This is a genomic window from Methanofollis sp. UBA420 (assembly GCF_002498315.1).
GTDB lineage: Archaea > Halobacteriota > Methanomicrobia > Methanomicrobiales > Methanofollaceae > Methanofollis.
Window position 1 is genome coordinate 342836 of the sequence record NZ_DAGX01000002.1, and the last position, 57671, is coordinate 400506.

At 61.0% G+C, this 57671-nt stretch carries 51 protein-coding genes, 1 tRNA gene and 3 pseudogenes; 24 read left to right on the plus strand and 31 right to left on the minus strand.

What is annotated here, in order from left to right; genetic code table 11:
* A pseudogene (locus BP869_RS01775) lies at positions 1–264 on the minus strand (VUT family protein); the annotation flags it as partial.
* A 67-nt stretch (positions 265–331) separates the two neighbouring features.
* Positions 332–814, minus strand: coding sequence for a YkgJ family cysteine cluster protein (locus BP869_RS01780; protein WP_342676332.1), 483 nt, complete (start codon positions 812–814; stop codon positions 332–334).
* Positions 815–882: 68 nt separating this feature from the next.
* On the opposite strand from BP869_RS01780, the pseudogene BP869_RS01785 reads away from it, so the two are divergent.
* Positions 883–1674 (plus strand): annotated as a pseudogene (locus tag BP869_RS01785) (P-loop domain-containing protein); the annotation flags it as partial.
* A 95-nt stretch (positions 1675–1769) separates the two neighbouring features.
* On the opposite strand, the gene BP869_RS01790 reads toward BP869_RS01785, so the two are convergent.
* The 6 genes from BP869_RS01790 to BP869_RS01815 all read right to left on the minus strand — a co-directional run bounded on the left by BP869_RS01790 (position 1770) and on the right by BP869_RS01815 (position 5911).
* Complete coding sequence (locus tag BP869_RS01790; protein WP_342676333.1) at positions 1770–2090, minus strand: DUF1294 domain-containing protein; 321 nt, start codon at positions 2088–2090, stop codon at positions 1770–1772.
* Between the two features lie 43 nt (positions 2091–2133).
* The gene (locus tag BP869_RS01795) at positions 2134–3195 is read right to left on the minus strand and encodes an AI-2E family transporter (protein WP_342676334.1); all 1062 of its coding nucleotides are present in this window, start codon (positions 3193–3195) and stop codon (positions 2134–2136) included.
* A gap of 189 nt (positions 3196–3384) precedes the next feature.
* On the minus strand, positions 3385–3972 hold the full coding sequence (locus BP869_RS01800; protein WP_342676336.1) for a hypothetical protein: 588 nt from the start codon (positions 3970–3972) through the stop codon (positions 3385–3387).
* 78 nt (positions 3973–4050) lie between these two features.
* Complete coding sequence (locus BP869_RS01805) at positions 4051–4380, minus strand: DUF5400 family protein (protein ID WP_342676338.1); 330 nt, start codon at positions 4378–4380, stop codon at positions 4051–4053.
* Positions 4381–4389: 9 nt separating this feature from the next.
* Positions 4390–5226: a DsrE family protein gene (locus BP869_RS01810; RefSeq protein ID WP_342676340.1), complete on the minus strand. Its 837-nt coding sequence runs from the start codon at positions 5224–5226 to the stop codon at positions 4390–4392.
* A 4-nt stretch (positions 5227–5230) separates the two neighbouring features.
* A complete protein-coding gene (locus BP869_RS01815) occupies positions 5231–5911 on the minus strand; it encodes a DUF169 domain-containing protein (protein WP_342676342.1) in 681 nt (226 codons plus the stop codon).
* A 167-nt stretch (positions 5912–6078) separates the two neighbouring features.
* Between BP869_RS01815 and BP869_RS01820 the strand changes: the two genes are divergently transcribed.
* A complete protein-coding gene (locus BP869_RS01820) occupies positions 6079–7713 on the plus strand; it encodes a GAF domain-containing protein (protein ID WP_342676344.1) in 1635 nt (544 codons plus the stop codon).
* Positions 7714–7802: 89 nt separating this feature from the next.
* Here the strand turns inward: BP869_RS01820 and BP869_RS01825 are convergent, their stop codons facing one another.
* Positions 7803–9038 (minus strand): methyltransferase domain-containing protein, encoded by a 1236-nt coding sequence (locus tag BP869_RS01825; protein WP_342676346.1) that lies wholly within the window; start codon positions 9036–9038, stop codon positions 7803–7805.
* Between the two features lie 265 nt (positions 9039–9303).
* A complete protein-coding gene (locus BP869_RS01830) occupies positions 9304–10002 on the minus strand; it encodes a SagB/ThcOx family dehydrogenase (RefSeq protein ID WP_342676348.1) in 699 nt (232 codons plus the stop codon).
* 87 nt (positions 10003–10089) lie between these two features.
* Between BP869_RS01830 and BP869_RS01835 the strand changes: the two genes are divergently transcribed.
* The gene (locus tag BP869_RS01835; protein ID WP_342676350.1) at positions 10090–10950 is read left to right on the plus strand and encodes a cupin domain-containing protein; all 861 of its coding nucleotides are present in this window, start codon (positions 10090–10092) and stop codon (positions 10948–10950) included.
* Between the two features lie 81 nt (positions 10951–11031).
* Here the strand turns inward: BP869_RS01835 and BP869_RS01840 are convergent, their stop codons facing one another.
* On the minus strand, positions 11032–11868 hold the full coding sequence (locus BP869_RS01840; RefSeq protein ID WP_342676352.1) for a hypothetical protein: 837 nt from the start codon (positions 11866–11868) through the stop codon (positions 11032–11034).
* A 169-nt stretch (positions 11869–12037) separates the two neighbouring features.
* On the opposite strand from BP869_RS01840, the gene BP869_RS01845 reads away from it, so the two are divergent.
* Positions 12038–13825, plus strand: a complete 1788-nt coding sequence (locus tag BP869_RS01845) for a dipeptidase (RefSeq protein WP_342676353.1) — start codon at positions 12038–12040, stop codon at positions 13823–13825.
* A gap of 106 nt (positions 13826–13931) precedes the next feature.
* Positions 13932–16013 carry a M3 family metallopeptidase gene (locus tag BP869_RS01850; RefSeq protein WP_342676354.1) on the plus strand — a complete coding sequence of 694 codons (2082 nt, stop codon included), beginning with the start codon at positions 13932–13934 and terminating at the stop codon, positions 16011–16013.
* Between the two features lie 49 nt (positions 16014–16062).
* Here BP869_RS01850 and BP869_RS01855 read toward each other — a convergent pair whose 3' ends face one another.
* Together BP869_RS01855 and BP869_RS01860 are read right to left on the minus strand one after the other, a co-directional pair.
* Entirely contained in the window at positions 16063–16884 is an 822-nt protein-coding gene (locus BP869_RS01855; RefSeq protein ID WP_342676355.1) for a hypothetical protein, read from the minus strand.
* A 427-nt stretch (positions 16885–17311) separates the two neighbouring features.
* Positions 17312–18157 carry an esterase/lipase family protein gene (locus BP869_RS01860; RefSeq protein WP_342676356.1) on the minus strand — a complete coding sequence of 282 codons (846 nt, stop codon included), beginning with the start codon at positions 18155–18157 and terminating at the stop codon, positions 17312–17314.
* A gap of 127 nt (positions 18158–18284) precedes the next feature.
* Here BP869_RS01860 and BP869_RS01865 point away from each other — a divergent pair, with 127 nt between their 5' ends.
* Positions 18285–18857, plus strand: coding sequence for a HEAT repeat domain-containing protein (locus BP869_RS01865; RefSeq protein WP_342676357.1), 573 nt, complete (start codon positions 18285–18287; stop codon positions 18855–18857).
* Here the strand turns inward: BP869_RS01865 and BP869_RS01870 are convergent, their stop codons facing one another.
* Complete coding sequence (locus BP869_RS01870; protein WP_342676358.1) at positions 18858–19208, minus strand: DUF5518 domain-containing protein; 351 nt, start codon at positions 19206–19208, stop codon at positions 18858–18860.
* 157 nt (positions 19209–19365) lie between these two features.
* Here BP869_RS01870 and BP869_RS01875 point away from each other — a divergent pair.
* Both BP869_RS01875 and BP869_RS01880 read left to right on the plus strand, forming a co-directional pair.
* Positions 19366–19449 (plus strand) — tRNA-Leu (locus BP869_RS01875).
* 490 nt (positions 19450–19939) lie between these two features.
* Positions 19940–20512: a hypothetical protein gene (locus BP869_RS01880; protein ID WP_342676360.1), complete on the plus strand. Its 573-nt coding sequence runs from the start codon at positions 19940–19942 to the stop codon at positions 20510–20512.
* A gap of 1022 nt (positions 20513–21534) precedes the next feature.
* Here the strand turns inward: BP869_RS01880 and BP869_RS01885 are convergent.
* The 3 genes from BP869_RS01885 to BP869_RS01895 all read right to left on the minus strand — a co-directional run bounded on the left by BP869_RS01885 (position 21535) and on the right by BP869_RS01895 (position 24718).
* Positions 21535–22887 carry an ATP-binding protein gene (locus tag BP869_RS01885; protein WP_342676362.1) on the minus strand — a complete coding sequence of 451 codons (1353 nt, stop codon included), beginning with the start codon at positions 22885–22887 and terminating at the stop codon, positions 21535–21537.
* Positions 22888–22987: 100 nt separating this feature from the next.
* Complete coding sequence (locus BP869_RS01890; protein WP_342676363.1) at positions 22988–23152, minus strand: hypothetical protein; 165 nt, start codon at positions 23150–23152, stop codon at positions 22988–22990.
* Between the two features lie 15 nt (positions 23153–23167).
* Positions 23168–24718: a DUF4062 domain-containing protein gene (locus tag BP869_RS01895; RefSeq protein WP_342676365.1), complete on the minus strand. Its 1551-nt coding sequence runs from the start codon at positions 24716–24718 to the stop codon at positions 23168–23170.
* A gap of 166 nt (positions 24719–24884) precedes the next feature.
* On the opposite strand from BP869_RS01895, the gene BP869_RS01900 reads away from it, so the two are divergent.
* On the plus strand, positions 24885–25064 hold the full coding sequence (locus BP869_RS01900; protein ID WP_342676367.1) for a hypothetical protein: 180 nt from the start codon (positions 24885–24887) through the stop codon (positions 25062–25064).
* Positions 25065–25250: 186 nt separating this feature from the next.
* Here the strand turns inward: BP869_RS01900 and BP869_RS01905 are convergent, their stop codons facing one another.
* From BP869_RS01905 to BP869_RS01915, 3 genes are all read right to left on the minus strand, one after another.
* A complete protein-coding gene (locus BP869_RS01905; RefSeq protein WP_342676369.1) occupies positions 25251–26312 on the minus strand; it encodes a mechanosensitive ion channel family protein in 1062 nt (353 codons plus the stop codon).
* A gap of 28 nt (positions 26313–26340) precedes the next feature.
* Entirely contained in the window at positions 26341–27618 is a 1278-nt protein-coding gene (locus tag BP869_RS01910; protein ID WP_342676371.1) for an anaerobic sulfatase maturase, read from the minus strand.
* A 156-nt stretch (positions 27619–27774) separates the two neighbouring features.
* Entirely contained in the window at positions 27775–28686 is a 912-nt protein-coding gene (locus BP869_RS01915; protein WP_342676373.1) for a bile acid:sodium symporter family protein, read from the minus strand.
* Positions 28687–29132: 446 nt separating this feature from the next.
* Here BP869_RS01915 and BP869_RS01920 point away from each other — a divergent pair.
* The 4 genes and pseudogenes from BP869_RS01920 to BP869_RS01935 form a co-directional block, all read left to right on the plus strand.
* Positions 29133–29495 (plus strand): annotated as a pseudogene (locus BP869_RS01920) (SLC13 family permease); the annotation flags it as partial.
* Positions 29496–29952: 457 nt separating this feature from the next.
* Complete coding sequence (locus BP869_RS01925; RefSeq protein WP_342676375.1) at positions 29953–30564, plus strand: MTH895/ArsE family thioredoxin-like protein; 612 nt, start codon at positions 29953–29955, stop codon at positions 30562–30564.
* Positions 30561–31640, plus strand: a complete 1080-nt coding sequence (arsB, locus tag BP869_RS01930) for an ACR3 family arsenite efflux transporter (RefSeq protein ID WP_300166997.1) — start codon at positions 30561–30563, stop codon at positions 31638–31640. Before BP869_RS01925 ends, arsB begins: the two co-directional genes overlap by 4 nt.
* Positions 31637–32500, plus strand: a complete 864-nt coding sequence (locus tag BP869_RS01935; RefSeq protein ID WP_342676378.1) for a universal stress protein — start codon at positions 31637–31639, stop codon at positions 32498–32500. The genes arsB and BP869_RS01935 overlap by 4 nt, the downstream gene beginning before the upstream one ends.
* Positions 32501–32529: 29 nt before the next feature.
* Here the strand turns inward: BP869_RS01935 and BP869_RS01940 are convergent, their stop codons facing one another.
* Both BP869_RS01940 and BP869_RS01945 read right to left on the minus strand, forming a co-directional pair.
* The gene (locus BP869_RS01940; protein ID WP_342676380.1) at positions 32530–33204 is read right to left on the minus strand and encodes a carbonic anhydrase; all 675 of its coding nucleotides are present in this window, start codon (positions 33202–33204) and stop codon (positions 32530–32532) included.
* Between the two features lie 411 nt (positions 33205–33615).
* Positions 33616–33954 (minus strand): helix-turn-helix domain-containing protein, encoded by a 339-nt coding sequence (locus BP869_RS01945; RefSeq protein ID WP_342676382.1) that lies wholly within the window; start codon positions 33952–33954, stop codon positions 33616–33618.
* A 100-nt stretch (positions 33955–34054) separates the two neighbouring features.
* Between BP869_RS01945 and BP869_RS01950 the strand changes: the two genes are divergently transcribed.
* On the plus strand, positions 34055–34669 hold the full coding sequence (locus tag BP869_RS01950) for a flavodoxin family protein (protein ID WP_342676384.1): 615 nt from the start codon (positions 34055–34057) through the stop codon (positions 34667–34669).
* 282 nt (positions 34670–34951) lie between these two features.
* Here the strand turns inward: BP869_RS01950 and BP869_RS01955 are convergent, their stop codons facing one another.
* The 3 genes from BP869_RS01955 to BP869_RS01965 all read right to left on the minus strand — a co-directional run bounded on the left by BP869_RS01955 (position 34952) and on the right by BP869_RS01965 (position 37160).
* Positions 34952–36316, minus strand: a complete 1365-nt coding sequence (locus BP869_RS01955) for a PFL family protein (RefSeq protein WP_342676386.1) — start codon at positions 36314–36316, stop codon at positions 34952–34954.
* A gap of 11 nt (positions 36317–36327) precedes the next feature.
* Positions 36328–36600, minus strand: a complete 273-nt coding sequence (locus BP869_RS01960; protein ID WP_342676388.1) for an ACT domain-containing protein — start codon at positions 36598–36600, stop codon at positions 36328–36330.
* A 296-nt stretch (positions 36601–36896) separates the two neighbouring features.
* The gene (locus tag BP869_RS01965) at positions 36897–37160 is read right to left on the minus strand and encodes a hypothetical protein (protein WP_342676389.1); all 264 of its coding nucleotides are present in this window, start codon (positions 37158–37160) and stop codon (positions 36897–36899) included.
* A gap of 251 nt (positions 37161–37411) precedes the next feature.
* Here BP869_RS01965 and BP869_RS01970 point away from each other — a divergent pair, with 251 nt between their 5' ends.
* Entirely contained in the window at positions 37412–37708 is a 297-nt protein-coding gene (locus BP869_RS01970) for a hypothetical protein (protein WP_342676390.1), read from the plus strand.
* Positions 37709–37838: 130 nt separating this feature from the next.
* Here the strand turns inward: BP869_RS01970 and BP869_RS01975 are convergent, their stop codons facing one another.
* From BP869_RS01975 to BP869_RS01985, 3 genes are all read right to left on the minus strand, one after another.
* Complete coding sequence (locus BP869_RS01975; RefSeq protein WP_342676391.1) at positions 37839–38264, minus strand: hypothetical protein; 426 nt, start codon at positions 38262–38264, stop codon at positions 37839–37841.
* A 68-nt stretch (positions 38265–38332) separates the two neighbouring features.
* Positions 38333–39178 (minus strand): pirin family protein, encoded by an 846-nt coding sequence (locus BP869_RS01980; protein WP_342676392.1) that lies wholly within the window; start codon positions 39176–39178, stop codon positions 38333–38335.
* 60 nt (positions 39179–39238) lie between these two features.
* Complete coding sequence (locus tag BP869_RS01985; RefSeq protein ID WP_342676393.1) at positions 39239–39463, minus strand: ferredoxin; 225 nt, start codon at positions 39461–39463, stop codon at positions 39239–39241.
* 332 nt (positions 39464–39795) lie between these two features.
* Between BP869_RS01985 and BP869_RS01990 the strand changes: the two genes are divergently transcribed.
* The gene (locus tag BP869_RS01990; RefSeq protein WP_342676394.1) at positions 39796–40143 is read left to right on the plus strand and encodes an SHOCT domain-containing protein; all 348 of its coding nucleotides are present in this window, start codon (positions 39796–39798) and stop codon (positions 40141–40143) included.
* A gap of 12 nt (positions 40144–40155) precedes the next feature.
* Here the strand turns inward: BP869_RS01990 and BP869_RS01995 are convergent, their stop codons facing one another.
* Positions 40156–40440: a hypothetical protein gene (locus BP869_RS01995; protein ID WP_342676395.1), complete on the minus strand. Its 285-nt coding sequence runs from the start codon at positions 40438–40440 to the stop codon at positions 40156–40158.
* A gap of 668 nt (positions 40441–41108) precedes the next feature.
* Between BP869_RS01995 and BP869_RS02000 the strand changes: the two genes are divergently transcribed.
* The 7 genes from BP869_RS02000 to BP869_RS02030 all read left to right on the plus strand — a co-directional run bounded on the left by BP869_RS02000 (position 41109) and on the right by BP869_RS02030 (position 50083).
* Positions 41109–42239, plus strand: coding sequence for a glycosyltransferase family 4 protein (locus BP869_RS02000; RefSeq protein ID WP_342676397.1), 1131 nt, complete (start codon positions 41109–41111; stop codon positions 42237–42239).
* A 3-nt stretch (positions 42240–42242) separates the two neighbouring features.
* Entirely contained in the window at positions 42243–43427 is a 1185-nt protein-coding gene (locus BP869_RS02005) for a glycosyltransferase family 4 protein (RefSeq protein ID WP_342676399.1), read from the plus strand.
* Positions 43424–44431 (plus strand): glycosyltransferase family 4 protein, encoded by a 1008-nt coding sequence (locus BP869_RS02010; RefSeq protein ID WP_342676401.1) that lies wholly within the window; start codon positions 43424–43426, stop codon positions 44429–44431. The genes BP869_RS02005 and BP869_RS02010 overlap by 4 nt, the downstream gene beginning before the upstream one ends.
* A complete protein-coding gene (locus BP869_RS02015; RefSeq protein WP_342676403.1) occupies positions 44428–45093 on the plus strand; it encodes a dTMP kinase in 666 nt (221 codons plus the stop codon). The genes BP869_RS02010 and BP869_RS02015 overlap by 4 nt, the downstream gene beginning before the upstream one ends.
* Positions 45090–46580 (plus strand): alkaline phosphatase family protein, encoded by a 1491-nt coding sequence (locus BP869_RS02020; RefSeq protein WP_342676404.1) that lies wholly within the window; start codon positions 45090–45092, stop codon positions 46578–46580. Before BP869_RS02015 ends, BP869_RS02020 begins: the two co-directional genes overlap by 4 nt.
* Before the next feature lie 166 nt (positions 46581–46746).
* Positions 46747–47889, plus strand: coding sequence for a glycosyltransferase family 4 protein (locus BP869_RS02025; RefSeq protein WP_342676406.1), 1143 nt, complete (start codon positions 46747–46749; stop codon positions 47887–47889).
* 7 nt (positions 47890–47896) lie between these two features.
* On the plus strand, positions 47897–50083 hold the full coding sequence (locus BP869_RS02030; protein WP_342676407.1) for a DUF2206 domain-containing protein: 2187 nt from the start codon (positions 47897–47899) through the stop codon (positions 50081–50083).
* Between the two features lie 246 nt (positions 50084–50329).
* Here BP869_RS02030 and BP869_RS02035 read toward each other — a convergent pair whose 3' ends face one another.
* Together BP869_RS02035 and BP869_RS02040 are read right to left on the minus strand one after the other, a co-directional pair.
* Positions 50330–53737 carry a hypothetical protein gene (locus BP869_RS02035; RefSeq protein WP_342676408.1) on the minus strand — a complete coding sequence of 1136 codons (3408 nt, stop codon included), beginning with the start codon at positions 53735–53737 and terminating at the stop codon, positions 50330–50332.
* Between the two features lie 417 nt (positions 53738–54154).
* Entirely contained in the window at positions 54155–55534 is a 1380-nt protein-coding gene (locus BP869_RS02040) for a hypothetical protein (RefSeq protein ID WP_342676410.1), read from the minus strand.
* Positions 55535–55851: 317 nt separating this feature from the next.
* Here BP869_RS02040 and BP869_RS02045 point away from each other — a divergent pair, with 317 nt between their 5' ends.
* Positions 55852–57081, plus strand: coding sequence for a glycosyltransferase family 4 protein (locus BP869_RS02045; RefSeq protein ID WP_342677387.1), 1230 nt, complete (start codon positions 55852–55854; stop codon positions 57079–57081).
* The last annotated feature ends 590 nt before the right edge of the window (positions 57082–57671 follow it).

The window sequence follows — 57671 nt, forward strand, 5'->3', positions numbered from 1 at the left end:
GCCGTAGACCTCGTTGATCATGTCGATGGCCTGCGAGAGGAAGGGATAGATGAAGACCGCGGCAGGGGCGAGGAAGACGGCGATGCCGAGGTCGAACTCCACGATCCGGGTGGCGATGATCTGCGAGGCGGCGAGGTAGACGACGTAGAAACCGACGAGTGCAGCGTAGCCGTACTCCCGGTGGTTCCTGATGATGTACGCCGAGGCGTAGGTGACGATGGTGAGGCTGACGACCCAGTAGAGCCAGACGATGGGAATATCCATGATGTCCTATGAGATTGGACGGCATCGGTATTAGCGACTGGGGTGGCAGGACGCTCTCCCTGGCCCTCTATCTCCGGACGATATACCCGGCCTTCGTCAACGTCTCGATCGCCCGCTCGTCCCAGCGCGTATCGTCGTCCTCGCGGATGACAGCGATGTGCGTCTCCCAGAAGGCGGCGAGGGCCGGGTCGTCTGCCGCGAGGTGGCGCCTCTCCATCACCCTCCCCGCCCTCGTCCCTCCCGCGTTCAGGACGAGGAGGCGCCAGCAGCGGTACTCCCGGCAGATATCGGGCCTCGTGTGGTGAATGGTGCAGCACGCCTTCCCGTCGGCGGGATCCTCGCGGAGGAAGGGGCAGGCCAGAGGCCACCTCTCGAAGATGCTCCTGTCGGCGAGGAGGCTGGCCCTGTCGGGGGCGACCCTGACGGCATGCACCTCGCCGGTGTACCTGTTCTCCATCAGGAAACTCCCGTCGGCGCACTCCTCTCTCACGACATGGACGTCGCCCATCTGGCTGCAGCACTCCCCGCACCGGACGCACGCGAATGGCATTGGGTCTCTCCAGAAAACCCTATCACACCTGCCCGCTCATAAACATCCCGATCATGGCCCGCGAGACGATGCAGCCCGCCGGACGCCTCAGGGAGACTCTGAGACGGATCGACGGCCGGGGATACAGGGCATACAGGGACTGCGAGGGGGCCTACGCCTTCGACGGCTTCACCCTCCTCATCGACTACGCCCAGGCCGACCCCTTCGCCGCCCCGAGCAAGGCGCGGGTGCGGATCGTGGCGGACGTCGCGGGCTTCCCGGCCAGGTGTCTCTCGACGAAGACCCGCGAGACGGCGTTCAGGGACTTTCTGGCCAGGGTGTTCGCCGCGGCCACGAACATGATGATCCGGGATAGGCGGATGCAGGAACTCGTCGCCGACGAGCAGGAACCGATCACGCCCTTCATCGACCGGGCGCAGGCCCTGTACCGCGACCTCGGCGTCTCGACCGTCCTCGTCATCGGCGGGTCGGGTGACTACTTCGACATCGCCGACACCGTCGTCTCCATGCAGGCCTACCGCCCGGAGGACGCCACCGCACGGGCGAAGGCGATCGCCGCACGCCACGCCCCGGACCGCATCGCCTCCCGGAAGGACGTCTTCGGCACATTCAGGCGGCCGGTGCCGGACGCGGGGAGCATCGACGCCAGCAAGGGCAGGCGGGAGGCGAAGGTCGCGGCCGACGGCGTCCGCGGCATCAGGTTCGGCGTCCACGAGATCGACCTCTCGGCCGTGGCGCAGGTCGTGGACCCGGCCCAGACCGCGGCCATCGCCCATGCCCTGCTCAGGGCGAAGCGCCTGATGGACGGGAAGAGGACCCTCGACGAGGTGGTCAGGGCCGTCGCCGCGGAGGTCGAAGAGGACGGCCTCGACACCCTCACCCCCCACCCTGTCGGCGGCCTTGCGGCCTTCAGGCCCCTTCGAACTCGCGGCGGCGATGAACAGACTCAGGACATTCAGGGCAGGGCAGCAAGAGTGAGGGCGCCCGGCAGTGTGACCCACCCGGCACCCGCACACGCCACCAGGGCAAATATCGCAAGGTGTAGCGCCGCAAACAGGGGGACGAGCATAAATTTCGTCTTCTGCGTCTTGTGCCTGAAGACCTTCATCGCCGCCAGTGCGCCGAATGGCCCGAGACATGCGGAGGCAAGGAGCATCGTCTCCGATATCCTCCACTGTCCCCGGCGTGCCCGCCTCTTGTCCAGATAAAACACCGCGGCCGCACCGGCATTCAGGAGGAGGTACGCGGCCAGCAGGTCGAGGCCGGGGACGCTCATGGCGACCGGCCCCGGAAAAAAATGTGGGCAGGGACCATCCGGCTCACTCGGCCTCCTTTTTGCACGCTTTGGTGTTGAAGATGCCGGAGACGCCGAGCAGTTCGTTTATCCACCGCAATTCGTCGCTGCACTGGATCAGGATGATCAGGAGGAGGGTGATCGGGACGGCAAAGATCATGCCGGGCAGACCGAGGATCCAGCCCCAGATAATGAGGGAGAGGATGACGACCATCGGTGGCAGTTCGAACCGCCTCGATGCGAGCTTGGCATAGATTGGATTTTCGACGACGGCGTTGAGGAGAACGACAATTCCCACGACCGCCGCGGCTCCCCAGAGGCCGTACTGGAGCCAGGCAAAGAATATTGCCGGGATGGCCGCGAGGATCAGGCCGATATAGGGGATGAAGGCCAGGATGAAGGTGAGGATCCCCCACAGCACCGCAGAATGGACACCCATGAGCCAGAGGGAGAGGCCGAAGAGGGTGCCATGGATTATGTTCGCCTCAGTCCTGACGATCACAAAATCCATCATGAGTTTGCTCATCTTTTCGACACCCACAAACGTCGTCGGTTCGAGCGCTATCCCCCGCTTCAGGCGCTCGGAGATGTGGGGGATCTCCAGAACGGCGAACATGGTTGTGATCAGGATAAAAAACAGGTACATCAGGACGTTTCCGAGTCCGATGGCATAGGGCTTGGCAAAGGTGACGACCTCCCCGAGGTTGAATGAGGTGGGGGCGAGCAGAGAGGAGTCGATGCCAAAGTGCTGAAACAGCATTAGCAGGTCTGAGAGACGCGTCTGCAGGTCAGACTGGTAGGTCGGAAGGTCGTTGAGCAGAGTCTCAAACGAACTGACCGTAATCACCGCCATGACGAAGAGCACGACAAAGGCGATGGCTGAGATAACCCCCATGGCCGCAATGTCGGGCAGGCCGCGCTTTCTCAGCATTTCCATTGCCGGAAGTGCAAGGATCGTCAGGATCAGAGATACAAGCAGAAGGTTGACGATATACGCAGAGTACTGCATCCCGATGACAATCACGAGGAGTGCCGCCATGATGCCGAGAGTCTGCAGCGTGCCGGAGAAGTCTGAAGGGCGGTCCATAGTATAAACCTGTGTCGTAATGGGAGAGGGAAGAATATCATCTTTGGGAATTTATCCGGAGGATATACGGGGCCAGACCATCTTTTTGCGCCGAATTTCGGCCGTCCAGAGCACGCAGTCCCGGCAGTCCTCTGCCCCGCAGGCGATCTTCTCGATCTTCCACTTCAGCGCACGGGACCAGAAGAAGTCCTACAGGACCTCGACCTCGTCGTCCTGCATCTGGCGAACCCTCTCCTCGTAGGCATCGGGGTCCTGCGCATACTCCCTGATGGCCCGCACGTCCTCCGCCGCCCGCCCCGCGAGCGACGCCTCCAGCACGGCGAGGTCGGCGTCGTGGCGCCCGAGGGCCGCCGCCACCGCCGGGGAGAGGTAGTCCTCTTTTCTCACCGTCTCCCCGTCGAAACGGCGTGCGTCGTGTGCCAGCTGCTCGACCACCGCCGGGGCGTCGCCCAGGACCGCGAGGAGGTGGAGGGCGTGCCTCACCGCCGTGCGGTCGTCGCCGGAACGTCCGAGGGCCGCACGTATCCGCAACGCCGCCTCCTCCCTCTCCGCCGGCAGAGTCCCCTGCCGCACGGCCGAGGCGTACATCACCTGGAGGGCCATCGCCGCCGCCCTCCCGCCGAGGTCGAGCACGCCGACGATCACGTCCAGGGCCGCGGGCGCGAGGGGGTCCACCGCCTTGTACAGGAGGAGGTCGTGGAGGGCGGCATGGACCGCGTCGCGGTCCCCCGCCGCCAGGGCGTCCTCCAGGTCTCTGGTCTGAAAATGTGCCGCCACCATCTCTTGGAAAAAATCGTCCCGGGGACGCATGAAGGTTCCTGCGGCAGAGAAAAAAGAGGAGGGGGACGACGGCCCTTACAGGGCCACCGCCGCGACGGCGAAGACCGGGAGCATCGTCACGAGGGCCATGTGCGCCCCGTAGCCCGGCGAGGTCTGGAAGGTGTACTTCAGGGTCTCCCAGAGCTGCGTGAAGGCCGTGACGGCGACGAGCACCTGGAGGACCGCGGCGGCGGAGACGAGGGCCGGCATGCCGGTCGCGATCGCCGCCAGGGTGGCGAGGAGGGCGAGCATGATGGCGCCGAAGTGGATGGCGAGTTTCATGCCCTGCATCCTGAAGGTGATGAAGCCCGTGACGACGCTGCCGACGAGGAGCGCGAGGGCGATCACCTGATAGGTCATGTCCATTTTTTCACCTCAGAAGTTCACGACCGCGTAGCGGGGGTCGCTCAGGATATTGATGTAGGTCGCCGCGCCGGCCAGCTTCACGCCCGGGACGAGGTCGGCCTCGGTGATCCCCCTGAACTTCGCCGAGAGTTCGCAGGCATAGACCGTGACGCCGGCATGCATGACCTCGGCCATCACCTGGTCGAGGGGGGCGAAGTCCGGGTGCCTGACGGCCGCCGCATTCCCCTTCTTCGCGAGGCTCACGCCGTCCATCAGGAGGAAGATGGTCACCTTCTTGCCCATGCTCGCCGCCACCTTCGAGAAGATGAAGGTCGCATAGGCCCGCTCGGCATTGCCGATGCCGTTGCTCTGCGCGACGAGGACGCTGTCACGGTCCACGACTGCCGCGGGCCCGGCCTTCTTCTCGGCCTTCTCCGCGATGAGGACGTGCCTGTCCCCCTCGACGCCCTGCTCCACGATGACGGAACCGGACGATGTGATCGCCGCGGCGACATCGGCGATGGTGTCCGCGCTCGTGCTCTTCACCTTCAGCCTCTCCCCGACAGGGAGGGAGGCAAGGATGTTCCCCACCGTGATGACGGGGCCGGGGCAGAAGTCCCCACTGACATCGATCTCTTCCATGGTCTTTCCCGAGGGTATCATGCGTGCTTCGACGGTCTTCTCGGACCGGGTCGTCTCCAGTGCGTAGCCGTGCTTCCTGGCCACGGCGTCCATCCCGGCCTCTGCGCCCGGGCTGAGGACGAAGCGGACCTCCTCCCCCGGCGAATCAAGGTGCGTGATGACGTTCGCGGCAAGGAATGAGGCGTTCGGGGCCTTGATGCCGGTGGCCCTGATGGTCTTCACCATTTTTTTATCCCCACTTCTCCGCGAAGATCTTCAGCGCCTCGACGATCGGGGCGAGGTCCTTCGGCGGGATGCCCATGATGACCTCGTCCTCCGCGATCCCCGAGTTCTTCCTGGACCCGTTGCAGCCGAGGGTCATGTTGGGGACGCCGCGCTGCATGACGGCGACGACGGCGTCGGCGCAGAGGGACTGGATGCCGGAGTAGTCGCTGGAGAACCTGCCGCCCGCGGCGTGGAGGTACGCCTGGGTGAGGCGGAGGGCCTGCCTGGGGGTGGCGACGACGACGACGACGTCGGGCTCGAAGTCCGCGGCCTCCAGGGGTGCGTAGATAGAGGCATAGTAGGTCTCCTCGTTCTTCGGGATGGCCGAGACCGTTTCCAGGGCTCCCTCGGCGGTCCTGAAGTTGCCGAGTTTGTGGTAGGTGCTGCCCTTGGCCACGGCCTCGGGGAGGGGCTCGATGCCCATGACGCCGGCGCCGCCCTTGCACATGTGCTCGTCGCGGGTGGCGTAGCCCGTCATGCCCTTCAGCCGGGCGTCCTGCACGAACTGGCAGTGCCTGCTCTTCTCTGCGATCTTCTCGCAGCCTGCCGGCACGTCTGCGGGAGTCTTTGCAAGCTTCACGGCGACAGGGCTCCCCTTGAGTCCCAGGAGCGCTGTCAGGTCTTTCACGACTGCTTCGTATGACATGGTTCTTCCTCCGCACCCCGGGGGGCCGGGGCAGGTATTAGACTTCGTGGTCTAACTATACTGTATAGTATAATGTTCATATATACTTTTCTCCGGGGGCAGATCGCCGCCCTCCCCCCAGGGGAGATATGTTTATCTTGGCGGAGGGATTAGACCATATAGTATAGATGACGATGACAGAGCCAGACGACCTCTCAGATACCGAACACCTCATCCTCGCCTACCTCCAGTCCCACGCCCCCGAGGAGTGCATGCTCGACAAGATCTCGGTGGGGATCAGCAAGAGCAGGGCGACGGTCCTGAAGTACCTGGGGATGCTCCATGCCAGGGGGACCATCGGCTACCGCCTCGTCGGCCGGAGCAAACTCTGGATGCTGAAAGGTGCGGCAGCTGTCGAGGAGAGGAGGGAGGCCGCCGTCGCCGAAGCCCCCTCCGGCGACTCCCGAACACTCGCGTCCCTCGCCTTCGAACTCCACGACCTCAGGCTGCGGGAGGCCGAGGTCGTCGAGGCCCTGGACCGCCCGGAGACGGTCGTGCTGACGGTGACGGACGACCTCGTCATCGTCGGCAGGAACCGCCTCTTCGCCTCCCTCTTCCCCGGTGCGGTCAGCCTCAGGGACCTGGTGCGCCCGGCCCAGGCCGTGAGGCTCGAAGGGGCGATGGAGAGGGCGAGGGCCGGCACGCCGGCCTCCCTGGAGCTCGACCTGATGGAGAAGGCAGGGATCTTCCGGCCCTACGAGGTCACCCTCTTCCCGCCCGGCCCTGACGAACCGGCGGGCGGCACGGCCGTCGTAGGCGAAGACCTCTCCAGCAGGCGGCGGACGCGGCGGCACCTGGAGGCCCTCCTCTCCATCATCAGGGCCGCGGGGAGCGCGCCCGACGAGGAGCGCCTCCTTGCGGAGGCGATGACGGGCGTCAGGGAGAAACTCCTCCCCTACCTCCACGGCGCGGTCTTCATGGCCGACATGCGGATGGCGTACGCCACCTTCACGCTCACCGGGAGCGCCCGCGACGGACTCGCCCCCTTCCTCGCCCGCGCCATGACGGCGCTCGGCACGGTCGCCGCGGGGAAGGACGACGAGGTCGTCCGCCTCCTCGCCGCCGCCACCGGCAGCACGTCGGCGGAGAGCGCCGTCGCCGTCCCCATCCTCGAGGAGGAGAGGGCGACAGGTGCGGTCCTCCTCCTCCTCGACGCCCCCGCGACCGCCACCGACGTCGAGAACGTCGAGATGGTCGCCGACGAGATCGCAAGCGCCCTGAAGATGCAGAGGCTGGACAGAGAGAGGTCCGAATATGTCAACACCCTCCTCGCCATGAACAGGATCTCAGCCATCCTGAACGACACGCGGGACGAGGGGTCGATGCTGGCGAAGTCCATCGACGCGGCGATGGAGTCGCTCGGATTCGAGATGGGCTGCGTGTACCTCAGGGACGAGGCCGACGAGATGGTCCCGCGGGTGCAGAGGAACATGCCCGAGAGCCTCAGGCTGATGTGCCTCTCCGGCAGCTTCGACCGCCTCTTCGACCTGGCCTTCAGGGAGAGGAGGGTCGTCTATATCACGCGGGGGACGCCCGACTATGCCGGCCTCCCCCCTGACGTGAAGGCGAGCGGCGTGGCGACGGTCCTCATCATGCCCATCAGGATCGGGGACGAGGTCGTGGGCCTCCTGAACATGGGGAGCGGGGACGAGAAGCACTACATGGCGACGAGCCTGGAGAACATCTCGTCCATCGGCCTCCAGCTCGGCATGGCCCTCGAACGCTCCCGCCTCGCCCGCGCCCTGGAGGGGGATCACGCATGAGGGGCTATTCGACGACGGGGCGATGAAGAGGCCGGTTTTCGTCGGATCACCCGGCGGATCAAAAAAAGAATTTTTTCCGAAAGCACTCGTCACTCTTTTTTCCCGTAGATCACCAGCCCGTAGGGATGGGCGATCACCTGCCAGCCTCCAAGCTGCGAACGCTTGAGCACGTTCATGATCTCCTCCCGGGTATACGCCGCCCTGACCGAGGTCTCAAACCCCGGCCTGATCTCCGGGGGTTCGCAGGACTCGTACATCTGCCGGTAGATTTCAGGGGAGAAATCGCGCCGGAGATCGGTGATGCAGAACCGCCCTCCGGTCTTCAGGACCCGCGCGATCTCGTCGAAAACCACTCCCGGCGATTCCCATTCGTGGAGGGATCCGTTCGAGAAGACCGCATCAAAGACGCCGTCTTCAAACGGCATCGCGAGGGCGTTGCCTTCCTGATATCTGACCCGGGAGGTAAGGCCATAACTGGCGGTGTTCTTTTCAGCAGAGGCGATCATCGCCGGGCTGATCTCAAGACCGACCAGTCGCGTCTTTTCGGTCGCCTTCAGCCACTCGAGCCCGAAGTAGCCAGGTCCGGGGCCGATCTCAAGGGCCACACCCGATCTGATCCCCGATTCAAGAAGATCCTCGACGGGCAGGTGCCCCTCATCCCTCAGCCCCTTCTGCATCTGTTCATAGAATGCAACGGTCATCTCATCCTGGATGCCGTCGCACGTTTCTGGTTCTCTCTGCTCAAACATCAGTTTCTCCTGATTTTTTTCCTTCGCACGATACCGTGCGTCAGCCACTTCCTCAAGCCTCAGGAGTCTCCCCTCTCTCACGACCGTCATCGACACGTGCAGGCGGTCCCGCGATCTTTTCAGGTCCTGAAGCACGCTCATGAACGACGTATCATCATAAACGCCGGTGAATTTCGCGCACAACATGGCGAAATTCTGCTGCTCGTCTTCCGTCAACCGCGCCATCCCTTCTTCAAGGTACGCGAAGAGCCGTTCTTCGATCGCAAGAATCCACTCCTCTCCCTTTCTGGTGGGGACGATACGATACGTCCGCCGGTCGTCCGGGTCCCGGACCCTCCGAACATATCCCTCCTTTTCGAGATGATTGATGTGATCGGTGGCGGTGCTCCGGGAGACGCCGAGCATGCCGGCAACATCGCCCATACAGATACGAGAGAAATAGGCGGTGTAGAGGATCTCCGTGGCAGCAGGGGAAAGGGGGCTTTTTCGTCCCCGGTCGACTTCCCAGAGCATATTCATGGCGATCTGCACCATTCCCAGCGAGAGGCGGATGCGTGCGGTTGCGGGCATACCCATGGTACACTGTCTGTCCGTGCCGGCCATAAATGTTACGGATATCCGTAATACTTTGGAGCAACAGTATCCGTTTCTCTGCACGGAACGGCTTTGCAGGGCAGGGCCGTTCGGGGTGCAGGGGCGTGAGCGCACTCTCTGGCCCGGCATGGAGCACAGGCCTATCTGACGGCACTGCAGACCGACACCGAGGAAAGACGCGTGCGCTCTTCGCATCCATCATCTCCCTGCTGAAATGCCTCCTCTCCCGGAGGTTCATCCGGTGGGATCACACCCTCCCGACAGGCATCAGGTAGATGGGGCGCTCGTCCTCCTCCATCCTCAACACTCTTCTGACCCCTCCGTCGTCGAAGGCCCCGATCGAGACCGTCCCTATCCCCAGGGGGACGGCCTGGAGGTAGATGTTCTGGGAGGCGTGGCCGGCCTCCATGTACACGTACCTGACGCCCCTCTCCCCGTATTTTCCTGTCGTCCGCTCGTACACGCCCGATATCGCGATGACCGCCGCCGCGTCCTCGATGGCCGACTGGTTCAGGGCGACGCGGGCGAGGGCCGACCGTGCGTCGCCGTCGGCGAGGCGGCGGAGGAGGTGGCCGGACGGGACGTACCGGTAGACCCCTGCCGGGAGGTCGGCGACAGTGCCGGCCGCGACCGTGACCTCCAGCGGGTAGAGAGCCCCTGCCGACGGTGCCGTCCTGTAGCCGCGGACGTCCGTCACGCCCTGTGCCGCCCAGAGGAGTTGCCCGAGGTCGGCGAGGGTGAGGGAGGCGGCGCCGTAGTCGCGGACCGACCGCCGCCCTGCGAGCGCCTCCTCCACCGAGACCCTCCCCGCAGTCTGCGGCTGCGGGAGTTTCACCGTCCCGTTCTCGCTCTCCCCGGCGGCGCCCTTCTCCTGGCCCAGAAAGACCGCGGCCAGACCGACCAGGACGACCGTCGCCGCGAGGAGTACGATGAGTGCCGTGTTCATCTTCACCTCTCCCCTCCACCACCGCACGCTACTTATGGGTATTGCCCGGGAGAATCGCATTTATTTTTCCAGGTCGATTCTCTTCTCATGCACAGGATTGCTTCTCTTCTGTTCATCTGCATCCTCCTCTCTGCCGGCTGCCTCTCGGCGCCCCCCCAGCAGGAGGAGACCGTCCGTCTGATCACGCCGCCGGCGGGTTTCGCCCTCTTCGACGGCCAGGGCACCTACGTCGGGATCATCGGCAACGAGACCCCCGATATCCCGGCGAACTACAGCATGGGCGTGGTCACCATCCCGCCGGGCAACGCGACGCCCCCGCACAGGCTGATCGGGAGCACCGAGTTCGTCTATCTGATCGGCGGCGAGGCCGAGATCAGGTGCGACAACCGCACCGTGACCGCCCGCGAAGGCGAGACTGTCCTCCTGCCCGCAGGCGTGCTCCAGTCGATCGCCTCTGTCGGGACGACCGACCTCCGCTACGTCAACGCGGTCCAGCCGCCCTTCACCGCGGCGATCGAGGTCTTGGGAGACGACCTGACGGCCCTTGCGGGGACGACAGACGGCGTGCCTGTCGTCATCCCCGACCCCAGGGCCGGGATCGAGTGGGACATGGGCTCCGACATGATGATCTACACCCTGGCGAACCCGGTGCTGATGCCCGAGAGGAACCTCCCCATCGACTACAGCGTCGCCTATGCCGAACTCCTGCCCGGCGGGGCGATCGGCTACAACCGGCTCAACGGATCGTCCGAGGTGATCTTTGTTATCAGCGGCGAGGTCGAGGTCTTCACGCCCGATGGCCGAGCGGTACGTGTCCCTGCCGGGAGTGCCGCGTACGTCCCGCCCGACCAGGTGAAGGGGTACCGGAATGTCGCGGCGTCGAACGCCACGATGCTGAGCTTCGTCGACCCGGCCTGGACGCCGGAAAAGACCGAGATGCTGGAGTGACAGGCCTCCATTCTTTTTTCGTGAACGGCCACACAGGCCTTTCCTGAGAGAGTCGTGAAAAAAAGTGATCCGGGCCCGCCCTCAGACGATGGGGCGGATGACGACCAGGCGCCACTCCGCACCGTGCAGGCCGACAGTCGTCCAGTACGCCTCCTTCCTGACGACCCCTCCAAACCCGGTGTCATAGAAGGAGTAGGCCGCATGCCCCGACCAGTTCCCGGATAAAGATCGTGCGGTCTCGAGGACCTCCGGGAAGTCCGCATACAGGGATTCGTTGAGGGTCTCCTTCCCGATCTCTTCGGGGTCCGCGTCGTAGAGCACACGGCCGTCCGACTGGGCGGTCATCACGGCATAGGGCGTCCCTTTGACGGCGGCCTCCGCGTGCCCGCCGACGAGACGGTCGGGCAGGAAGGCGACGCTCACCATGCCGATCATCTCTTCGTCCGGCGAGAAGACCGGGCACTCGATCGTCGCCGCGTACCCGCCCTGCGCGAGGGGGAAGAGGTCTGACATCACCGGCGCCTTCCGGTCGAACACCTCCCGCACGACCGCCTGCTCCCCCAGGTTGCTCCCGACAAGTCCTGTGCCCGCGGGCCGGGCGGCGGTGACCGTGCCGTTGCGCGCCACCACGATCGCCGTGGAGACGGACGGATCGGCCGCCAGCGCACCGTCGAGGAGCGCCTCCGCCTGCGGCCCAGAAAGCCCGGTGCTCCCGAGGCCCGCGGCCGTCTCCGCCGCCGCCCTGTCGATTGCCGTCAGGTTTCCGGTGACCGCCCCCTGCATCCCGCCGAGGAGGGAGAGCATCTCCAGGCGGGCGGCGTCGTCAGAGGCGCCGCTCTCCGCCGGGGCCGTGCATCCCGCACAGAGAAGGGAGGCCGCCACCAGCACAAGAGCGATCGCCCATGCATGAGATTCCATGGATCACCTATCGACAGAGGAGGACAAGAAATCGACGCCTCATCGCGCCCGGAGAAATGACATGTGGGGAAAAAAGGCAGGAGAGCGTCTCCGATCCGGTCCGCGGCGATCCGGAGGGGCGGACGCCACACTACCGATTCTTTTATTTCCTCTATCCCCACTTCTCCGTATGAAACGTACAGGAATCTTTCTGGTCCTGCTGGTCCTTCTTGCATGTGCGCCTGTCTCGGCGTGCACCATCTTCGCGGTCACGCCGGGCGCCTCCGGGGACGGCACCATGTATCTCGGCCACACCAACGACGGCGTCGGGCCTGACTGGAGAAATATCGACGACATCACCCTGACCTATGTCCCGGCGGCCGACCATGCGCCGGGAGAGACGCGGCCGGTCTACTTCGACCCGAACAGCGGTTCCGACGCCGCCGGCAAGAAGGCGGGGAACACCTCGCGCCTGGTCCTCGACTCCATCGAGCAGGTGCCGCACACCTACGCGTATTACACCGCCTCCTACGCCATGATGAACGAGCACCAGCTCCTCAGCGCCGAGTGCACCGACTATGCGAAGGTCGAACTCAACGCCGAGGAGGGGAAGAGGATCTTCTACTCGTCCGAACTCTCGAACGTGGCGCTTGAACGCTGCACGACCGCACGGGACGCGGTCGAACTCGTCGGCAGCCTCATCGACGCCTACGGCTATTACGGGACAGGGGAGACCCTCATCTTCGCCGACCGGACGGAGGCGTGGGTCATCGAGATGTGCTCCAGTCCGGCAGGCACAGGCGGCCTCTGGGTCGCGGAGAAGATCCCGGACGGCGAGGTCTTCGTGGCCGGGAACGAGTTCAGGGTCAGGAATGTCACGGCGGGCGACCCGGACATGCTGTACACCCCCGACCTCTTCTCGGTCGCCGAGAAGTACGGCCTCTGGTCTCCCTCTGAGGGCGCCTTCGACTGGCTGGAGGCGACGAGTTACGGCGAATACTCCCACCCCTACTACTCCCTGATGAGGGTCTGGAGCGTCCAGAACCGGCTTGCGCCCTCCCTGAAGCTGAGCCCCTATGTCGAGGACTCGTACACGACGGCCCTGCCCTTCACGGTCGTGCCCGACACGCCCGTCAACCGCACGACCGCCCTCTCCCTCTTCCGCGACCACTATGAGGGCACGGACTTCGACCTCACGGCCGGCGTCGCCGCCGGGCCCTTCGGGAACCCGTACAGGTACCTCGGCCCCGCCGACGCCCACACCAATTTCCAGAACGACACCTCCATCGAGGTGCGGCCGGGCGCGAACCCGCGGCCTGTCTCGGCGGTCTTCTGCAGTTACAGTTATGTCGCGGAGGCGCGGTCCGGCCTCCCCGACCCTGTCGGCGGCGTCCTCTGGTTCGGCCCTGCCGTGGCCTACGAGACGGTGTACGCCCCGATCTACGCCGGTTCCGAGGACGTCTCGACGTCCTACACGACCGGGACGCGGACGGAGTACGACCCCGACGCCGCCTACTGGACATTCGATTTCGTGACCAACTGGGCGATGCTCCGCTATGACGCGATGATCGAGGACATCCGGGCAGAACAGGCCAGACTCGAAGCCGAGTCGATGAGGCTCGTTGGAGAGACCGACACAGAGGCGGCAGGGATGATCGCCGCCGGCGACGAGGCCGGCGCCCGCCGCCTCCTGACCAATGTCACCGTGCAGAGGGGCGACGAGATCATCGAGGAGTGGCAGGACCTCTCGGCGATGCTCGTCGTGAAGTACTCGAACGGCCTCATCACCGACCCGGCGACGGAGGACGTCGACGAACCCGGATATCCGGCATGGTGGTATCAGGAGGCTGACTACCAGTACGGCCCGAGGGTCTACGACCTCGAGCGCCTCCGCGCCACGCCGGACCTGAACTACACCGGCGAGAGCGTGTGGTTCCCCAAAAACGTCTCTATCGACCAGATCCTGGAGAGGATCTGATCCCTTTTTTTCTGCGGGGCTCCCGCCTCAGAGGTGAGGATTGAGCCGGAAACATCTCGCACGCCTTTATCTCCCTTCAGAGAGACCTAACGATCACTGATCCCCCATGCATACCAGCATTCGCCCCATCCGTTTATGGGTTGTTCTCCTGATTGCCATCGTTCTCATGACCGCGGGATGTCTCCAGGACACACGGCAGGATGGCCCTGTATCCGTGCCGGGAGAGACGAGTCCCATCCAGACACACTACTCGCCAGGCGAAATTACCCGGCTGAGCGAAGCCGCAGAGGAGACTGCAAACGCCTCTCTCAACGCCATCGTCGAGATCCCCCCGGACAGGCGCACCTTCGACACCACGGTCCTTGCCTTCGACCGGGTCATGGCAGACTATTCCGATGCCGTCCTGCCCCTTACGCTGATGGGATACGTGTATCCTGATGCCGCGATCGCTGCTGAGGGCATGGCCTGCGAGGAGTCCGTATCCGCCTTCATGACCGCCGTCTCCACCCGGCGCGACCTCTATGACGCCCTCCGTGACCAGACGCCGCGCACCCCCGAGGAGGCACGTCTCTACAACGTGACCATCAGGGACTTCGAGAAGAACGGCCTGAACCTCCCGGAAGACCGCCTCGCAAAGGTCAGGGAGATGAGGACGGAGTTGAGCGGCCTTGAGACCCGGTACGCGGCCAACCTGAACAACGACACCACCACAATCGAATGCACTGCCGACGAACTCGCCGGAATACCGCCGGCGGCGATGGCGGCGTTCTCGCAGACGCCGCAGGGGACATATATCGTCACCATGAAGTATCCCGACTATATCGCGGTGATAGCCTATGCCGACAATGCCGACACACGCAAGAGGATGCACGAGGCGTCCAGCAACCGGCAGGCGGAGGCGAACACCGCCCTGCTCGAAGAAGCGATCGTCCTGCGCCAGAAAATTGCACGGGAACTGGGGTACGCCACATGGGCAGACTACCAGATCGACGGCAGGATGGCCGGGAACACGAGCAATGTGATGGCCTTCCTCACCTCCCTCCAGGATCCCCTGAAGGAGACGTACGACGACGAGATGGCAGACCTCCTCGCCGTGAAAAAGAGTCTGGACCCGGCGGCAACGGCCGTCGACCCCTGGGATGCCAAGTACCTCCTGGAGGTACAGAAGAAGCAGGAGTATGCCTATGACGAGGAGGAGGTCAGGGAATACTTCCCTCTCGACACCGTCCTTCAGGGCCTCTTCGAGACCTACGGAACCCTCTTCGACATCGAGTTCTCCGAAGTCGAGGGCGCCCCGGTCTGGTCTCCCGACGTCAGGCTGTATGCGGTGAAGGACCGGGCAGACAACGAGACGATCGGCTACCTGTACCTCGACCTCTATCCGCGTGACGGGAAGTACGGGCATTTCTGTGCGGCCCCGCTGATCGGCGGGAGGCTGAAGGACGGCACGTACGCGACGCCGGTCGTTGCGATCCTGGGGAATTTCCACAGGCCCGAGGGTGAGAGGCCGTCTCTTCTCTCAATGTACGAGATAGAGACGCTCTTCCACGAGACCGGGCATGCGATGCACTATCTCCTGACGACCGCACCCTATGGCTCCCTGTCGGGGTTCAGCGTGGCGCTCGATTTCGTCGAGACTCCATCCCAGGCTCTTGAAGAGTGGGCATGGGATCCCGAGATCCTGGAGTCGGTATCGGGCCATTATACCAATGCGTCCAGAAAGATTCCGCCCGAACTTCGCGACCGCGTCATTGGGGCGCGAAACGTCGGCACAGGGATTTTCTACACCCGTAACCCTCTCGCCAACTCCCTGGAGGACATGCGGTTCCATACCGCGACAGGACCGGTCAACGTGACCGAGGTCTGGTATCAGACGTGCGAGGACGTGACCGGCACGCGGCCTCCTGCCGGCACCCATCAGCCTGCATCGTTTGAGCACCTCATGGGCGGATACGATGCCGGGTATTACGGGTATCTCTGGTCGAAGGTCTATGCCCTCGATATCGTCGACGAGTTCAAGGAGGACGGCATGACCAACCAGACTCTCGGCATGGCATTCAGGGACGAGGTCCTGTCGAGGGGTAATATGGAGGACGGCATGGTGCTCCTTGAGAATTTCCTGGGGAGAGAACCGGGGCCCGAGGCGCTGTACCGGCACCTCGGGATAGAGATGTCCGGAGATAATTAATCAGCCAGATCATTTCTCCTCCGATCTTTTTTATTTCAGATTCGGTCCATTACGGGATCTTTGCCGCGGCCTTCACGGCGAGGTCTTCAAGCAGTTCATAATCGGGATCAGGCCCGACGGTCACGAACATCTCATAGATATCGTATTGCGAGAAGGTGATCACGTAGTGAATGTGGTCCTCGGTCGCATTCCGGTCCCGTCCGATCAGTTTGAATGCCGCGGAGTTCTCCCCGATGGCGGGCGGGTCGAGCACTTCGTTTCGTCCGATGGAGTAGGTTTCATAGTCGGAGTCGACCATCTTCGTGGCATTTCCTTCGGGGAAGGTGATGAGCTTCTGCGAGATGACAAGGTCCCCCGGCTTTGGTGCCGGGTCTTCTGAAAAAAATTCCACAAATCCAACATCGGCCCCGAATTCTCTCATGGTCGGAGAGAGTTCAGACTCAGGTATCAACTTGTATCTGGGCGGGGCATAATCTGCGGGGAGATCGTCTTCTGTCAGGAAGAGGTCGAAGAACTCTGTTCTCTGGGTGTCGGGCGCGGCAGGAGTGGTCGCCGTTGTGGGCACAGGTGTCTCCGGGATGGCGTCGGCGTGCCCTTCTGCCGGTGGCACTGGTCCGATGAGCAGGATCGCCGCCATCATGGCTATGACAAGAACATACACCGAGGCAGGCACCCAGAACAACCTGCTTTTTCTGGTGAATGCCGCTTCGCCGCGGTTGATCCTGTCCGCCGTCCTGTAAGCATCGTATATAGAATGTCCAAGGATCCCGAGCACCACCAGGATGAAGAGTAGTATCAGCAACACCGATGCCCAGAATGAGATGAGAAATAGAGGCACGACGAGGAAGGTGGCGAGGAGCGCCGAGACCATATATGCTCCGAGATAGAAGAGGCCGTCATTCGTCCTCCCATTATACCACTGCCCCCACCCGATCCATAAGAGACTGCAGATGGCGGCGACCCAGGGGTTGCGGATTTTATTCACGTCAGGTGATGTGATCGCGGCATTGCGTGATGGCGGCGGGGATTGGTGTGATGAAGCCGCCCCTTCCGGCCAGGAGTCATTTGGGGCCCCGCAGAACGGGCATGCAGGCAGGCTTTCGTCAAAATAAATATCACAGGAGGGGCATCTTTTGACCGACGGCATGGATCAACTCTGATGAAAGAATGCCACCGCACTTAATGTGCCTGTTGATTTTTTTTTAATTTCATCCTCTATCTTTGCCGCATGCACCGTTTCCGGCAGGAATGGCATCTGGCGGGGGGTCATTTTTTGCGGATCTTCAGGAAAGCCGGGATCATTCCAGGCCCTCCTCCCTCCCCGGACACACACCCTGCGGCCGCGTCGCCGGGTCCTTGAGGTACTCTATCACCCTTGCCATCACCTCCGGGTTCCGGGGCAGGCCGATGTGGCAGTACTGCTCTGGCCTCTGCGCCAGGCCGGAGGGGTCGGCAGGGAGGATGTCCAGGCCAACACCCGGCAGGTACGAATCGGTGTGCGGCACGATGCCGTCGCCGGCATAGGTCGTCCGCCACTCCCCGTCAGGGCCGAAGGTCCAGGTCTTTCCCTGGAAGCAGGGGAAGAACGCAGGCGTGGCCGTGAGGTTTGCGGCAAGGACCAGCCGATAGGCGATGTCGTCGCGGGCCCTCGCGCCCTGCAGCGCGGTAATGGTCCTGCTGCCGGGGCGGAACTCCTGCACGATGACGTCGTCCGCGGGGTCGTAGTCGCGGGGCACGAAGACACCCGCGAGGCGGTCGATGACCTCCGGGCCGTAGTCGGGGTCGTTGAAGAGCTCGGCCATGGAAGACCCGTTGTTCGGCGGGCCGAGGCCGATCAACTGCCTGACCCGCTCCTCCCGCCGCCCGCCGTCGATCACCTCCAGGAGGTACCGGGCGATGCAGGTCCCCATGGAGTGGCAGACCATATCCACAGGTCCGGCATAACCGGTCTCATCCCGCGCCAGGGCAAGGTAGTCCCTGAACGCGGCGGCGATCTCGCCGGGTGCGGCGTCGCCCATCTCGCTGTGGTCGAAGACCCGGTACGGTATCGCCGCCTCTTCGAGCTGCGGTATCAGGCGTTTCCAGACGCCGGGATGGCTCCTCCACCCATGGACCAGTACGGCCGGACATCTCCCTCTCTGCACGAAACTGTCTCACTCTCCGGAGATCGATATCTTCCCTCTCTCTGAACCACCATTATCCTTTGGTTTATCTGCGCCGGTCCGTCCCCTCCAGGAAAAGATATATGATATGGCCCATACTCCCACGCATATGGGCAGCACGATCCGAGCGTCCGAATACTGGGACTGGAGAGAGGAGTTCACCGACCTTGGCGACGACCCTGTCGCATCGTTGATAGAGAAACTCGCCGACGACGATATCGCCGTGCGGTGGAAGGCCGCGTGGGCCCTCGGCCATCTCGGCGACAGCCGCGCCGTCGACCCTCTCATCGCCTCCCTGGACTTCGCCGGCCCCATGGTCGTGGGAGAAGGGGTATTCACCCTGAACATGGCCGCCGCCTGGGCCCTCGGGAAACTGAAAGACCCGCGGGCTGTCGAACCTCTCATCCGGGGCCTTTCAAGCGCCTGCTCCGACTATGTCTGGGTCGCGGCCTGGGCCCTCGGCGAGATCGGGGACACGCGTGCGGTCGGACCCCTGCAGGAGGCGCGGGAGAGGGACGAGTTCGAGTGCGTCTGGCAGGGCGACGCCTCGTGGAGCGAGCGGGTGTCCGACCCTGCGGAGAATGTCGTCCTCACCGCCATCACGGGGCGGACGTTCCACGGCCCGGAGACGCCGGTCGAGAAGGCGCTCGAAAAACTGGGCGAAAAAAAGGATTACACCTGATCAGGCCCGCATCGCCCCGGCGATGGCCCCCCCGATAAAGGCGAGGATGCCGAGGTACAGGAAGACGCCGACGACGAGCAGCCCCCCGACGAAGAACCCCGCAAGGAAGCCGACGCCCCCCATGAGGGCGGTCGCACCGATCAGGACGAGGATGGCGATGATGACCGCCCCCAGGATGCCGGCAAGCGCCCCGGCCTTGCCGCCGTTCCACGCACCCCCCCGTGCGATGTACCCCGCGGCAAACCCGCCCGCGAGAGGCCCGAGCACCGGGACGAAGAGGTCGACGATCACCATGATCACCCACCCGACGACGACGCCGAGCCAGAAATTCCCGTTTTCCCCATCTGCCATATGACTCCCCCGGCCGTCGATAGGTCGAGGGGCATGATAAAAGTATGCGGGCCGGGTGAGGGGGAGTTCCGGAAAAGTTCCGGCCGCTCACGGTCTGTTGCCGCCGCACCTCCGCCGCCATCACCTTTTTGTCGTCCGCTGTCCATGTAGTAGGAGAGCGAGGGTAGCCAAGTCGGCCAACGGCGCCGGACTTAAGATCCGGTCACGAAGGTGTCCATGGGTTCGAATCCCATCCCTCGCATTCTTCCTTTTTGCGATTTGTTACATTATTAATTTCAAACGGAGACGGCCCGCCGTGCTCCCTCGCCTTGCTCGCGACGCACCTCGGGCTTCCTTTCGTACGCCATGGTCCGCACTCTGGTGCGGTCCATGCCGACTGTTGAAAACTTCACTCCGCACCGTGCTGGGGATTGAAGAAACTGGCCCGGCCGTAACGAGAGACAGAAAAAGATCTGGGGGCGGTCCGTGGTGTGCCACGAGCAGGGCAAGCAAACACGGCGAGCCTTCAGCAAACTCTCCCCACACTTTCAGATCACGCACAGCCCACCTTTATCAGATTTTCTGACCCTGTCTATGTATGATGCCTATACGTACGCCCCAAGTAGAGTACAGTATGAAGAGAAACACAGAGTCTGCCCACGAGAATAGATCTAATTCAAAAAGGGAACAATAATAAAATCTCAATTCCAAAAAAAGTAATCATACAATCATACTCTGTGCCGGGAGTCAAAATGAGCCAAAAAACTCGCATGTTTCATACCACGAATGAGTCAAACAGGGACAATGATGAGAGCGAGAAATTTCAAACCGATGAGAAAGACAGATATATTTATGAACTGGTTTCAAAGAGGTATGATGAAGAATCAGACAGATTAAATCGCCTTGATGGAAAAGCGAGTCAAATAATTGCTATTGGGGGGATTATATTAAGTTTAGAGGCAGGTTTTTTAAATAATATTGTCGAACAAATTCCATATGGTTCCGGATACTATATAATTACCAGAATGATACTTCTCGCATCACTCTTGTCCTTGGTAACATCAATCGGTTTGAGTCTAAAGGCATATTCTATAAAAACAGTGAGAGCGGTGCCGGATCCCGGAGTTCTTCTGAGTAATTATACAGGAGATGAAGTTTCTTTCAAAGATGTGCTGATTCAAGTCACAAAGGAGTTAAATAATGCAGTTTCAATATACAAGGGCGTTAACGACAAGAAGGCAAAAGACACAAAACATGGTTTATATGCTCTTGGCCTGGGCATAATCGCATACTTTATATTTGGAATCGGCATTTTATTTTTGTAGGTGAATGATGAGCGAAAATGAAAAGCCAAAACAAAGGCCAAACGCTGTTAGTTGGAATTCTCCAAGGGATCCTGAGTTAAGCGATAAAATTGAGAAATCCTTTAGAGACGGACAGAGAAAAAATAGGACGCAAGAACCGAGATAAGGTAGAGTCCAAGATAGAGAGAAAACCAGGCAACTAACATATAAAGGAGCTAAAAATGTCAAAAGAAAGTGAGAAAAAAAATAAACCGAATGAAGTGACATGGGATAGTCCACGAGATCCTCGCCTTGGGGATACGGTCGAAGAGGCAGAAAAAAGAAAAAAAACAAGAGACCTTTAATTGGAAAGGCAATTAAAAATTCAATTTTTTTCTGTGCTTGTCACATAGATGAGCCTAGTTAGTACAGTCCGCTTCGTGAGGTTTCCTTTTGAGAAATTTTCCTTCGAGTGGAGCACGGTGCCGGCGGCACGGTGCGGAACGAGGTTCCATTGAGCAGCCGGTGAAGAGCAGGGCGACGAAGCTGTGGGTGGTCGGAGACGACAGAACAAGATCCTGGATCACCAGCCCACGGTGGTCATATCGATCCACACTCTTGAAGGCAAGCGTTCACTTTCACGGCGCACGAACCATACGTATCACAAATATTGTATCATCATTATCTATGCCACTCGAATGTGGCGAAAATATCCAGAACCGACGGCAAGTCTGCCGTTTCCCTGATGGAAGACCATGCACTCGTCACCGACACCGACGCATTACCGCCGCGTCGCGGTGTAGAGGGGCGGGTTCAGAAGAGGTTCATGGCAGCCTCGTCATGATGGTCTGAATCCCCAACCTTCACCGAACTTCATTTTTCTTTTTTCGTTGCTGAAACACTGCATTCCACCAGTGAAGGGGAACATCCAGAAGGAGGCTTGTGGTGCGTCACGACCCGACCGCATCGATGCCATCAAACGATGACTTCACAATTCGCTCACATTTCCCTGAGAAAAATGTGACAGGAATGTGACAATCACATTCTGGATCACATTCACTTCATCAGCGATACGCGTACCTGCTTCCCCGTCCCTTCCCCTCAAGGCTGATATGCGGATCTTCCTCCTGGAGTTGCTGCATCAGCCGCACCACCTGATACCGGTCCAGACGGGTGATCTGCCTGATCTCTGCATTCGACAGACCGGCCTCGCCGTGCTCGGCCCGCTGCCTGAGCACGCTCAGCACCCGCGTCTTCGCCGCCTCCCAGTCGGTCCGCCGGTCACGGTCAGGGTGGCCCGCCACCATCAGCCGCCGGTGGAGGTCGGAGCGAAGGACCCAGTAGGTGCCCCGCCCGGTTCCGCCGCGGTCCAGATAGCCTCTCCGCGTCTCCATCTCGTGCAGGGTGTCCCGCGCCTCCCGCTCTGACCGCTGGATCAGGACCGCAGCCGTGTGCGTGTCGATCTCGGAGTGATGGAGGAGATAGGTGAGGAGGAGGAGATGATCGACCGTCAGCCCCTCCCCCTTCTCACTCTCCTCCTCGACAAACATCCGGACCGGCAGGGAGTAGTCCCCCGCCTTCACGGTCACCGTCACCGCGTCCCCCCGCTCGTCGATGATCGGCGGCTCCTTCCCCTCGGCCAGCATCGCCTTGTACATCCGGGGAACGCCGAGGTTGCTCCTATTCACCAGGCGCAGTTTGATGAGCGCCTCGACGAGGAGGGGGTTTCTGGCAACAGGCGGGTGGTGGAGGATATTCGCCGGCGATACCCCGCCGATGAACCCGCCCGGGTTTCCGATCTCCAGCATATGAGGATACTGGCGGACGAGGACAGGGCCGCCGATCCGAAAGTCGGCGTGGTAAAAGGCGTTCATCAACGCCTCGCGGAGGACGATCTCGGGGTACCGGCGGAGCTCGAAGTGGAACATCCCCTGCTTCAGGGTCGTGATGGGGTTGTCGGCCATGATCCGGTCGAGGACCCGGTCGATGGCTATCAGCATCGCGTCCCGCCCGTCCATGCGGTCCGAGTAGTCGGTGTCGTCGATCATGCGCAGGTGCGTCCACCCATAACCGGGAACGTGCCGGCATATCGAGCGCTCTTTGCCGGCGAGGATGATCCCGGCCCTGGTGATGTGACCCGACCTGACAAGGCCGAGGGAGGTGAGGAGGTCGATGTCAGAGAGGCCGAGGAGGTCGTCGGGGGCTTTTTCCCGTGCTGCCGCCGCCCTGAGCACCTCCATGGCCGCCGCCGAGATGTGGGACTCGGGAGTTCCGGGGACGTCTTCGGCGGTGAAATCGGTCTCCCCGGTTTCCGCACCGACGTCTTGTTCGTGGTAGACAGGGTAAAGTCTGCCATGTTTCTTTTTCTCCTGCCTGGAGGTCCTGGGTCCGTCACAGGCACATCCCAATATTACCATAAGTAATATTAATCTGCCTTAACCGCCATTCTGTGGTCGGGAGAGGGCGATGACCGAGAACCTGCGGGAGAAGATCGTCGAGACGAACAGGGACGTGAAGTCAATCTGCCGCACCCGGCGGAGGATGGAGGAGAGGGACGCGGTCTTCATCGATGGCGAAGTCGTTGTTTTGGGGGATGCTCCCCGTCGATGAGCCAGACGGCGGGTACTTCCCGTCGCCGGGGTAGCGATAGGTGAGGGCGTCGCGGAAGGAGGAGACGCTCACGCTCGCCGACGATGCTCATGGCGTATCTCCTCCGGAGCCTTTCACGAGCGCAGCCCGGCCTTGCCCGGTGAGGCGGTACTTCTGGTGCCGGCTGCTCGGTTTTTCGGGGATGGTGTACTCGATCATCCGGTCCGCCAAGAGCTGGCGGACGACCTTATTGAGCTGACCCGAGATCTCTTTCTGCCCGAGCCCCCGCGAGAGTTCCGCTTTGGATTTCGGGTCGCCTTCGAGGAGCAGGAGGACTCTCGTCTCCAGCGACTCTGGCTGCGACTCTGGCTGCGACTCTGGCTGCGACTCTGGCTGCGGCGCCAGACCGGGAGCCTGGAGCCGCCGGATGAACGTCTGGAACCCGTCACTGACGGCGAACTCCGGCTCCGGCAGACCTGCCTCGGTGCAGCGCCGGATCATGTCCCGCGTTCCTGTGCCCATCCGCTCGATGTAGCCGGTCAGGTACATCGGCTCTGCGAGAAGCGGGTTGCCCGGCACCGAGCCATGGGCCTCCCGGAGTTTTTCGAGCGTCAGGGACGGCGGGAGCGTACCCGGGTTCCAGACTTCCAGGCGGTCGGAGAAGAGCATCACCTGCACGCTGCCGCTGCTGGTGTAGTCGCGGTGGGCGACGGCGTTTACAACCGCCTCCGCCACCACTTCCTTCGGGATCTCGTAGCGCACCGGCGCCTGTGGACCGGCCTCGCGGGTGCCTACCGAGAGGGCGATCTTGCTGAGGACGAAGTCTACCGCCGCATCCACGAGATCGAAGACCGTACCTTTGTAGACCTGGTAGGACGGGATCGGTTTGGCAACCTCGGTGCCGTGGAAGTGGGCGCACTTGATCTCGGAGGAGATCAGGAACCGTTGCGGCTGTTTCCCGAAGAGGAGGACCGCCGCGTTTGTCAGCTGCCCGTCGTCGAGCAGGTTCAGGTGCTCCAGCAGATCATGGGGAGAAGCGTCCCCAGCGAGAGGGAACCGGCGGGTCGTTCTGGCCGTGCGGATGAACCACGCCATGCGTTCAGGGTCCAAGTCTTCGGGCGTCGCCTTCGCGCATGGGGCCGCATCGAAGGGGCCGGAGCGGATGAGCTGCTTCTCCTCGAGGTACTCGACAAGCGCCGCATACAGCCCGGCAACCAGTTCGGATGGTGTGTTGAAGCGCTTCCTGATCAGCCCCGCCTGCGCCCTGCCGATGAGCGCACGCATCTTCGGGTGACGGGCGTCGTCGTCCGTGCCTCTGACGTAGATGAGCCGATACTTCCCTTCGGCGGTGGCGAGGTCAAACTCCCGTTCGGTCGGCGAGAGCCCTCCGGCGTTTTCAGAACCGTAGTCGTTCCCGAACAGTCCGACATAGATGTCGCAGCGCCGGACCTCGTCGAGGTACATGTCGTCGGTGCGGCGGTCGGCGGCCGGGACGTCCTCGAAGAGGAAGACCTCAAAGAACCGCCGCATCAGTGCGTCGCCCCGCAGGTAGTCGCGGAGAGCCGCCCGCTCCCGGGAGAACTCCCTCTGCACGCTGCTGATGAAGATGCGGACGGGGGTCAGGGGGAAGGGGGGCATATCTGTTTTCGGGTGGTGCATGCGTTCATTTATAGTGTTCGGATGGGCGCCCCCCTGATCGGTTCCGGCCAGGCGGTGCGGTGGCGATTGTGCTGCAGATGTTCGGGTGGGGGTGAAGGGTCACATTCACTTCCACCCCCCACACGCCTAGACCTTTTATATTTCAGGAGGCATGGATCCAGGAGGCATGGATCCCTCCATGACACCCTCCCACCTCAGGGCCGACCGGACCCTCTTCCGCGACCCCGACCTCTTCGAGTTCGACCACCTCCCCGAGGCCTACACATACCGCGACACCCAGGTCAGGGAGCTCGCCTTCGCCCTGCGGCCCACCCTCCGCGGCTCCTCGGTCTTCTCCTCCACCTGATAGGCGGCGTGCTCGGCGAGGGCCATCGAGCACGCCCGGCAGGAGAGGGCGTCGTCGGCGTGGTCCGGCACCGCCGGAGAGGTGGACAGAGACCTCGGGCATCGCGGGTCCTACCCGGCGATGATGCGGAGTCCCGCCCCGGAAAACCCTGCTTCGCACGGCCGGCGAGGATGCCGACAGCGATGCTCACCCCCCCTCCTCCGGCGCCCTGTGGAGGATGATGTCGGTGGAAGGTCCCGCGACAACCCCGGCCGCAAAGAGCCTCCTGTAGATGGCCGTGTTGAGCCTGTCCACCGAGATCCGGGTATCCACATAGTCCTCGATCCAGCACCGGGCCCTGAACATCACCCCATCCCCGTGGAACTCCAGCAGCAGCACCTGGACCGGTCTGTCCCTCATCACCCAGTCCTGCCCCTCCATCGCCTCCAGGATCAGGCCCCTCACGTATTCGATATCCGCCCCGTATGCGATCACCACATCGGTCTCGACCCTGAAGACCTTGTTCGGGACCGAGTAGTTCGTCACAAGATTCGAACCGATGATCGAGTTGGGGACGGCGACCATCCTCTTGTCCCTCGTGAGAATGCGGGTGGACCGCCAGCCGACCTCCACGACATCCCCCCATGTCTCCAGTTCCCGGATCTCGATGCGGTCGCCGACCCAGAAGGGGCGGTCGATGCTGATCACGATCCCGCTGAGGACGTCGTTGATGATGTTCTCCGCGGCGAGCCCTATCACCAGGGCCCCCAGGCCGAACGAAGCGACGGCGGCGGTCAGAGCCGAACTGCTGATCCCGAAAAGATCGAGGAGGATGATGAGCGCCAGGGCAAAAACGACGATTATGGCGATGGACTTCACGACAGGGACGATTTTTTCATGCGCCGTACCCTCGATGCGGGGCGCGACCTTCGCCAGGTACCACTCCGCAGCGGCGCTGATCAGGCAGACGGCGAAGTAGATCCCCACGACCCAGGAGATGATGAAGAAGAGGTCGTCGAGGAGGGGAGACTCCGGCACGACGACCCCGACGACCTGCCTGAGTCCGAAAATGATGAGGAAGATGTAGACCAGACGCTCGACGAGGGAGAGAATTCTCCTGTCCGGTGCCCCGGCCTTCAGGACCGTCGGCCAGAGCCAGCGGCGCATCAGGATCCTGGCGGCGACGAGGGCGAGACCGGTGAGAAGGAGAATGATGAGTATTTCACCGATATGTGCGCCAATGTCCGTGAGAGACTCCAGATCCGCCACTCAAACCCGCCTCCCCGTCGGCCCGGCGTTACCGCATCCTCCGCCCGCAGCACTTTTTGTACTTCATCCCGCTCCCGCAGGGGCAGGGACTGTTCCGGCCCACCTTCTCCTCCGCGGCGAGAATCGGCATCACCTCGTCCGCAGGCCGTCCCTGTCGGAGGAGGTCGGCCATCATCCGCATCGGGCGGTCGGCGTGGGAGAAGAAGGCCCGGTAGCCTTCGCAGAGATAGTTCAGGCCGGGTTCGCCGTCGGGCGTCTCGACGAAGCGGTTCTTCGGGCACTCCCCGTTGCAGACCGGGAGGAACGCGCACGCCCGGCAGTACCGGGGAAGGGTATCGCGCTTGGCCAGACCGAACCGCCGCTGCTTCTCCGAGTTCACCAGATCGGCCACCGGCGTCGTCAGGATGGTGCCGAGATAGTGATCGGGTTCGACGAAGTGGTCGCAGGAGTACAGGTCCCCGTTGTGCTCGAGCGCCACCCCGAGGCCGCAGGTGGGTCCGAAGATGCAGACCGTCCCGGCCCTGCCGAGCCACCCTGCAAGCGCCCCGTCGAAGTTCAGGACAAACATCCGGCCCACGTCCCGCCTGACCCACTCGTCGAAGACCGCGACCAGGAACCGGCCCCACTGGTCGGGACGGACGGATCGGTCGGTGACCGTGGTCCCCTCCTGGAACCCGGTCTCGTTCTCCCGCTCCACGATGGGGATGAACTGGAGATAGGGCGTGCGGAGTTCGTCGCGGAAGAAGCGGTACACCTCCAGCGGATGGTCGGCGTTCGTGCGGTTGACCGTGCAGAGGATGTTGAACTCGACATGGTGCTTCTGGAGGAGACGGGCGGCCCTGAGGACGCGGTCGAAGGTGCCGCGGCCGCCCCTGTCCCTCCGGTAGACGTCGTGGAGGTCGCCGGGGCCGTCCATGCTCAGGCCGACGAGGAACGCGTTGTCGTGGAAGAACCGGCACCACGCGTCGTCCAGGAGGACTCCGTTCGTCTGGAAGGTGTTCTCGATACGGGTGTCCGGGCCGGCATACTTTTTCTGCACCTCCACGGAGCGCCGGAAGAAGTCCAGGCCCATCAGGGTCGGCTCCCCTCCCTGCCAGGCGATCGTCACGCGGGGCACGCGGTGGCCCTCGATGGTCTGGCGGACGAACCGCTCCATCACCTCGTCGGTCATCCTGAAGTCGCTGTCCGGGTACAGCCCTTCCTTCTTCAGAAAGAAGCAGTAGGCACAGTCGAGGTTGCAGCGTGCGCCCGTCGGTTTCGCCATGACATGGAAGGCGGGGGGCGCCCCGCCGTCATATCCGCTCACTCGGTCCCCTCCGTTCTCACCAGACCCCGTCCCTCCTTCGCCCGGATCAGTGCCCTTGCGAGAGATAAAGGTGAGGTGTCTGTCTCGGGATCGCGCGACCTCTCCTGCAGGAGAGGAGCGTGACCCCCCACTCTCATGGCGGATTTTGCGTGCGTTTCACCGCAGGCCGCCGCCCCCTGCCCGCCGGCCCAGTTCGCCGCCGATGACCATCAGCAGCACGAGCCCCACCAGCCCCACCACGAGGACCATGACGAGGACGTCGGGGTCGGTGAAGTTGAGGCCGGCGACGGCGGTCGCTGCTCCGAGGTTGCGCTGGGCCGTCCCGAGCCCCATCACTCTCTTCGTGGCACCGTCCCGCCCCCCGAGGAGATATCCGATGGCGAATGCCGCGAGGAGGAAGAGGACCGAGGCGAGGATGGCGGTCGAACCGACGACGCCGACGAGGTCAGGGAAGTAGCCCACGAAGAACGCGACGAGAAGGACGACGAGGGCGAGGCCGGATGCCTGGGACATGACCGGCGCGACGCTCTCTGCAACCTCCTCGTAGCGCGCCCGGACAACGAGGCCGACGACCAGAGGGAGGAGCATCAGGAAGATGAGCGACCGGGCGATGTCCCAGGCGCTGATCGTGACGCCGGTGAGGGCGAGCGGGAGGACGAGGGGGAGGTAGCCGATCGTCACGACCATGAGGAGCACCATCAGCCCCACCGAGAAGGCGGGGTCTCCCCTGGTGATCTGTGCCAGTTTGGGCAGGAAGGGGGCGCCTGCAGAGAGGGCGACGATCAGCAGCCCGATAGTGAGCCCCTCGCTGAGAGGAAAAGCGACGAGGATCAGGAGGGCGACGGCAGGGACGAGGACAAAGTTTGCCAGCAGGGCGAGCACCACCATGCGTATATCCTTCAGAGGTGCGATAATCTGCGGCACCGTCAGGGTGAGCCCCATCGCAAGCATGCTGCAGACGACGAAGACGAGCACGGCAAGCTGGCCGAAGACGAGAATGAATTCGGTGAAGGGGAGTGTTTCGACCATACCGGCATCGACCTGGACAGAGCAATCCGGTTTTCCCATAGGGGCATTTTTATAAAAATATTGCGGCCCCACGTCATATGCCGGAAAAATCCCCCTCCCTGCGGCACCGCCGGGAGAGGGCTCTCTCCCCGGCCGCGATCCCCGGAGAACGAGTGCCCGGCGTCATATATATACCCGTGCAGCAGATGAAAGGCCGTCCCCTGCTGTCGGGGATGCACAGCGGGTACGAGATATGCCACGCCTATGGTCGATACAGGACCTCACACAGGTTCTGCAAAACAGAAGACATACGGTGCTATTGGTAACTTTTATAACTCTTGTCCTTCTCACGCCTTTTTTGCCTCCGGGACAGCCTGGGCGAGTATTTGCAACGCTTCTCATCGCCGCCGTCTGCTTTTTTGTGCTGTTCGGGGTGGGGAACGACCGGAGGTACGTCGCCACCGCCCTGACCCTTATCGTCATCGCGTACGCAACACAGTACCGCCGACGCCATCGCAGGCGTTCTCGCCGATGTCGGCGGCGGCAACCCCTATGTGGCGCTCACGGTCGTCTTCGTCGCCTGTCTGGTGATGACGAACGTGATCACGAACGCGGCCGCGGCGGCGTTCATGTTTCCCATCGCAGTCTCCATCGCCGGGGACATGGGGGTGAGCTTCATGCCCTTTGCGGCGGTGCTGATGCTCGGGACGAGTTACTCCTTCATCAACCCGGCCGGGTACCAGACCAACCTGATGGTCCTCGGACCGGGCGGGTACAGGACCGCCGATTATATCCGGGTGGGCGTCCCGCTCACCATCGTCGCCGGGATTGTGATGGTCCTGCTCACGCCGCTGGTGTACGGGTTTTGATCCGGGGCAGTGCCGCGGCCGTCCAGTACATTGTGGTGAACGTGTTCCAAAGAGCCACCGGGACCACCCCTGCACGGGGGTACAACGTCACGCACAGGCCAGGGCTGGCTCCCCCAGGTCGCGCCGATTTCCACCCTTTTTCCTGCCTCTCTCCCCCTCGATCCCGGCATGGCCCACACCGCGTTCCCTTCTCCCCCCGGAGCGGACATTCTACCTCCGATAAAACCGCACCTTTTCCCGTCGAATACGCAAAAACCCCCAGAACGGCACGTCCCAAAACGCGACCCATACTGCCGAGATCGAAGGGCCGGAAACGGAGAATGGGGGCCATATCAGCCATATTGGACCCCGGCGTTCGCCTTTCCTCCCTGTCGCCCCGGCTCGTTCCAGGCCTGCTGCGGAATGATTATACGACAAACGGCCCCATGGCAGAAATAGACAGAAGAGGGCGATGACCATGAAGATCGAGATCCTTGGAACCGACTGCGCGAAGTGCAGGCGCCTGGCAAAGAACGTCGAGACAGCGGTCGCAGAACTCGGGATCTCCGCCGAGATCGAGAAGGTCGAGGAGATCACCGCCTTCATGGAGCGCGGCGTGATCTCGACCCCGGCGCTCGTCGTCGACGGCGACCTGAAGGTCTCGGGCCGGGTGGCCGACGTCGCCGAGATCAGGGCGCTCCTGCGGGAGACCACCCTCGTCGTCGAATGGCGGCACATCGGCGAAGACATCGACGCGACCTGCGAGAGGTGTGCCGCGACCGGCCGCACCCTCGCAGCGGTTCTGGACGAGATCCGGCCCCTGCTCGCGGCCCGGAAGGTCAGGGTGGAGGTGGTGGAGACGGCCCTCCCGCCGGAGAGGATCGCGGAGTCCAACACCGTCCTCTTCAACGGCACACCCCTCGAAGACCTCCTCGACGAGGTGCGGGTCGAGACGACGCCGTGCGTCTCCTGCTCCTGCATCACCGGGACGGACGCCTCGTGCCGGGCGACCGTCTGCGGGGACGAGGTCTGCGAGGCCGTGCCCGCCAACCTGATCAGGCGGGCGGCCCTGAAGGCGGTGGAGCGGTGACAGAACGCCGCCTCTCCACCTTCGAGAAGTACCTCACCCTCTGGGTGGCGCTCTGCATCGTCGCCGGGATCGCCCTCGGCCGGGTCGCGCCGGGCGTCGCCGTCGCCCTCGACTCCTTCTCCGTCTACCAGGTCTCGATACCCATCGCCATCGCCCTCTTCTTCATGATGTACCCGATCATGGTGAAGATCGACTTTGCCGAGGTGCTGCGGGCGGCCCGGACACCGCGGCCGGTCGCTCTCACCCTCTTCGTGAACTGGGCGATAAAGCCCTTCACGATGTACCTCATCGCCACCTTCTTCCTGGGCTACCTCTTCGTCGGCTTCATCCCGGGCACCGAGGTGCTCCCCGACGGCACGGTCGTCGAACTCTGGCGGAGTTATGTCGCCGGGTGCATCCTCCTCGGCATCGCCCCCTGCACCGCGATGGTGCTGATGTGGAGTTATCTCGCCAGAGGCAACGACGGCCTCACCCTGATCATGGTGGCGATCAACTCCCTCACCATGCTCGTCCTCTACGCCCCGCTCGGCGGGTTCCTCCTCGGCGTGAACGCCATGCCCATCCCCTGGCAGACGATCCTCCTCTCGGTCGCCGTCTATGTGGCCCTCCCCCTCGTCGCGGGGTATCTCACCAGGAAATGGATCCTCGCCCGCAAGGGGATGGCATGGTTCGAGACGCGGTTCCTCCACCTGCTGACGCCGGTCTCGATCGTCGCCCTGCTCGGCACGCTCGTCCTCCTCTTCGCCTTCAAGGGGGACGTCATCGTCGAAAACCCCCTGACCATTCTCTGGATCGCGGTCCCCCTCTTCCTCCAGACGGTGCTCATCTTCACCCTCGGGTATTTCGTCCTGGCGCCGCGGCTCGGCCTCGTGTACAGGGACGCCGCCCCGGCCGGGATGATCGGCGCCTCCAACCACTTCGAGGTGGCGATCGCCACGGCGACCATCCTCTTCGGTCTCGGGTCGGGGGCGGCGCTCGCCACGGTCGTCGGCGTGCTGATCGAGGTGCCGGTGATGCTGATGCTCGTGCGGATCTGCCTGCGGACGCAGGGGATGTTCCGGGGTGAGAGCGGATGATGGAGAGGATGCTCGTGCCCCTGGAGATCCACGGTTCTGCGGCGGCGATGGCGCCGGCCGTGGAGGAGATCGCCCGTCTCGGCGTCGGGCGGGCCGACCTGCTGTATGTGGTCAATATCCGCGACACGGCGGCCGACCCCGGCGTGCGGGAGCACGACCGGGAGGTGATGGCCGGGTGGACGGAGCGTCTTCTGGCCTGCGGGGTTCCCGACGTCAGGGCCGAGGTCGTCGACGGCATCCCCTGGATCGAGGTCCTGGAGAGGGCCGAGGCCGACCCGCCCTCTCTCATCGTGATGGGGTCGCACGGCCGCACCCTCATCCCCCGCATGCTCCTGGGGAGCCAGACCGAGAACGTGCTCGCCCATGCGCAGGTGCCTCTCCTCGTCCTCCGCCTTGCGGTGCTGAAGGAGGGGGATCCGACGGCCTGCACCCTCACGACGGACGGGATCTTCCGCCGGATTCTCTACCTCACCGACTTCTCGGAGGAGGCGGAGCGGTGCATCCCCTTCATCGAGTGGATGGCCGGGGCGCGGCCCGAGCGCCTCGTGATCATGCACGTGCAGGACACCCGACGCCTCTGGACGGCGTCGCAGGACGAGATCGCGGCCTTCAATAGGGAGGACGCAATGCGGCTTGCAGGCCTGAAGAGGCGCTTCGAACCCCTCGGCATCCCGCAGGTCGTCACCGACCTTGCGACCGGCAACGCCATCGACGAGGTCCTCGGTGTCGAGGAGACATTTGCACCGACGCTCATCGTCATGGGGGCGAAGGGGCGGCACTCTGCTCTCCGCTCTCTCCTCGGCGGGGTGACGGCGGCGGTGGTGCACAGGGCGCGGGCGCACGTGCTCGTGGTGCGGTGAAGGATCGCACCCGCCACCGCGGGAGCAGGTCATGTCACCCGTGAAAGGGTGCCTGTTGCCAGGTCATAGTACAGGCCATGGACCTGCACTCTCCCCTCATCGACGGCCTCCCTGACAGAGGGGTACGTCATCAGGTGCTCAATCTGGAGCCTGACATTTTCCAGCTCAATCTGGTGAGCGCGTTCCTTCGGGTCTTCGGGCGTCTGCGCATTCGAAATACGGGCATCGACCCGCGTCTTTGCCTCACGGGCATCGTTGAGCCAGAGCGGGATATAGGGGTCCAGAAGATCTTTATCCAGCGCTTTCATGGCGCCGCAATCGGAATGGCCGACGACAACGATCTCCTGTACCTCCAGGTAATTGACAGCATATTCAACAACCGTAACAAGGCTCCAGTCATGGCCTGGCACAATATTGCCGACATTGCGGGTAACGAACAACTCACCAGGTTGGGAATGGGTAATCCGTTCCGGATCGGATCGAGAATCAGAACACCCTATCCAGAGGATGTCAGGGCTCTGGCCCTGGGCCAGACTCTTGTAGAGTTCGGGATCTGCGTTGAAGACATTCTCCCTGAACTCTTCGTTTCCCCGGAGAAGTTGGTCCACGAGCGGGCTTTTCGCCCCTGTGGAGGCGAGAGAACTGGGAGACGTGCTGTTTTCCGTGAGCATACCCTCGATTCCGGGCAGACCTGCGAGGAGCATGTTCCACCCGGTAAGGATCCCGGGAGGACGAGGGTCGGACAGGAGAGGTGCATGCGAACCTGCCGTCCCGGGTCCGCTGGCAATGACACCAGCAGGCACACCAAGAAGCAGGATCGCAATGACCATGACGTGAAAGACATGCGGTCGCATACCTCCAGGGGATACTCCGGACACATTATAGTTTTGACCACGGGATCGGAGATGTACCGGGAGAGACGAGCCCCATCCAGACGCACTACTCGCCAGGCGAAATTGCCCGCCTGAGCGAGGCCGCAGAGGAGACCGCAAACGCCTCCCTCAACGCCATCGTCGAGATCCCCCCGGACAGGCGCACCTTCGACACCACGGTCCTTGCCTTCGACCGGATATCCCGCGAATTCACCTTTCTTTCGGACAAGCAGGGCGACGGCGCTAATCCGCCATATCTTTTTTATGGCGGACATATCGTCGCCCCCATGCACTGATCACGTCCAGCACGGGGAAGACCGACTCACCGAACTCCGTGAGGCGGTATTCGACGCGGGGCGGTATCTCCGGGAAGATGGTGCGGATCACGATCCCGTCCGCCTCGAGTTCGCGGAGGTTCTTTGTAAGCGTCACCTGCGTGATGCCGGGGACCTTTTTCATCAGTTTCCCAAACCGGAGCGGCCCTTTGCGCAGGAACCAGAGGATCTCAGGCTTCCACTTTCCGCCGATGACCCGGATGTAGACGTGGACAGGCAGGACGTCGGGATCTGATTCTGAGCTCATTTGACCATTAGTACATTTTTTAACCATATATACATTTTTTTATGCTGGTTTCTTTTTGGTACCGTGGCGCCAACGATCACAGTAACGAGGGAACACAAAAATGTCACACACCGAATCCCGGAAAGAGGTCACGCTTCTCATGGGCAGTCCCCGAAGGAACGGCAGCACCCACCTGCTCGTACAGGAAGCAGCGCGTGCGCTCCGCGATCAGGGCGTCGCAACGCAGGAGGTCTTCCTGGACGACCTCACAATCCACGACTGCCGCGGCTGCCATGGATGCAAACAGGAGCGGAACGACCGCTGTGTCGTACAGGACGACATGCAGCGGGTGTACCGTATGATGGAATCATCCTGCGGCCTGGTTGTTGCAGCACCGGTCTATTTCGGGTATGTCCCGGCCATGACAAAGGCGTGGCTCGACCGCCTCGTGCCCTATATCGGGATGGATATGTCCCCGGCATTTCCCGGTTCCTGCCCGGTCTCCTTCATCTTCGTGCAGAACATGCCCGACCCGTCGCTCTTCGAGCCGGCCCTGCGTTCATTCACGGACGCGGTGGCAATGTCCGGCCTTGCTGTGCGGGAGTGCCTGGTCGCAACAGACTGCGAGATGGGATTAAAGCCGCCGGTCATGGAGCGGCCCGACCTGATGGAGCGGGCGTACGCCCTGGGGAGGGACCTGCTTGCAATGCGCCCGGAGCAAAAAAATGAGTTTTAGGCTCAGAAATCTTCATACTTAGGCTGATGTATCCCCGATCCTATGAAGATGGTACACAGATCCACCGCCTTCATTATGATCTAGCCGGGGGACTACCTCGAAGACTTCGTCTTCTCATGCTCCCTTTGGTCGCATCCCCGCTCAGGATTGGACCTCAAAGGGGCAAACCTGCATTTTGAAGAGGGGACTACCCTCCACCCCCTATCCTAATGGCAGGGGGAGCGGGGGGCGGCAGCCCCCCGGAAGAGACGCTCCAGAATAGGATTTCTACAAAGCCGATTTTTAATTTTTGAAACTGTGGATGGGCGCGGGGATCCTGCCGCCGCGGTTGATGAAGTCCGCACAGCCGAACCGATTGACCGCCTGGACCGGCGCATGGCCGAGGAGGCCGCCGAACTCCACCGTGTCCCCGACGCCCTTCCCGATGACAGGGATGAGGCGGACGGCGGTCGTCTTCTGGTTCACCATGCCGATCGCCGCCTCGTCGGCGATGATGCCGGCGATCGTGGTCGCAGGCGTGTCGCCCGGGATAGCGATCATGTCCAAGCCGACCGAGCAGACGCAGGTCATGGCCTCCAGTTTCTCGATCGTCAGGGCGCCGCGGTTGACGGCGTCGATCATGCCCTGGTCCTCGCTGACCGGGATGAAGGCGCCGCTGAGGCCGCCGACGAAGGAGCTCGCCATGACGCCCCCTTTCTTCACCTGGTCGTTCAGGAGGGCGAGGGCGGCTGTCGTCCCCGGAGCGCCGACGGACTCGAGGCCCATCTCCTCCAGGATCCCGGCCACGCTGTCGCCCACGGCAGGGGTCGGCGCCAGGGAGAGGTCGACGATGCCGAAGGGGACGCCGAGCCTCTCCGAGGCCTCCTGCGCGACCAGCTGGCCGACGCGGGTGACCTTGAATGCCGTCTTCTTCACGGTCTCGCAGAGCACCTCGAAGTTCGCGCCCCGCACGCTTTCGAGGGCGTGCTTGACGACGCCCGGCCCGCTGACGCCGACGTTGATGACGGCGTCAGCCTCGGTCACGCCGTGGAAGGCCCCGGCCATGAAGGGGTTGTCGTCGGGAGCGTTGCAGAAGACGACGAGTTTCGCACACCCGAGGGAGCTGTTCTCCTGCGTCGCCTCGGCCGTCTCCTTCACGATCTCGCCCATCAGTTTGACGGCGTCCATGTTGATGCCCGTCCTTGTGGAGCCGATATTGACCGAACTGCAGACCCTCTCCGTGGACGCGAGGGCCGCGGGGATGGAGTGGATGAGGTCGCGATCGGCCTTCGTCATCCCCTTGGAGACGAGGGCCGAGTAGCCGCCGAGAAAGTTCACCTGCGTGTCCCTGGCGGCCTTATCGAGGGTCCGGGCGATCGTCACGAAGTCCTCCGGACAGGTGCAGGCCCGCCCGCCCACGAGTGCAATCGGGGTGACGGAGATGCGTTTGTTGACGATGGGGATGCCATAGTCGAGCTCGATCTCCCTGCCCGTGGAGACGAGATCCTTTGCGACGCGGGTGATCTTATCGTAGATATTCTGGTTCAGGGTGTCCAGATCTGCGTCGCAGCAGTCCAGGAGGCTGATGCCCATCGTGATGGTGCGGACATCGAGCTTCTCCTGCTCGATCATCTTGTTCGTCTCATTGACCTCAAAGAGAGTGATCATCCGAATACCTCTCAGATACGGTGCATTTTTATGAAAATGTCCTCGTGCTGGCACCTGATCTTCACGCCGATCTCGTCGCCGAGGGTCTCCAGTTCATGTACCATCTCGCCGAATGGTTTGGAGGATCCGCTGGTGTCGACGATCATCATCATGTTGAAATAGCCCTGCACGATGGTCTGGGAGATGTCCTCGACATTGACCTGGTTGGCGGCGAGGTAGGTGCAGACCTTCGCGATGATCCCGACGGTATCTTTCCCGACGACAGTGATGATGGTTTTTTTCATGCTCTGTCCCGTCCTTAGAGTATGTTGGCACTCTTCGGGGATTAATACCGTCACAAATGGGACATCTGATATGGCTGAAAGGATCTCGTCTCTTTTATATCCGCGGGTTTCAGGGACGCGGTTACAGAGTCTGGGGCCGTCACTTGATTATTTCTCCCGCGAACTCTCCTCGACACGCGGCAGAGGAATCTGTGAGCGATCATTGCTATCAGTCCGAAAATACAGGATGCAGGTCGGGCCGCTGTACAATGCCGGATACGCGGTCCTGAAGACGCAGGAAAAAAGGTGAGTGCAGGTCACTCCGGAACCTGGAGGGAGGGCTCGATCTGGCGCTGCATCAGGGCGGCAAAACCGACCCCGCCGATGAAGTCGAAGACGCCGAAGAGGAGGACGTGCAGGCCGTCGATGCCCGCGGCGGCCATGCCAGGAAGGCCGATGCCGCCAATATTCATCGAGAGGACGATTAGCAGGACCTGGGTGACCGCCGCACCGGTGACAAGGTGGAGGACGCTGGATGGGATGTCGCACCGCATGGGTACGTGTGGGTCGACCAGCGTCATCAATTTTTGCAAATAGACATGGCGCACATTTTTCGAGATTGCATTCAAATTTGAAAAGTATAGGTAATTTCGTCTTTTTTGCACAGGAATAAAGAGACATGACAGATTGACTGACCCTTCAGCGGGAGGAATAGTGTGAAAAAAAGCATGGGGGCTGCACCGGGCAAGCGTTTCAGGCAAATTTATTTAATAATAATATTTATATAATATCGTGATTATCAACAGGACGAAGAACAGGAGGGGGGAAGGAGATGACAAAGCAGAGCGTAAAAGTGCGCCGCCTTGGCGTGATGTCCGTTGCATTCTTTTTTGCAATTCTGAGTGCCCTGTATGGTCTTGTCGCGGGAATTGTCGCTGTCACGATGGCCATATCTGGAACTGATCTGGGGATCATCTCCGCGATTACTGCGGGGATCGGAGGGATTCTCCTCACCATCGTGCTCTGGGCGATCGGCGGATTCATCGGCGGCGCGATTGCGGCGGTGATCTATAACTTCGTCTTCGCCGCGTCCGGAGGCATCCAGGTCGACCTCGACGTGGAGTCCTGAACCGGAAACCCGATCTACTTTTTCTTTACCCTTCAGGTCCAAAGAACCGGATCTCTTCCCGCGGACAGAGGGGGGCCTATCCCTCCCTCCGAACACATATTCATCGAAAAAAGGGAGGGAGAAACATCGGTTATGCCATGCTCTGCGTGATGATGCCGTCCATCTCCGAGATGATCCCGGTGAGTGCCTCAGGGACCGCACCGTCGACGGCCCGGACCGTCTTCCCGCCGGCTTTCACCTCATAGGAGAAGAGGTCGTACCCCTGCTGTGCGGGGACGTACTCGTCTTGGAGAGAGAGGAAGGCATCAGAGGTCGTCATCGATTGTATCCTCTGGATGTCGTCGGCGTCGAGAGCGACCTCGGAGAGGTCGCCGTGGCGGGAGACCTCTGCGGTCCCGTTCTCGTACACGACGACGGTGTCGTTGAACCCTGCAAACCCGCCTGTCCTGTGATATTCGACCACGACAGGGGACGACGTGTCGGTCGAGGTGCACCCGGCCATCCCGGCAAGGGAGAGAATACAGCCGAGAAGAAGGAGAGTCAGGATCTTTTTCATGATAGGAGATGGACCTCTACCGGCATAACCCTCTCGTACACTGCGAATATTTTCGAAGTCTCGCCTGTTCAGCGGGCCCGGACGAACGTCCCCTCCCTGTACTCGCGGAACGCCTCCTCAAGTTCCTCCCTGGTATTCATCACGATCGGGCCCGACCAGGCGATCGGTTCGCGGATGGGCCTGCCCGAGAAGAACAGGAAACGCAGGGAAGAGAGAGGGGAACCGATCCTGACCTCGTCGCCGTCACCGAAGAGGGCGCACTGGTATTCCCTGAGGTCCAGGGCCCCGAAACGGCCCGACCCCCCGATGATATAGGCAGAGACGGTGTGCCCGGGCCTCACGCCGTGGACGAAGACTGCACCCGGTGCCATCGTGACGTCGAAGACATCGGGTTCGGCGACGATCTCCCGGACAGGGCCGACAATACCCTCCCGTCGCCCTGCGATCACCCTCACCGTCACCCCCGTCCCCTCGCCGACCACCGGGATATCGGCCGCCCTGATCTCCTGGTAGCGCGGCTCCATCATCTTGTGCGAGCGGGGCAGGTTCACCCAGAGCTGGAAACCCCCCATCTTTCCGTCGACGGGTTTGGGCATTTCCTGGTGGACGATCCCCGACCCCGCGGTCATCCACTGCACGTCCCCCGCACCGATGCTCCCGGCATTGCCGATGCTGTCGCCGTGCTCCACCCGCCCGTCGAGCATGATGGTGACCGTCTCGATGCCCCTGTGCGGGTGCCAGGGAAAACCGGCGAGATGGTCCTCCGGCCTGTCCGACCTGAAGTCGTCGAGCATCAGGAAGGGGTCGAAGAGCGGCACGTCCCGGTGGCCGAAGACCCGCCGAAGCCGCACGCCGGCACCCTCCACCGTCTCCCGCACCTCGACGACGCGGGCGACCTCCCGTATCTGTGGCATGGGAACGGAGAGGCGGTGCCGGCATATAGGGTCTGCGGCAAAAAATGGGTCAAAAATTGATCAGGAGATATGGATGACCTCGACCGGGCACCCCTCTGCGGCGTCCCGGACGCAGTCCTCCATATCGTCGGGCACCTCTCCTTCCGCAGGGTCCCCGCCCCGCCGGTATTCCTCGACGATCTGGCTCAGCGTGTCGTCGGGACCCTCTTCAAACACATCCGGACAGGTCTCCCAGCACATGGCGCACCCCGTGCAGTCCTCGCGGTCAATGGTAATCCGTACCATGGTCTTTCCCCCTTCGCAGACACCCAAGATACACCGATCTCATATAATCCTTCGGTCTCCGGGGTGCGGGACAGGCGACCCGATCCGGTGGTCACTCGAAGATATTCTCGACCCGCTTCGGTCGTTCCCCCGTCCAGGATAGGATCGGGGAAGACCGAAGAGAGATCCTGAGGGGAGAGGTGCCATCCTCCCTCCCTATCTCATGCTCCCCCCGCTCTCACCCGAAATGAGAAAAGGGCCCTCCTGCCTGAAGGTCGGAGATCCTATAGCCCGGCACAGATGCGATATCTTCAACAGGTCCGACGGCATCCACCCCCCCTATGAACGGTTTCATGGACCCCATCTGGGACGGCCACCATCATATGGAAAACTGGTTCGGACTCCCGTTCTTCGGCTGGGGCATGATGCTCCTCTGGTGGGCCCTTCTCCTTGCCATCGGCTGGCTGGTGTACCGCGACGCCGAGCAGAGGGGAATGAACGGCCTGCTCTGGTTCATCCTGATCATCCTCCCCTTTGTCGGGATCATCTTTCTCATCCTCTACGTCCTCGTGAGGGAAACGTCTGACCGGAGTCAGGTCTCAGAGAGGAACCGTGCACTCGAGATGCTCAGGGAGAGATATGCCATGGGGGAGATCTCGGAGGAGGAATACAGACGAAGAAAAGAGGAACTGGAAAAATAATCTGGAGAGTGCCTACCACCGGAACTTCTCCTGCTTTCTGGCCATCTCGTCGAAGGGGAGGAGGGCGTAGCCGTGCACCTTCCCGACATCGTCCAGTTCGATCTCCAGGTACAACTGAAGATCGCCGTGCTCCATCACCACCGTCGCCGGGTCTCCTCCTTTCTGCACAAAGCCCCAGTCTCCAAGATCTCCTGCGATGTCGGCAAAGGGTTTGCCGCCATGAGCATCAAAGAGTGCTTCCACTTTCTCCATCATCTCGACCCTGAAGTCCTGGCCGACCATCTGCGGACCGATCATTGTCACCGTCTCCTGCATGAAATGTCGCCGCGAATATAAAAATATGAACATACGCGGGCACATCGGCAGCCAGACAGAATTGTGCCCATATTCAATGAGATAAGAGGACTTTATCACCCTACAGACAGTCAGGAAAGGGACACCTGACGCCCCGAGCAGGAACTGCGAGGGGAACATAAAAGTGCATATCCTGGACCTGAACCGGGCATAGCGGATCAGACACAGAAACAATAATGATATTCTTTTGTTTTCCCCGTGGGCACTCCCCAGAATCGGCATATATCTACCTCAATCCCGCAGAGGTTTGAGATTTCAATCATACTATCGGGAGTATAACAGGCCGGATGGAAAAAATATAAATACAATTGTCGTGTAGTGACGATACGACCGAACCACGGGGGGACGGTTTTCGTTCAGATTCAATCGTCAGGTATCTTCTCTGACCTGTCACACGGCAGAAATGGGCGACTTCGGGGTCTAAAATAGCTACGGCCCCGGGCACTGCGACAGGATGGATCCTGAACAGACGACAGAGGGAACCGTATCTCTGGATTATCCGTCAGAACCCCCGAAGAGCGACCCGGCGACCCGCTCCCACAGGGTACCGCTCTTGTGCATTCGGTCACAGCCTCACCCCATCTATAGACCACCCTGAGGAGGGACCATCCATGAAGATACTCCAGATCGTTCCCTACTGCCTCCCCTATCATGGCGGGCAGGAGCGCTATGTCTACAACCTCAGCAAATATCTTGTCAGGCACGGCCATGACGTCGAGATCATCACCTCGAACTATCCGTACAGCCAGGAGTACGAGACTTCGGAGGGCATCAGAATAACCCGGCACCGCTGTCTCGCACGCCCCATGAGAAACCCCCTCACCCCCGCGTTCATGACCCTGGCACGGGAGAGCAGGGAATGCGACATCGTCCATACCCATAACGAACACAGCACCGCCGCCATGGCGGCCGCCTTTCTCAGGAACGGCAGGTGCGCCCCTCTCATCCTGACCTGCCACGGCCAGTTGATCTTCGGCGACAATTTCAGGGACACCCTGGAAAAGATCTACAGCAAGACCATAGGCAGGGGCATTTTTTCCCGTGTGGACAGGATCGCCGTGAACTCCGCGGACGACAGGGACTATGTCCTCTCCATCAACGCCTCGGTCTCGGACAAGATCGATATCCTGCACAACGCCATCGATCCCGAATTTTTCGACGCCGTCAGGGGTGCGAACGGAAACTTCGACCTCAGCGGCAGGACCAACCTCCTCTATGTCGGCAGACTGATCCGGCGAAAGGGCCTCGAATGGTTGATCCGGGCGATGGCCATCATCAAGCATTCGGGCAACGGCCGGGACGTCAGGTGCATTCTGGTCGGCGAGGGGGAGGACAGGGAATACTTCGAGCGCCTGATCCGGGAGCTAGGGGTCGAAGGGTCGGTGGTGCTGGCAGGCGACGTCGGTCTCGACGAGCTCGTGTACCTGTATCGGCACGCCGACCTCTTTGTCCTCCCCTCTCTCTCCGAAGTCTGCCCGACAGTCGTGCTGGAGGCGATGTACTTCGGCCTGCCGGTTGTCACGACCGACATCCCGGGGGTGAGGGACCACTTCGCGGGGTCCGCCCTCCTTGTGCCGCCGAAGGACGAGGTCGCGCTCGCGCGAGCGGTCCAGACTGTCATCGACGATAAGAACACCGCGGTCGGACTCGCCCGGGCAGGGCAGGACCTGGTAACCCGAAAATATCTCTGGAGCCGCGTTTCGAAGGCCTACGAGTCGATATACCGTTCAATGGGGGCGTAAGGAATGCGGGTGGGACTGTTTACGACCGATTTCCCCTATAAAAAACCCTTTGTGGACGAGGTCCCCGAAGGCGGCGCCTATGTCAGGAGCGGCGTCGGCGAGGTCGTCTACCATCTTGCCCTGGAACTGGAGAAACTCGGCCATGAGATCGGGATCTTCACGACCTCGGCCGACAGGGAGGACCACACCGAGGAGAAGGGTGGGATTACGGTTGTCAGGTACGGAAAAGACCTGAAGCTTGCAGAAACCGAGATCTCCCTGAAGTACCTGCGGGGGCAGGACACCCATCCCCTCGACATCGTCCACCTCCATGCAGGGTCGCCGCCGGCCACCCTTGCGGCCCTCGGCCATCTCAGAAAAAACCGGGCGCCCTTTGTTGTCACCCACCACCTCGACCCTGACATGGGATCAGGAAACCTTGTCAGGCGGGCGCTGCTGTACGGCTATTCGGGGTATTACCTGAGACAGTCTTTTGCAAAGAGCAACCGGATCATCGCACTCTCCCGCGAGGTCGTCGCCTCGTCCCCGCACCTCCGGCCTTTTCAGGATCGGATCAGCGTCATCCCGAATGGGATCGATCTCGCCGAACTGGAGACGCCCCTCGCAAAAAAAGAGTGCAGGAAGAGGTTAGGGCTTCCGGAAGAAGGAGCAATCGTCCTCTTCCTCGGCAACCTCGTGCCCCGGAAAGGGCCACACATCCTCCTGAGATCGCTGCAGACCGTCCTCAGGGACGCACCGGACACCACCCTCGTCCTTGCCGGGACGCTCACCCCCTTCGGGGAGGGCCTCAGGGAGGAGGCGCGGGCCCTCTCCCTGGAGAAGAGCGTCGTCTTCACCGGGACAGTGGGGGAGGAGACAAAAAGGCTGCTGTACCATGCCGCGGACATCTTCGCCCTCCCCTCCTTCGGGGAGGCGTACCCCCTCACCATCCTTGAGGCGGCCGCGTGCGGACTCCCGGCGGTGGTGAGCGGGCTTGAGGTTTTCAGGGCCCAGGTCCGCGACGGGGAGAACGGACTCTTCAGCAGGACCGGCGATCCCGAGGACCTCGGCGCGAAACTTCTCCGCCTGATCGCTGCGAGGGAGGAGAGAGAGGAGATGGGCAGGAACGCACGGTCTGCCGTGCAGGGCCTGAACTGGGACAGGATCGCCGTGGCACACGAAGAGGTCTACCTGGAGGTGCTCAGGTGAAGGTCGGCATCATCGGCCCCCTCTCCGGCGAGGAGGACGAGGGGTTCAGGAATGTCACCGCACGGTTTGTCGAGCACCTTGGCAGCCGCCACGACCTCCTCCCCCTCGACGTGGGCGGGATCTCCTCCCCCCTCTTCTGGAAGAAGATGCGGGACTTCTCCCCGGATGTCGTCCACTACATGACGGCACCGACATTCTCCAGTTTCCTCGCCCTCAAGGCGGCGCGGGCCCTCTCGAAAAACGACACGAAACTGGTGATGTCGGCCCTGCACCCGAACTGCCTCCCTGTGCTCAGGAACCCGGTCGTCCGCACCCTGATCCCCCGTTTCCCGCCAGATCTCATCGTCACCCAGTCGCCTGAGGCCGCCCGCCTCCTGAAAGAGACCGGAGCCCGGGTACGGCTTCTCCCCCACGGCGTCGATACCGTGCGGTTCAGGCCGGTGCCTGCGGGCGAGAAGGGGAGACTGCGGGAGAAGTACGACCTCGACAGGGAGGTCTCCGTCCTCCTCCATGTCGGCCACGTCAAACCCGACCGCGGCCTCGGACAGTTGCTCAGGCTCCAGCAGACCATCCCGGACTGCCAGGTCGTGATCGTCGGGAGCCCCCGCTTCGCGCGGGACAGGAAATATGCCGCGTACCTCAGGGAGCACGGGTGCATCGTCATGGAGGGGTATTACAGCCGGATCGAGGAACTCTACCAGCTTGCCGACTGCTACGTCTTTCCCCGGGGAAAGACGCTCTTTCTCCCCCTCACGGTCATGGAGGCGATGGCCTGCAACCTCCCGGTGGTCACGGCCCCTTTCGACGGGGTCATGCAGTTCTTCCCTGAAGGGAAGGGCCTCTTCGTCGCCAGGTCGGGTGAGGAGTATTCGGGATATGTACGCCTGGCACTGGACGGAAGGGTGACAGTCACAACACGGGAGAAGGTGCTCCCCTGCTCCTGGGGCCGCGTGGCCGACGAGGTCAGTGGCATGTACCAAACGCTCTGCGGAGAAAAACCATGAGACGAGGAAAGATCATCTGCTTTACCGGCATTGACGGGTCAGGGAAGACGACCCTTGCAAAGTACCTGACAGACGAACTGCACAGGCGGGGGGTCGACACCCGGTACGTCTACGGACGGTACCAGCCCGCCGCACTCAGGCCCCTGATGTACCTGGGGAAACTCCTCTTTTTCCGGAAGAAAGACATGTTCCAGGACTACTCCGACTATGCCGGGTCGAAGAAGGAGGCGGCACAGGAACACACCCTGCTTGCCCGCCTCTACCAGCGCCTCCTCTTCTGGGAATACGCCCTCCAGTTGACCCTCAGGGTCTCCCTCCCGGTCACCCTCCTCAACAGGACCCTTGTCTGCGACCGCTATATCATCGACACCGTCGTCACCGACCTCGCCGTCGACTTCCACTACTCTGAGGAGGAGGTCGAGGAGGTGATCAGGAAGATGTACGGCCGTTTCCCGCGGCCTGACGTCACCTTCCTGATCGACCTCCCCGAGGAGGTCGCGATGAAACGAAAGGACGACACGCCTTCTGTCCGGTACCTTGAGGAGAGACGGCGGCTGTACCTCATGTCGGCGGAAACCGTCGGCGCCGTCGTCCTGGACGGGTCTCTGCCCGGCGAGACGATCAGGCAGAGCGTCCTCAGGTACACGGGGGTGGCGCCATGACGCGGCTTGCCGTGATCGGGATCGACAGCATGGACTCCCTGCTTGTCGACGCCTTTATCGACGACCTGCCAAACCTCAGACGACTGAAGGAGGCCTCGCCGCCGATCGCCATGCACTCGGTCTTCCCGCCAGACTCGGACACGGCATGGGCGACCATCTACACCGGCCTGAACCCTGCCGAGCACGGCGTGGTTCACTTCGTCGACCCGCTGGAGAAGACCTCGATCTACCAGACCGACTACCTCGACTCGTCCCTGGTCCGCGGCAGAACCTTCTGGGACGCCGCAGGGGAGGCAGGAAAGAGGGTCTGTGTCGTCAACCCCCATATCGGATACCCCGTATGGCCGGTCTACGGGACGATGGTGAGCAGGAGCCCGAAGAATACCGGTGTCCAGACCTATCCCGAAACCGTCCCCGGCATCAACGGCGATGTGGCCGGCCTCCTGATGCCCGACCGTATCCCTGACTCGAAAGGGGAATATCAGGAGTTTCTCGAACGCCTCGAATCTGTCGTCAGGAGGGAGGCCGCCGTTGCCGAAGAAATAATGCGCTCGACCCGGTGGGACCTCTTCTTCTTTTATTCCTCGGCCCTCGACTTTGTCCAGCACATCTTCTGGAATTACTGCGACCCGGAAGACCCCATGTACCCGGGCGACGACAACCCCTTCAGGGACACCATCAGGCACTTCTACCAGACCTACGACGAGGTCGTCGGGTCCCTGATCTCAGGCATCCCGCCAGACACCGCCGTGATTGTCATGAGCGACCACGGCCACACGATGCGGCCGTCAGACCTGATCAACATCAACGAGATCCTGAGGCTGGAGGGCTATCTTGTCGCGAACAACGGGATCTCGGCCCCGATAAAAAATGCCGGCGAGAAGGTCAAGCGGGCGGCGGTGAACATCATCCAGAGAACGGCACTCCGCGGGACCGCCCTCAGGATCCTCAGAAAACACCCCGGGATCAAGGAGTATTACACTGTCCCCTCGTCCATCGACTTCGGTCGGACGGTGGCGCACTGCACCGACCTCTCCGGCATGAAGGCCTACAACTACGGGGGGATCCTCATCGCGCGGGAGAAACTGGGGCCTGAGAAGGGGTACGACGAGGTGAGGAAGGAGATCATCGACCTCCTCTCCTCGTACACCCTGTCCACCGGCGCACCGGTCTTCGAGTGGATCCGCGAGAGGGAAGCCCTCTACCAGGGGCGGCACCTGGAAAAGTACCCCGACATCCTCTTCAAACTGAGGGAGGGGTACGGCGCGGGCTGGGCGATCCACGAGTCGATCTTCTCGACGTCGAACACCCACAGTTTTTATCCGGGTTCCCACCGGGGGGACACGCCGATCTTCTTCCTCCGGGTACCCGGCACCAGCAATCAGGCCCTGACAGAGGCGGGTCTGGAGGACGTCAGCCCCACGATCCTGGACATCCTCGGGGTCGGGGGAAACGGCAGGGGCGGGAGCGGGAAGAGCCTCATCTAAAGATATTCCAGAGATTATGCCGGACTTTTGGGACCTGACCGGCACCTGATAGAGGAACAGAACGACGAAAAAAAGATAACCTGACGATCCCACTCCCGGACGTGGGGAACAAATATATGGCACGACGCAGATTACGACCTGAACTCCGCCCCCAAAGAGGAGATACATGGAACCGAAGCCTCACATTGTCCTGGTCACATCACGGTGGTTCAAGAACCAGAACCTCTACTTTACGGCCTTGAAACTGGTGCAAATCCTGAAACCCCTTTCCCGGGAGATCACCTGGATCATCACCGAACAGGAGGACAAGAACTACCCGGCAGGAGAGTTCACGCTCCTGAAGATCCCTGACCGGACGGTAGAGAAGCCCCTTGCCGCACGCCTCTGGTATCTCGTCCTCCACCAGATGCGGGTGGTGCACCAGGTGCTGCGTCTGGGGAAGGACCAGGGCGTCGTGATCTTCGCATTCGGCGCCGACTATTTTGTCCTCCCGATGCTTGCCGCGAAACTGAAGGGAAAACGGGTGGCCCTCCGCACGGACGGGAGGACCTCGCGGGTCATCGGAAAGTACTGGCAGCGGAAAAACCGTCCCCTGCAGATGCTGTACCAGGGGGTCGAAGCGGTCACCTACGGGATCTCCGATGCGATCATCCCGGAAAGCGAGAACTTCGTCGGCCTCTACGACATGGGGCACTATGAGAAAAAGACATGGGCAGGCAGCCTGTACGTCGACACGGCGCGTTTTGCCGTCCAGAAGGGGATCTCAGAGAGGAAGTACGACCTCGGGTTTGTAGGCCGATTCTCCCGCGAGAAGGGGATCATCGAGTTCGTGTCCGCCCTGGGGACGGCGCTGGACGGAGAAGAGTGCCGGGTGGCCCTCATCGGCGACGGCGACCTCAGGAGTGAGGTCGAGGCCATCCTTGCACGAGACCAGTTGAGGGAATTCGTGGACGTCATCGGCTGGATCGACAACACCGATCTTCCCCGGCACCTGAACACTATCAAAGTCCTTGTCGTGCCGTCGTACAGGGAGGGGCTCCCCAACATCGTGCTCGAAGCGATGGCATGCGGGTGCATCGTCCTTGCCACGCCGGTGGGCGGGATACCGGCCCTGGTCCGGGACGGCGTGACCGGGTTTATCACCGAAGACAACTCGTCAGGGACTCTCTCACAGAATATCAGGCGGGCGCTGAGGCACCCTGACATGAAGGGTATCAGCGAGACGGCGCGGGAACTGATCGAGCGGTCCTATACGTACGACGCGGCGGTCAGGCAGTACGGACAGATACTCGCACACATATCATCGTGAGGTCATCATGGAACTCTCTGCACGCGAACGTCTGATAGCCCTCGTCGGGATTCTTCTCCTCTTCGATGGGGCCTTTATCCTGGACATACCGGTCGTACGTGAGGTGCTGGGGGCGGCGGTCATCGCGGTCATCCCGGGCATGCTGATCCTCTCCATCCTCAGGCCCGGAAAGATCACCCTGCTGGAATACTGCCTCCTTGCCATCGGGGCGAGCATCGCCTTCCTGATGATCGGGGGCCTGCTGTATAACAATCTCCTGATGTATCTCGGCATCGCAAATCCATTTGCCGGACGGTTGCTCCTCGACTTCTACAACCTGGCGATCATCGTCCTCGCCGCGGTCTGGTACATCGCCAATAACGATAGGTCGTTTTCTCTCTCTGATCTGTCGATAAAGGCGGCGGACATGGCGTTCCTCCTGCCGGGTCTGGTCTTCCCGTCACTGAGCGTCCTTGGCATGCATCAGATCAATACGGCCGGGAACAACCTCCTCCTTCTCGGCCTCCTGATTGCCGTCTTCGTCTATATCGCCGCACTGAGCATCTGCCATGCAAGGGTCTCACCATGGCTCATGCCTGCAGCCATCCTGCTCCTGAGCGTCACCCTCATCCTGCCGCTCGCCCTCAGGTCGAACTATATCATCGGAACAGACTCTCACTTTGAATATTTCACCTTTATAACCACGCTGGAGAATGCACACTGGTCGATCATCGGGAGCGCACAACTTGACTCGTGCCTCAGCATATCTATCCTGCCGTCGGCCTTCCAGATCTTCACGGGCGTCCCGCCGATGATGCTCTTTAAGGTTCTCTTTGCACTGATATTCTCGATCTCTCCCTTGATCGTCTATAGCATTGCGAAACAGTACCTGGGCGGGGTCTATGCCTTTCTCGCCGCGGCATTTTTCATGATCCAGCCTCAGTTCATGACGGCCGCGTCGAACAGCAGGACTGTCCTCGCCCTGCTCTTCTTTATGCTGACCGTCATGCTGCTCCTGAACGAGGGGATGAATCCTGCACGGAAGAAGGTTCTGATCGTCCTCTTCATCGCTGCCGCAATTTTTTCCCACTACTCGACGTCGTTTATCTTCTTTGGAATCCTGGTTTTTGCATGGGTCGGAACCGGCATTCTCTCCCTCAGGTACCCGGTCCGTCCCGCACCGTCGTTCGATATCCTGGTGATCTTTCTTGCCCTGATGTATGTCTGGTACGCCCTGGTCACAGTCGTCCCGTCGCAGATGTTCCTGGAGTTCATCGACAAGACCATTGAAAACCTGGACCAGTTTCTGACGCCCGGGACGCGCGGCCAGGACGTCCAGAGGTTGTTCGGCGCACATGCTCTCGACAAGGGTTTCCCCTATGTTGTCCAGCTGGCACTGTCCTGGGTCAGTATCGGCCTCATCGCGATCGGGTCCCTTGCAGTGGCCCTGGACCTCAGGCGCACGGTCCTTCCGGGCAGGGAGACGGCGGAGTACCTGGAGAAAAAGTTCAGCGGCCTGTTTTTTGTCCTGGTCATCATCGTCACCGGTCTCCTCGGCCTGATGGTCGTCGTGCCCTATGTCTCTGACGGGTACGACCTCGCCCGGGTGCTCCCCCTCTCCAACACGATCCTTTCGGTCATGTTCGTAGTCGGGGGGATTGCAATTGCCGAAGCCCTGCGTTTTGTCGTACGGTACCCTGAAGAGAGGGGACGGAGAGAGCAGCACCTGACCCCTTCGCGGGGCGGCGGACGGAACATGCTGCTGAAGATGTCGCTGGCGGTGATCCTTGTCGTCCTGCTCCCGTACTTCCTCTCGGTGACAGGCGTCCTGCATACCCTGTATGGCGACCACCGCGATGTCGTCTTCCATGCGGACGGGCCGCAGTACGACATGAAGTATGTCCATGAAACGGAAGCACAGGGGGCAGTCTGGTTAAAACAGAGGATGGACCCGGAGATGAGGATCTTTGCCGACGGCTTCGGGATATCGCGGCTGATGAGTCTGGGTACGATGCCACCCTCGTCTCTTGCCTCCTTTGTCCAGTACGGCTGGGTGTCCCGCGAGAGTTATGTTTATCTCAGGCACAAAAACGTGGTGGACGGCAACCTTATCGATTTCGACGGGAAATACCGCGACATGGACGAGTTCGCCCAGCTTTTCCGGCACAAGAGTAAGATCTACGCCAATGGCGGGGCCACGATCTGGACCGGGTGAGGGAAAAAAGAGGGTTCGAAGGCCGAAAACATTCTTGAACTCTCTCCGCCGTCCCTGAAATCAGGATTGGTCCGGGGAAAACTGAAGAGATATCCTGAGGAGAGAGGTTGCCGTCCACCCTCTAGAGTGGGGACCATAAGACATCGAGAAAACCCGGCAAGCAGGGGGACGGAGAGTGTCGCCGGGCAAAAGTGCGTGTGACCCTGGAGGGACAGGGGAATTAAAAAAAGGTTAGGGGCGGATCATTTACGCGTTGCTGATCGCCCATTTCACTGCCGCATCGAAGAGCGCCCACCCTTCGGGTGTGGTGCTGGCTGCGACCTGGTCGTGGAGGAAGAACCCGACACGGGGTGCGGGTGCCTTCATGCCGACCATCTCGGCGCCGGTGTCATAGGCGAAGACCGTCACCTTGTCGGGCTGACCGACGACGGTGGCGACCTTCGTTGCACCTGCAGACGGAAGGCCAAACATCTCTGAACCGGCAGTGCCGGTGACTCTCACGGTACCTTCCAGGCCGGCGGCGAGCGGGCTTGCCACATCGGCAATGGCGACCTGCGTCTGACCTGCAGCCGCAGAGTAGTCAGTGCCGCGGGAGGTGCCGGTCATCCTGAGGTCGTCATAGAGCCAGGCCTCGCAGGAGATCACCGGCACGGCGACGTTTCTGAGCGTCGTGCCGACAGTCCCGCTACCAAGGCTGGATGAGATGATGACCAGATCCTTGCCTTCTGCATCTGCTGCAGTGACAAGGTTGTCTTCCTTCGTTGTCACGGTGTAGCCCGCGGACTCGAGGTGCTTCTTGACCGCAAGGTCACCAGTTTCCAGGGTTGCTTTCCCGGTGATGAACAGCACCTTTGCAGGTTCGCTGGGTTCTGGTGTGGGTTCGGGAGTCGGGGGGACTTCTGTCGAACCGTCCGTACCCGCAGCCCACTTCACTGCCGCATCGAAGAGCGCCCACCCTTCGGGTGTGGTGCTGGCTGCGACCTGGTCGTGGAGGAAGAACCCGACACGGGGTGCGGGTGCCTTCATGCCGACCATCTCGGCGCCGGTGTCATAGGCGAAGACCGTCACCTTGTCGGGCTGACCGACGACGGTGGCGACCTTTGCCGCACCTGCAGACGGAAGGCCGAACATCTCGTAGCCGGCGGTGCCGGTGACTTTCACGGTGCCTTCCAGACCGGCGGCGAGCGGGCTTGCCGCATCGGCGATGGAGACCTGCGTCTGACCTGCAGCCGCAGAGTAGTCGGTGCCGACCACGGTGCCGGTCATCTTGAGGTCGTCATACTGCCATGCCTCACAGGAGATTACCGGAACGGCGACATTTCTGAGGGTGGTGCCGACAGTCCCGCTGTTGAAGCTGGACGAGATGATCACGACGTCCTTGCCCTCCGCATCTGCCGCGCTAACAAGGTCGTCTTCTTTTGTCGTTACCGTGTAGCCTGCGGACTCAAGGTGGTTCATCACGGCTTTGTCGCCAGGGCTCAGGTACGAGTTCCCGATGACCAGCAGCACCTTTGCAGGTTCGCCGGGTTCGGGTGTGGGTTCAGGTGTGGGTTCGGGGGTCGGGGGGACTTCCGTCGACCCGCCGGCTTCAGCCGCCCACTTCACTGCCGCATCGAAGAGCGCCCACCCTTCGGGTGTGGTGCTGGTTGCGACCTGGTCGTGGAGGAAGAACCCGACACGGGGTGCGGGTGCCTTCATGCCGACCATCTCGGCGCCGGTGTCATAGGCGAAGACCGTCACCTTGTCGGACTGACCGACGACGGTGGCGACCTTTGCCGCACCTGCACCAGGCAGGCCGAACATCTCGTAGCCGGCAGTCCCGGTGACTCTCACGGTGCCTTCGAGGCCGGCGGCGAGCGGGCTTGCCGCATCGGCGATGGCGACCTGCGTCTGACCTGCAGCCGCAGAGTAGTCGGTGCCGACCACAGTGCCGGTCATCTTGAGGTCGTCGTACTGCCATGCTTCACAGGAGATCACCGGAACGGCAACGTCCTTGAGCGTCGCACCGACAGTCCCGCTGTTGAAGCTGGACGAGATGATCACGACGTCCTTGCCCTCCGCATCTGCCGCGGTAACAAGGTCGTCTTCTTTCGTCGTCACCGTGTAGCCTTTCGACTCAAGGTGATCCTTCACGGCTTTGTCGCCGGGGCTCAGGTACGAGTTCCCGGTGACCAGCAGCACATCCTTGCCGTTGTCCGGTTCAGGCGTGGGTTCGGGTGTGGGCTCAGCCGTGGGTGTCGGGGTTGGTGTGATAGTTGGTGTGGGTGTTGGAGTTGGGATCGGTGTGGGCTCAGGTGTCGGGGTAGGAGTCGGCGGGATCACCGGACCAATGACCTTGGTGCCGATGAAGTTGGTCTTCGCGCCGGTCACCTCGACATTGGAGACCTGCACCAGACCATTTGCAGAGGCCTGGTTGTTGATGCCAGTGGCATAGTTGGAGATCTTCGAGTTTGCGACCTGGATGGACGCTGGAGCGGAGACCTTCGACTGCACCCTGATGCCCGATGTTGACCGGGAGGTGCTGGACGAGATGGTCAGCCCGTTCATGCTCACCTTGGAGCCGCCTGCAAGGAAGAGGACAGGCTCGGGGGAGTTCGCAACCGAAGACGACGCGATCTGCAGACCGCCCGCACCGACACTGAGGATGCGGAAACCGATCAGCGAGCCCTTGTCGCTGGACCCGGAGACGGAACTGCCGTCGGGGTAGTCGCACATGAAGCCGACGATGTTGTCCTCGGAGATACAGTTCTCAAGGGTCATGCCCTCCATGACGATGTACCCGGCACCGAAGTCGGGGTGGGAAGCGCCGGTCTTCTGCTTCTGGCCGTTGTCACGGCTGACACAGTCGATGAGCCTGACGTTCTTCAGCTTCGGGGGTGGTTCGGCGTGGAAACCGGACTCCCAGGTGCCCTCGGCGACGCACCGCGTGTAGGTGACGTCCTCGACGGTGTCGATGTACTCGGCAATGTCGAAGCCGACATCCCAGGCCTCGCCGTACTGGTGCCTCTCACCGTAGTACTGGTCGTACCTGCCGCAGTTGATGGCCTGACAGTCCGTGTACCTGATGTTCTTGACGACGGAGGGGGTACCCCAGCCGCCACCGTTGTGGACAAAGCCCCAGCGGTCGCAGTCGATCGCCTTACAGTTGATGAACTGAATGTCTTCGACTGTCTTGCTGTACGCGTAGATGATGAAGGCGGCCATGTACGAGTTGTCGACATTGTACACCTTCACATTTTCAATGACGTGGTGGGACGAACTGATGTAAACGCGTCCTTTCCCGTTTATCTGGAGATCGGATACTTTTACATTGCTCACTCCAGAGAGAGAGACTGCTGCGGATGAGACAAAATTCAGAAATGTCGCATCTTCGCCTTCCCCTTTGAGGGCCGTGGAACTTTTCGGGGCGACATTTCCGTCCAGGGTGTAATGGCCCTTGGAGAGAATGACCGTCCCGCCTGAGGGGAGGGCAGCAAGTGCCTTGTTGATCTCAACCTGATCGCTCGTGCCGTCACAGACATAATCTGCCTGATTTTTTACTAAGTTGCTGCTGTCGCTTGCTGCAACAACAAGGGATGCTGCGCCTACTGCCTGAACAAGACAGGAAAGCAGGGCCAATCCCGCAACTAGTGTTAATAGTGATGCTAATCTCATATACTGTCCTCTGAATCCGTTCGTTCTTCACCTTCTGCTCGTTTTTTGGTTTTTTGTATTACAAATAATTAGTTTCGAGTAGCCACATATAAACGATTCTATTTTATAATATCCACATAATTATCTGGTATTATCGGACAATACAGCGTTAATGAACAATAAAAAGATCAGAGCACTAAAAAATGATATCCACTTGCACAATTTATATATATAGTAAAGAGCACGTAACCGAAGAGCCAGGAAAATATCTCCCCCACCTTCAGAACATCGCTACAGGACAAATTGTTAAAATAACTTCATTGCCAGGAGTATTAAATTTTTTTAATCGCAATATCATTTTCAGACAAAATGTATCAAATGTCATTCACCAGGCACTTATGGCCCTGTTATGTGATTATAAAAAGAAATGGCGAGGAATCATATAGTGATCACATTGCAATTTATAAAATTTTTCTCTGACCCTATCACCGACACATTCGCGACCTTCACACGTCCCCGATTCTCTGCCAGGTTGACGATACCCGGATCATACCCCGATATCACGCTGTCCCGGACAAAAATCCCGTCCGGGTTCTGTGCCAGTGCATTCACGGTGATCCCGGCAGCAGGGCGCGGGGTCTGGGAATGGATCGCCATATCCTCCAAGGTGATGTTCAGTGTCGGCCCGGTCCAGACATAGACCGGTTCAACGGTGTCCTCGGTGGCGCATGAGCGCAGGTGCAGACCTTTTTCTCCGATGGTCAGCATCAAAAAACCCTTCTCCGACCCCCTATCAAGACAATTGACAAGGTAACTGTCATCGGCCCTGGAACAGTGAAAGCCTGCGGTATTGTTTTCAGAGGTGCAGTTCTCAAGGTACATCCCCTCATTCACCAGAAATCCTGCACCGAAGTCCACCTCTTCTCCACCAATCTTCTGTTTCTGGGCATTATCACTGCTGGTACAGTTTATGAGTCTTATATTGGTAAGAAGGACGTGAGATTCGGCATGAAACCCTGACTCCCAGCATCCTTCGGCATGGCAGTCGATATATGAGATATTGTCCGCGCTCTGGAGAGACTCGGCGATATCGAAACCCACGTCCCAGGCCTCGCCGTACTGGTGGTCGACACCATAGTACTGGTCATACCGGCCGCAGTTGATCGCCTGACAGTTCGTATAGGTGCAGTCCCGCACAATGTTCGGTTTTCCCTCACCAGAGTGGACAAAACCCCATCGATCGACGTCCACGGCCCTGCAATTGACGAAGGTGACATTTTTGATCACTTCGTTGGCCGCGTAGATCATGAATGCCGCAATATAGGAGTTGTCCACATGGAAGACCTCTACGTCCTCGACATCAACATCTGACGTGCTGATATAGACACTGCCCTTGCCTGTGATCCCGAAGTTCGAGAGGCGTATGTCCTTCCCGGAATTCATCCTGACCGACCCTGCAGTGAGAAAGTTCAGGACTGTCAGGTCCGGGCCCTGCCCCAGGAGCGTGGAGTTATTCGCGGGGTCGAACGAGTCAGTGCAGTAAAATGTGCCGTCCATCAGGACGACCGTGCCTCCTTTTGGAGGGAGAGCGCGGAATGCGGCAGCGATCTCTTTTTGATCGTCCTGGCCGTCGCAGACAAAGTCAGGGGGGTATGGCGTCTTCACCGCGCTTGTTTGTGAGGCAACAATAACGACCGGCCCCACAGGCCATGGAGGACGTTCGGGCTCGGGGGTGACGTTCTCGCCGACGCGGGGAGGAACGGGGGTCTGAAAGATTATAACGGCAATACCTGTCAGAACAAGGATGAATGCCACCACCAGAATAATTATCCTTCGTTTATCTGCAGATATCAACTGTTTTCACTCCTTTGAGAAGGACAAACGGTACGAACTGACAGACCCGGAAAAGTTTCCGATCCCCCATTACGACCGGGAGATCCTCCGACACTCTTGCCCCATTTCATCGGCAGGCAGACTCCACTATTATGCTGGTCAATTAAGAACCTTTCGTTCATTTTTTTCGAGCCCTGGTGTAGTATACCAATCAATCACCCTGTCGGAGATACGCAAAGGAGTTGACCCTGGCGCTCCCCCCGGAGGTATCTTTATATCCGGATGTGCACTTACAGCGTGTGATGCCGGGAGAAAGGGGCGGCCTGGATATTTTGTTCATAGAACCTTTGAAATCATTCGAAGGTGCCAACGGGAAGGTAACTCACAGTTGCGAGCTCATCGATGGACTTGCAGCCCGACATAACAGGCTCCATATCTTTTCGGCCTTCGACCTGTCCTTTGTGCATACGGATCATATCATCTGCTCCCCCATACCAGACCGGGGCAATCTTCGACTGTACGGAAGTATTGTCAGGTCCCTTCTTCACAGGGACCACTTCCGGAGATATGATGTCATCTATACCAGAAACTCGTTTTTCGGTGTCCTGGGGGACCTTTTTTCCGGAAGGATCCATGGCACGCCGGTCATATGCGAGGTCAACGGCTTTTTCGGGGACGAGATCAGGCTTATCGACGACAATCACTCTTCCTCAGGTATTGCCGCATGGATGAACCATACCCTCTGTACCGTCTCCGAACAGTACCTGCTCAAAAGAGCCGATGCGATCATCGCCGTGACGGCGGGGATAAAACGCCACCTGATCGAAGAGTACGGGGTGGACGAAAAAAAGATCACCGTCATCGAAAACGGGGCGAACACCAGGATCTTCAGGCCCGGCAACCAGGAAGAGGCGCGAAAAAAGCTGGGCCTGGACCTCTCGGCAAGATATGTCTGTTTCACCGGCAATTTTGCCCCCTGGCAGGGCCTGCCCGATCTCGTCAGGGCCGTCCCCCTCATTTGCAACACCTGGCCGGCGGCCCGCGTCCTGCTTGTCGGCGACGGCGTGATGAGAGAACAGTGCGCCGCCCTGGCAGACGAACTGGGAGTCGGGGATAGAATCTGCTTCACCGGGAGGGTGCCCTATGAGAGCGTACCCGACTATGTCACTGCCAGCGATGTCTGCGTCGCACCGTTTATCAGGGATAGAAATGACAAAATTGGTCTTTCTCCCCTGAAAGTTTATGAATACATGGGGTGTGGAAAACCTGTCGTGGCAAGCGACATCGCGGGCGTCAGAGAACTGCTCGACCTCTCAGGAGGAGGTATCCCGGTCAGATCCGAGGACCCGCAGGCCATCGCTTCGGCTGTTACGATGCTCCTGGCCGACCGCGAGAAGAGGATGCAGATGGGGAGGGCCGGGTGCGAGTATGTCAGCAAAAACAACAGCTGGGAGGTCGTTGCCCGGAAGGTCGGAGAGATATGCTCGGAGGTCGCGTCACGTCATTCCCGGAATGGTCGGGGACGCCGATGATAGTTTCAGGGAATTTCTGGATATTCTGATCTCGATGAGAAGTATGCCTGTTACCGGGATTGATTGAAAAAAGGTATAAATAGAACAGGTTTGTCAGTATGACGCCTGGCCAGGATTACCTGGGCGAGACGGAATAGATCAGGTAAATATTGTCATATGCCGATTTTTTCGATCGGGTGTTTCCCGAAAGATCTGGAAAAATATTACACCTGAATCCCGACAACAAAGAAAAGGGGCGGCGAAAGGTGCCGCCAGCGAAAGTCATAAATAAAGCATTGCTATAGGCAGTACAAATCGGGGGGAGACAGAAGAGGTACATGCCTGTTTGCGCAGGTGGCGTGTCATGCCGATCAGGCGTACAGGCATCAGGGACTTTACCTGAGACTTTCACCGGCAGAGGGGAAAACGGGCGACATCGCCACCGCCAGACCGCGTGCGTACGCACCTTCATGGCATGTTTCTCCCGCTCATGATGTCGGGACCTTTGGGCAAGAATATGAATAATGGTCGTGGTGACTGCATATGCAGGTAAAAATTCGCCTATCCAACCGTTTTTCACCGTGGAGACACATCGAAACGGATAACGCGGA

Coding starts and splice junctions, on each gene's coding strand:
- BP869_RS01870 (WP_342676358.1), bottom strand. CDS start 19,208: ATGGCAGATGGGGAAAACGGGAATTTCTGGCTCGGCGTCGTCGTCGGG.
- BP869_RS01925 (WP_342676375.1), top strand. CDS start 29,953: ATGAAGATCGAGATCCTTGGAACCGACTGCGCGAAGTGCAGGCGCCTG.
- BP869_RS01945 (WP_342676382.1), bottom strand. CDS start 33,954: ATGAGCTCAGAATCAGATCCCGACGTCCTGCCTGTCCACGTCTACATC.
- BP869_RS01810 (WP_342676340.1), bottom strand. CDS start 5,226: ATGGTGAAGACCATCAGGGCCACCGGCATCAAGGCCCCGAACGCCTCA.
- BP869_RS01995 (WP_342676395.1), bottom strand. CDS start 40,440: ATGATCGGTCCGCAGATGGTCGGCCAGGACTTCAGGGTCGAGATGATG.
- BP869_RS02000 (WP_342676397.1), top strand. CDS start 41,109: ATGAAGATACTCCAGATCGTTCCCTACTGCCTCCCCTATCATGGCGGG.
- BP869_RS01900 (WP_342676367.1), top strand. CDS start 24,885: ATGGATCCCTCCATGACACCCTCCCACCTCAGGGCCGACCGGACCCTC.
- BP869_RS01840 (WP_342676352.1), bottom strand. CDS start 11,868: ATGGAATCTCATGCATGGGCGATCGCTCTTGTGCTGGTGGCGGCCTCC.
- BP869_RS02025 (WP_342676406.1), top strand. CDS start 46,747: ATGGAACCGAAGCCTCACATTGTCCTGGTCACATCACGGTGGTTCAAG.
- BP869_RS01940 (WP_342676380.1), bottom strand. CDS start 33,204: ATGCTCCTCGCAGGTCTGCCCGGAATCGAGGGTATGCTCACGGAAAAC.
- BP869_RS01865 (WP_342676357.1), top strand. CDS start 18,285: ATGGGCAGCACGATCCGAGCGTCCGAATACTGGGACTGGAGAGAGGAG.
- BP869_RS01970 (WP_342676390.1), top strand. CDS start 37,412: ATGACAAAGCAGAGCGTAAAAGTGCGCCGCCTTGGCGTGATGTCCGTT.
- BP869_RS02035 (WP_342676408.1), bottom strand. CDS start 53,737: ATGAGATTAGCATCACTATTAACACTAGTTGCGGGATTGGCCCTGCTT.
- BP869_RS01980 (WP_342676392.1), bottom strand. CDS start 39,178: ATGCCACAGATACGGGAGGTCGCCCGCGTCGTCGAGGTGCGGGAGACG.
- BP869_RS02005 (WP_342676399.1), top strand. CDS start 42,243: ATGCGGGTGGGACTGTTTACGACCGATTTCCCCTATAAAAAACCCTTT.
- BP869_RS01855 (WP_342676355.1), bottom strand. CDS start 16,884: ATGGTCTCGGCGCTCCTCGCCACCTTCCTCGTCGTGCCTCTATTTCTC.
- BP869_RS01990 (WP_342676394.1), top strand. CDS start 39,796: ATGGACCCCATCTGGGACGGCCACCATCATATGGAAAACTGGTTCGGA.
- BP869_RS01955 (WP_342676386.1), bottom strand. CDS start 36,316: ATGATCACTCTCTTTGAGGTCAATGAGACGAACAAGATGATCGAGCAG.
- BP869_RS01880 (WP_342676360.1), top strand. CDS start 19,940: ATGAGCCAAAAAACTCGCATGTTTCATACCACGAATGAGTCAAACAGG.
- BP869_RS01780 (WP_342676332.1), bottom strand. CDS start 814: ATGCCATTCGCGTGCGTCCGGTGCGGGGAGTGCTGCAGCCAGATGGGC.
- BP869_RS02020 (WP_342676404.1), top strand. CDS start 45,090: ATGACGCGGCTTGCCGTGATCGGGATCGACAGCATGGACTCCCTGCTT.
- BP869_RS01885 (WP_342676362.1), bottom strand. CDS start 22,887: ATGGTAATATTGGGATGTGCCTGTGACGGACCCAGGACCTCCAGGCAG.
- BP869_RS02015 (WP_342676403.1), top strand. CDS start 44,428: ATGAGACGAGGAAAGATCATCTGCTTTACCGGCATTGACGGGTCAGGG.
- BP869_RS01985 (WP_342676393.1), bottom strand. CDS start 39,463: ATGGTACGGATTACCATTGACCGCGAGGACTGCACGGGGTGCGCCATG.
- BP869_RS01965 (WP_342676389.1), bottom strand. CDS start 37,160: ATGACGCTGGTCGACCCACACGTACCCATGCGGTGCGACATCCCATCC.
- BP869_RS01825 (WP_342676346.1), bottom strand. CDS start 9,038: ATGGGTATGCCCGCAACCGCACGCATCCGCCTCTCGCTGGGAATGGTG.
- BP869_RS01975 (WP_342676391.1), bottom strand. CDS start 38,264: ATGAAAAAGATCCTGACTCTCCTTCTTCTCGGCTGTATTCTCTCCCTT.
- BP869_RS01935 (WP_342676378.1), top strand. CDS start 31,637: ATGATGGAGAGGATGCTCGTGCCCCTGGAGATCCACGGTTCTGCGGCG.
- BP869_RS01845 (WP_342676353.1), top strand. CDS start 12,038: ATGAAACGTACAGGAATCTTTCTGGTCCTGCTGGTCCTTCTTGCATGT.
- BP869_RS01960 (WP_342676388.1), bottom strand. CDS start 36,600: ATGAAAAAAACCATCATCACTGTCGTCGGGAAAGATACCGTCGGGATC.
- BP869_RS02030 (WP_342676407.1), top strand. CDS start 47,897: ATGGAACTCTCTGCACGCGAACGTCTGATAGCCCTCGTCGGGATTCTT.
- BP869_RS01850 (WP_342676354.1), top strand. CDS start 13,932: ATGCATACCAGCATTCGCCCCATCCGTTTATGGGTTGTTCTCCTGATT.
- BP869_RS01915 (WP_342676373.1), bottom strand. CDS start 28,686: ATGGGAAAACCGGATTGCTCTGTCCAGGTCGATGCCGGTATGGTCGAA.
- BP869_RS01895 (WP_342676365.1), bottom strand. CDS start 24,718: ATGCACCACCCGAAAACAGATATGCCCCCCTTCCCCCTGACCCCCGTC.
- BP869_RS01790 (WP_342676333.1), bottom strand. CDS start 2,090: ATGAGCGTCCCCGGCCTCGACCTGCTGGCCGCGTACCTCCTCCTGAAT.
- BP869_RS01820 (WP_342676344.1), top strand. CDS start 6,079: ATGACGATGACAGAGCCAGACGACCTCTCAGATACCGAACACCTCATC.
- BP869_RS01835 (WP_342676350.1), top strand. CDS start 10,090: ATGCACAGGATTGCTTCTCTTCTGTTCATCTGCATCCTCCTCTCTGCC.
- BP869_RS01795 (WP_342676334.1), bottom strand. CDS start 3,195: ATGGACCGCCCTTCAGACTTCTCCGGCACGCTGCAGACTCTCGGCATC.
- BP869_RS01950 (WP_342676384.1), top strand. CDS start 34,055: ATGTCACACACCGAATCCCGGAAAGAGGTCACGCTTCTCATGGGCAGT.
- BP869_RS01830 (WP_342676348.1), bottom strand. CDS start 10,002: ATGAACACGGCACTCATCGTACTCCTCGCGGCGACGGTCGTCCTGGTC.
- BP869_RS01815 (WP_342676342.1), bottom strand. CDS start 5,911: ATGTCATACGAAGCAGTCGTGAAAGACCTGACAGCGCTCCTGGGACTC.
- BP869_RS02045 (WP_342677387.1), top strand. CDS start 55,852: ATGCCGGGAGAAAGGGGCGGCCTGGATATTTTGTTCATAGAACCTTTG.
- BP869_RS01805 (WP_342676338.1), bottom strand. CDS start 4,380: ATGGACATGACCTATCAGGTGATCGCCCTCGCGCTCCTCGTCGGCAGC.